The organism is Calothrix sp. NIES-2100 (assembly GCF_963875285.1).
Classification (GTDB): Bacteria; Cyanobacteriota; Cyanobacteriia; order Cyanobacteriales; family Nostocaceae; genus Aulosira.
This window is the reverse complement of the sequence record NZ_CAWNLA010000001.1, coordinates 288,358-346,028: the sequence shown is the minus strand read 5'-3', so window position 1 is coordinate 346,028 and position 57,671 is coordinate 288,358. Positions and strand designations below refer to the sequence as shown.

The window sequence follows — 57,671 nt, the reverse complement described above, 5'->3', positions numbered from 1 at the left end:
TTCTCAGGATAAATAATGATCGTGAGCTTGGCTAAAAGCAGAGACGCGAAATTTCGCGTCTCTAAAACTAATTTTGTTCAAATGGGCTATGGGTGTAACAATTTTTGGGACAAGTCCGAGCGCAAGCCTGACAACCAATACAATACTCTGGATGAATGATAGACATCACTTTACGCTCGATTTCTTCATTCTCCTCATCTTCCACAAACTCGCCATCTTCGTTCAACGCTCTTAGTATTAACACATTCCGACCACAGGCTTTAAAACATCTACCACAACCAATGCATTTGTCTTGGTTAATTTCTTGAACGAATTGGGGTGTCCAGACTTGACCCCCAAAGGTTAAACCGGTGAGTATTGCCATAGTGTAATTTTCGTGATTGTTAGGGACTAGGGGCTAGGGGCTAATATTTTTACTCAACAATTAACCGTCAACAGTCAACAGTCAACTGTCAACAGTTAACAGTCATCGCTTAAACTAAATACGGTTCCTGGTGAGTGCGAATCGTGCAGTCAGAACGGGGATAAGAAACACAAAGAACAATAAAGCCTTTAGCCATTTGGTCATCATCAAGAAATACCTGCTCAGTTTGATCTACTTGTCCTTCAACTACTCTGGCGACGCAGCTAGAGCAAGAGCCAGATTGACAGGAAAAAGGTAACTCTATATCTTGTTGTTCAGCAGCATCGAGAATTGAGGTATTTTCATCAACAGGGATGGTGATATCGAGCGATCGCTTTTTATTAATTAGTGTTACTTGATAAGTTGTCATTGTCATATCCTCCAAAATAAATAAAGGTTTCGGGTATCAGCTACAAGGTACGCCAGCAGGGCTGCAATTACCTGCTTGAAATGATTTCCCACAGCCACAGGTATCAGTAGCATTGGGATTGCTAAATTTAAATCCGCTTTCCAGCAAGCCATCGACAAAATCCACAACCACGCCTTCTAGTAACGGGGCGCTTTGTGCATCAATGTAGATGCTTAACTTTCCCTGTTGCATGACTATGTCATCTGCTTGCGGAGCGTTGATAACTTTGATGGAATATTGGTAGCCATTGCAACCACCATCTTCTACACCAACACGGATGCCACGTTGAGTAGCATTTTCATCTTTGCTAGAGGCTAAAAGGAAGGTGCGAAGCCGGAATTCCGCTGCTTCTGTTAAGGTTAAAGTCATAAAATATACTTGTTGATGGTTGACTGTTGACTGTTGACTATTGACTAGGGCACGACTCAACTGTAGAGAGGTAGGATAGTGGTGAGAATGAGTACCGCAAACTGGACAATTGCGATCGCGGTAAGAACGACGCTTGGCAAATACCATCTGGTGCAAATCCATTGTCAATAGTTGCGATAACAATGGCTGACTACATCCAGTAATTAACTTGATTGCTTCTAGCGCCGTCAAACAAGCCAAGGTTCCCGAAACCGCACCCAGCACACCAAAGCCGCGCCGATCCCATTCTGGTTTTTCAGGAAATAAGCAAGACAAGCAAGGTGTAACGCCAGGGACAATTGTAGTAAGGTAAGCTTCCATCCCATCCATCGCCGCTTCTACCATCGGCTTACGCCAACGCACACAAGCTGCATTTAATAAATCGCGTTCGGTAAAATTATGGGCACAGTCAAGCGCCACATCAGCTGATTGAACCAAAAAATCTACATTATCTGGCGTAACGTAATCAAAGATGGCTTCAACTTCCACATCTGGGTTGATATCCTCCAGCCGTTCTTTGGCTTTAAACACACGCGGCTTACCTACCCAATCGTCGCTCATGAGAATCTGGCGATTCATGTCATCTAGCCGCAACTCACCGCCTCGAACCAGAATCAGCCGCCCAACACCAGCTACCGCTAGGTAAAGCGCTGCTGTACCGCCCAATCCTCCCACACCTGTAACCAGCACCGTTGCTGACTTGAGTCGCTGCTGTGCTTCTTTGCCAAAACCAGGGAGCATGATTTGGCGGCGGTAACGTTCTAATTCAGTAGGTGAGAGATTTACCACTTTTGATTTCTCCTAGTAAAGCACAGCGTAAATAAAGCAACCTTTCAAATAATGCAAAAGCCTAAAATTTTATTTATTCTTTTGACTTTTGACTTCCGCGTAGCAGTCTAGCTGGTTGCAATTTCTGTCAGCATAACGATATTGTTTGGCTTCTGCTTAAACACCTTGAACAACTTTTGTTGTAGAGGTGTGGAACTGAGGAAAACTTCATAAGCTTGTTTAAGGGCTGTGCAGTATAAATCAAGTTTTTCGGCTTGACTAGCTGCTGAATTATTAGTATCAATCTCGCGAATGTATTGAGAAAATAGCTTCAAAATATGTAGGCGATTAACATGGACGACTTGAGGATCATAAGCAAGTTGAAAAAAGTCAAAATACTCTTCCGCATCTACAATTTGGTTAAACTTTTCAACATCCCATGTCATGATTTTTTCTCCAAACTTTTTAGCTGAGATTTCAATTCATCTAAATGACGGTAGATTTCATAAGTTTCGGCTGCTAACGCTGTCAAATTTTGGTAATCGGTTGGCAATCCTTCAGCTAAATCATGAAGATCCATCTTCATTTGACCAGCCTTACTATTCAGCCGCTTAATTTGTAGTTTTAAATCTTCAATAGCTTTTTGATTCTCACAATCTGTTTCTGCTGCTGGCACCATAATCTTCTCCGTTTATTGCCTTGATATTTCCTACAGCTTGGCAACCTCAGTATATTTCTCAGCTAATTCAATACCCTTTTGTGTTAGTTTATTGCCCTCATCTGCTAACTTTTCTAGGGAATCAAAGCCAAAACGTTGAGCATCGCGTAAGGTTCTTGTAACTAGCAATAGACGACCGGAAAAAACCAGCACCCAGCCAAAACCTTCATGACTCAAATCGATCACCACTTGAGATAATAAACCCGTTTTTTGCTCAATTTGGGCGGCGATCGCGCGATAGAATGACATAATTCTGCCTTTGGTAGCGGGTTCCACATCGCCCTCTACAGAAATTTGGCGTTTAGCTTGCTTGCTGACAATATAAGGTTTGAGAATTAATTCATCCGACCAACTTCTATAAAATCCATAGGAATCTTGGGCGCGAATTTGTCTGACTAATTCTTGGACAAAGGGAGAATTTAAAGCTTCGCTGCTAGTAGTTTGGTTGACAATTTCAGTTGAACTCATACGCCTACTTCCTCTTCTACAAAACTTGATGATTTTTGTTGTAAAGCTTTTCGCAACCAGGGGGGAGGGCTGCCTTTCAAAGTCTTGACTAACTGTTCTAGGAGATCAGTAATTTTGTCATCCTCAGACCTCGCTTTGATTGGTGTAATGCGTTTCTTGATTAACCGAGCCGCCGCACTACCACCAATTGCTGATACATAAACAATGGTGCAATCAGCCAAAGCTTCAATTTTTGGTACTAATTTATCTTCATTGCCATCTTCTTTCAGGTCGCCATCAAATCTCAAAGTATTAAGAAACTGATAACCATCTGGTGAAACTTCATAAACATCAATTTTTTTTGCCCAACCAAAATGAGCATTAATATGAATCTGGTCGCTAGTTGTAAAAGCAATTTTCATAATTCATCCTCCAAACATGAATCAACAGTTAACAGTCAACAGTCAACAGTCAACAGTCAACTAATTTTCTTCTGCCTCAATAAATAAGTTGCCAATATCAAACAAAAGTTCGATAGTTCCTCGGTAGCCGACAGTACAACGCTGTCCATTACCCAAGCGGTCAAAAACAGGGAAACCGAGACGATAGTGAGGAGTATGCAGACGGCGAGCGATCGCTTTACCATGAGAATTAGCGATCGCTAGATCCGAACCTACCGCTAATCGCTCAAAATCTTCCAAATCCCCAATAGTGACGCGTTCTACTGGCAAATTCTCTAACAGCGGCGACTTTGTAGTTGTGACTGCGGCGTGAATTTCCGCACCCATCGATTGCAAAAACCAAGCTGTTGACCACAGCAAATCAGGTTCTAGTGCTAAAGACACCCGCTTACGCCCAAAATAAAAGTGAGTATCAAGCATGGCATCTTGTAACTGGCGGCGTTGGTGACAATATTTTTCTGGGACTGCATTACCGCTAATATCTACCAGTCCTTGCAAAAAGTTATCTACTGCATCTAATCCAGTCAGTTGGGGAAACAGCTCGTAAGGTATATCAAACTGGGTTTGTAAATTTTCTGCTGCACCGCGCATACTCTCGCCTAGTGCTAGGGTAAACACGGAACTACCCATCTGTCGCAGTTCTGGCAAAGTTGTCCCACCACCTGTCACTGCACTATAAGAATCATCTAAGTGACCATCAAGGGAAACAGAAAGGTCGGGTACAACAATGGGTTTTAACCCAAACGCAGAGACAATTTCTTTAATTTCCTGTACATCCCCTGGTGTAAACGCAGAACTTACCAAAATATTGATTTGGTCTAATCTGGTTTCTCCAGGTTGGGGAATTTCCTTAACTATACTTTCAACGGCTGCGGCAAAACCATCTTGCAATGCACCTTTAAAATCAGGCGTAGAAGCAAACACAATCGGCAAATCATATAATTCTGGGTGACGTTTGCGGATATTTCTGAGGATACCTTCCATGTCATCCCCTCTAGTTTCCGTAAGTCCAGTAGTTAACAAACCGATAATTTCCGGCTTTGATTTCTCCACCAGCGTCAGGATTGCTTGCTCGATATTGTCCTCACCACCTAAGATAGTGCTAACTTCCGTCATGGCAGTGGTGGATAGGGGAATCGCTTCCCGAAAATGCCGCACTAACATAACTTTGGCGAAGGCAGTACAACCCTGAGAACCGTGAAACAAAGGCATTACGCCTTTCAATCCTAAAAATGCTAAGGCTGCACCTAAAGGTTGACTTTGCTTCAACGGATTCACCGCAACAGCCTTGGAAGAATTTTGGATTTTAGATTTTGGATTTTGGATTGAAATCGCTTCTTCTGCTTTCTGGTCACTGAGCGTTCGCGTAGCGTCTCGAAGAGAAGTCGAAGTGACCTCCCACAGTGCAGGCTGACGCACCTGCGCCCACACCGGACTATAGAGGGCTTCATCCAGTTCTCGCGCCATTTCCACCATGCCCACATATCCAGCATAGGGATGATGTCGTTCTTGATTAATATCTAAAAATGGGATACGGGCTTTCAGGGCAGTGTATTGATTGCGACCACCAGCAATCAGCATATCCGCTTTTGTCTGGGCAATCACCCGGAGTAATTCTTGGGCGTTGCCTTTTTCCATAGCAATGCCATCTTTTCCTAGTAATTCTTTGATCCTCGCTTTATCTTCTTCAGTACTTTTCTTGGTGCTAGTGGCGACAACTTCCATGCCTAAGTCCTTCGCCGCTGAGATAATAGACCAACTTTTCACACCTCCAGTATAAAGGACAACACGCTTACCTTTAAGGCGATCGCGATATGAAGCCAAAGCAATATCTAGCGCAGTAGTTTCTTCTGTAATTAATTTTTCTACTCGTTCTTGTAAACCTTGGTCGCCTATTTTGGCAGCAATATTCCGCAAACAGCGATTCATGTCATCCACGCCGTAGAAAGATTCTTCAATGTAAGGGACACCATAGCGCTCCTCCATCTTTCTCGCCACGTTGATCAAGGCTTTGGAGCAGATCATCACATTGAGTTTGGCACGGTGAGCATAACGAACTTCATTATACTTAGCATCACCCGTAATTTTAGCTAGAACTCGAATCCCTAATTTTTCAAATAAGGGCAGAACTCCCCACAATTCGCCAGCGATGTTGTATTCACCAATCAAATTGATATCGTAGGGTGTGGTATATTCTGGTTCAGCACTACCAATAACATATTCTAATAAAGCTTCCCCACCGACACGATTACCAAGGTTTTTACTGCCAATAAAGCCAGGGGAATTTACAGGGATAATGGGTATACCTGTTTTCTTGGCAGCAGTTTCACATACTGCATCCAAATCATCGCCAATCAGCGCCGTCACGCAAGTGGAGTAAACAAACACCGCCGCAGGTTGATAGCGTTGCTGTACTTCCAAAATCGCTTTGTACAGCTTCTTTTCCCCACCGAAGATGATATCATTTTCACTTAAATCAGTCGTGAAACCCATTTTGTAGAGATGGGAATCAGAGGAAAGACTACCACGACCACCCCAAGAATTACCAGCACAAGCGATCGGCCCGTGGACTAAATGAGCAGCATCGGTAATCGGGACTAGGGCGATTGATGCACCATCGAAAGCACAACCGCCTTGAGCCGCACCGGGTTGGGCTTGTTGGTGACAAGACTTGTTTTTCTTCTGCCCATGCTTGTGGTGATTGTGTTCGCATCCTGGCTCACTTAGCAGCTCGTTAATTTTGCCTTGGGTGATTTTCATGACTTGATGGGTGATTGGCAATCAAATTTCTTGTTTTTCTTTCTTTGTGTACTACCCTTCGGGAACGACTTCGTCGAACGCGTCTTCGCGGTTCGTTTTCAAGAAGATTTTTTAACGCAGAGGGACGCAAAGGTAAACGCAAAGGTACGCGGAGAATTAGCAAATATATTTCGTGATATCTTCGCCACACTCATCTGAGAGATAAGACAGACTGCGAAAGCGCAATCCGACAAATTCGTCGTAGAGTGGATTTAATTTGCAGAGTGGGGGAATGTGGAAAGTGTGTCCGAAGAGTTTAATGTTCCGTTCAAAAGGGCAACAACAGGGAATAACTTGGCAAATGAGATGGGCGATACGGCGATCGCTTATTTGAATTTGATCCACCCATCGGCGTATTGGGGAGAGAATATCGAAGCGATCGCTTTTAGCGCCCCGCAGGTGTTTGTGGTTGTGGCTGATGGTAGTCATAGTGGGCTGGTATAAGAGACAAGGGGGACAAGGGAGACAAGAAATTTTAGATTTTAGATTTGCGATTTTGGATTTCAATCTAAAATCCAAAATTGTTTCATGCCCTATGCCCATTGACTATCGAATCAAGTCGTAGGAAATATCGGTCTTGGATGGAATAATGGTGTTGCGATCCAACTCATCTAGGAGGGTGTTGACGATCCAGTTGAGGAGGTTGATTGTGCCTTGGTAGCCGTAGGTAGCGTAGCGGTGTAGGTGGTGGCGGTCAAAGATGGGGTAGCCAATCCGCACAAATGGGGTTTTGGTATCGCGCCAGAGATACTTGCCGTAAGAATTGCCGATGAGCAAATCGACAGGTTCTGTGAATAGTAAAGAACGCATATGCCAGAGGTCGCGTCCACCGTGAATTGTCGCACCTTGACCAAAGGGGCTGGAGTCTAATATTGCCCGCAATTCTGTCTCAAAATGTTCGTTGCTGTTGCTGACTAGGATGTGAACTGGTTCTGCACCGACTTCTAATAAGAATTGGGTTAAACCAATTACCAAATCAGGATCGCCATACATGGCCACCCGTTTACCATGCAACCATGCTTGAGAATCAGTCAATGCATCTACTGCCCGTCCCCGTTCATCTTCTAATTCTTGGGGAATCGGTTTGCCAGTTAACGCCGACAGTTTCATCAGGAATTCATCAGTCCCACGAATGCCGACGGGACGGTTCACGTAGGTTTTTTGATGCCATTCGTGTTCGATGTACTCGCGAGTTTTGGTGGTGGCGTATGCTTGGAGTGCGATCGTGGCTTCAGCATTGATGGAATCAGCCGCATCTTCTAGCTTGGTTCCACCTGGATACATATTATATGTACCGTTATTCGGAGAATCCAGGTATTCAGAGTTATCTGCTAATAGGGTATAGTCAATTCCCATCACATTTGCAATCCGCTTGATTTCCCGCAGGTTGCCAATGTAGGTTTCAAATCCAGGAATAAAGTTAATCTTGCCGTTGGTCGTCTCTTTTTTCTTACCTGCCGTCAAATTCGACAGAATCCCCTTCATCATGTTGTCGTAGCCTGTGATATGTGACCCAACAAAGCTAGGGGTATGGGCATAAGGCACAGGAAAGTTTTCAGGAACAGACTCTTCCTCTTTGGCGGTTTTGATAAAGGCTTGTAGGTCATCCCCAATCACCTCTGCCATGCAGGTGGTGCAGACAGCGATCATCTTGGGTTTATACAAGTTGTAGGAAACTGCCAAGCCTTCAATCAGGTTTTTCAAACCGCCGAATACGGCTGCATCTTCCGTCATCGAGGAGGATACGGCAGAAAACGGTTCTTTAAAGTGGCGGGTGAAGTGACTGCGGAAGTAAGCAACGCAACCTTGAGAACCATGCACAAAAGGTAGTGTTCCTTCAAAACCAACGGCAGCTAAAATCGCTCCTAGAGGTTGGCAAGCTTTCGCGGGGTTAACGGTTAACGCTTGACGGGCAAAGTTCTTTTCGCGGTATTCCCAGGTTTTTGTCCACTCAGCCATCTGGGAAACTTGTTCAGATTCATGCCCACATTCAAACTCTTTCTTGGCTTGAAATAGCTCTTGGTATTCCTGTTGCTGGAAGAGTTCGGCGTGATCCTTAATTTTGTTGATGTCGTTTTGTGCCATAATAGTAATTCTTCAAGCTTCTAGAGTAGTTAGTTAAAGGAAGTTTTTCGGCGTTGCTGATGGAAATATGAATTTTTCTCACGCAAAGGCGCAAAGGCGCAAAGGTACAAAGAAAAACAAGGGTTATTTTGGGGTTTCATATTTTGATTGAGCAACGGCAAGTTTTGGATGTTGATTTATGAGTTTTGAGAAGAATTGAATTCACAATTAGGCGTTACATATTTGCCGGATGAATTAATATTTTTGACCTAGGCTAAACTTAGATTCTTTGCGTCTTTGCGCCTTGGCGTGAGACAAAAATCATCCTATTAATCAACAACGCCTAAAATTCAAAACTCATAGCTTTTTCACTCACTTTTATTCCAAGGTGCGCCGATTAAGCTCCAAGTGGGGCTGTTGAGAGCGAGATCCATATCACGGGCGAAGATAGCGAATCCGTCATAGCCGTGGTACGGCCCCGAATAATCCCATGAGTGCATTTGCCGGAAGGGAAGCGCCATTTTCTGGAAGACATACTTCTCTTTAATCCCGGAAGCAATTAAATCTGGCTTGAGTGCTTTGACGAAATGCTCAAATTCATAGGCAGAAACGTCATCGTAAATTAATGTCCCGTTCTCGACATAGTGAGAAGTGCGTTTGTAGTCGTCATTGTGACCGAATTCGTAACCTGTGCCAATCAACTTCATGCCCAGGTCTTCAAAGGCTGGAACAACGTGACGAGGACGCAAACCACCAACCATGAGAGCAACTGTTTTTCCTTCTAAGCGGGAGCGATATTTGTCAAGTACAGCCTGGGTTTGGGCTTCATACTTGGCAATAACTTCTTCTGCTTTGGCTTGAATAGTCTCGTCAAACTTGGCAGCAATTTCTCGCAGGGATGCAGCAATCTTGGTGGGGCCAAAGAAGTTATATTCCAACCAGGGAATACCATAAGCTTCTTCCATGTGGCGGGAGATGTAGTTCATGGAGCGGTAGCAGTGAACTAGGTTTAGTTTCACGCTGGGGGTGAGCATCATCTCGTGTAGAGTGCCGTCTCCAGACCACTGAGCCACAACCCGCAAGCCGATTTCTTCTAACAGGATGCGGCTAGACCAAGCATCACCACCGATGTTGTAGTCACCGATAATTGCTACATCGTAGGGGCCTGGTTCAAATCCGAGGGTGCCTTCTTTCTTGGCTTTGTCAGCTTTGGGGAATACCCAATCGCGGATGGTATCGTTGGCGATGTGGTGTCCAAGGGATTGGGACACACCCCGGAAGCCTTCGCAACGTACAGGAACAACAGTTTTACCAGTTTCTTTGGATTTCTTCTTGGCAACGGCTTCGATGTCGTCACCAATTAGACCAATCGGGCATTCGGATTGTACGGAGATACCGCGATTGAGGGGGAACAGTTCTTCAATTTCATCAATCAGTTTGGCGAGTTTTTTGTCTCCACCAAAGACGATGTCCCGTTCTTGGAAGTCGGAGGTGAACTGCATCGTGCCGAAAGAATCGATACCAGTAGTACCGATGTAGTAGTTGCGGCGACCTGACCAAGAATAGTAACCGCAACCAACGGGGCCGTGACTGATGTGAACCATGTCTTTGATGGGGCCCCAAACCACACCTTTTGAACCTGCATAGGCACAACCACGGGTGGTCATTGTTCCGGGAATAGATTTGATGTTGGACTTAACGCCGCAATCAGATTTACCTTCTTCGTAAACGTTCAGGTGCTTTTCCCGCTTTTTCTTGGCTTTGTCCGGATATACCTCCAGAACTTCCTTGATCAAGGCTTTTTTGTCAATTTCTGATGTTACTGGCTCAGTAACAGTGATTTGCTCTAAAATTGCGGCTTCGGAGGGTGTCATAGTTTTTCCTCTTGACTACTTGCGATCGCAGAGTGTGCGGGGTGGGGGTGGAGGGAAGAAGGAAGCAGAGGGGGTATTTGTTCCCTGTTCCCTTCCCGAAATGACTACTTAGCGAATCAGCTTAAACAACAGCAGCAGCTTTGCCTGAGTCTTGGGCGATCGCTTTTTGGTATTCTTCTTCGCCGCCCAGGAGCCCGAATTCAACCAGCAGTTCTTCCAGTTCGTCCATTGAGATGGGGGTGGGAATGGTCAGCTTGGTGTTCTCTTTAATCTTTCTCGCCAAAATACGGTACTCCTCGGCTTGCTGACTATCAGGAGCATATTCAATTACCGTCATCCGACGCAGTTCTGCGTGTTGTACGATATTGTCACGAGGTACAAAGTGAATCATCTGAGTATTAAGTCTTGCAGCTAATGCCTCAATTAATTCAATTTCTCCATCAACATTACGGCTGTTGCAAATTAGACCACCTAAGCGCACACCACCGGAGTGAGCATACTTGAGAATACCCCGTGCAATGTTGTTGGCAGCATACATTGCCATCATTTCACCAGAGCAAACGATGTAGATTTCTTGCGCTTTGCCTTCACGAATTGGCATGGCGAAACCACCGCAAACAACGTCACCCAATACGTCGTAGGAAACAAAATCCAGGTCTTCGTAAGCGCCGTTTTCTTCCAAGAAGTTAATGGCGGTAATGATCCCACGTCCAGCACAACCAACACCAGGTTCAGGGCCACCTGACTCCACACACTTGACATCCAAGTAACCAGGTAGCAATACTTCTTCGAGTTCAATATCTTCAATTTCGCCGCGTTCAGCCGCTAGGTGCAGAATGGTGGTTTGAGCTTTACTGTGCAGCATGAGGCGGGTGGAGTCTGCTTTGGGGTCACAACCTACAATCATGATCCGTTCGCCCATTTCAGCCAGACCAGCAAGGGTATTTTGGGATGTTGTGGATTTACCAATACCGCCTTTACCGTAGAATGCAATTTGTCTAATGCTGTTGTCAGTCATGGTTGTTTCTCCTGCAATAAGTTTGGTGGTTGAGGTTTTGTGGTGGTCTGGGTTTGATAGGGCGATCGCTTATTTGCTTGGGAGCGATCGCTTCTGAGAACGTCGCTGGTGGCGATCGCTCTAACACCTTTGGTTCGGGAATAGAGATAGATTGCATATATTTGGTTAAGTGGTAATTTCTAACGACCCTTAGCAAGGCTGAATAATGGGTCAACAGCTTCTACTCGTAAGCTTGGGCTTACACGCTCTTGCAATTTAGCTTCAACGGCAACTTTCAGGGTAGCGGTACTGCTAGGACAAGAACCACAAGCACCTTGCAGCACTACCTGTACGCGATCTCCATCCACGTCGTAAAGTTCAATATCTCCGCCATCCGCAATTAGCAGTGGTCTAACTTCTTCATCCAGAACTTTTTGAATCAAGGCGATTTTTTGGACTGTTGTTAGCGGTCGTGAGGATTGTTCCTGAACAGTTGCAGTATTTGCAGTAATTTTTGCGCTTAATTTATAGCTAGTACCAACAGGTACAGCTGATTCCTTGATGACCGCAGAGATTAGGTCATCAATATTGGCTAGACAAGAACCACAACCGCCACCCGCCTTCACATAGCTTGTTACCTGTTCCGCAGTGGTGAGGTTGTTTTCCTGAATCACACGGCGAACCTTAGCTTCGCTGATCCCAAAGCAACTACAAACCAATGCTCCTTCATCATCGTCATGCACAGCTAGGGGAATACCCCGGTATTTGAAAATCGCTGCTTCTAAGGCTTCTTGTCCCATCACAGAACAATGCATCTTAGCTTCTGGTAAGCCGCCCAGGTATTCAGCAATCTCTTTATTGGTGACTTTCAGCGCTTGATCTAAAGTTAAACCCTTAATTAACTCAGTCAAAGCCGAAGAAGAAGCGATCGCACTTGTGCAGCCAAAGGTTTGAAAACGAGCATCAAGAATTTTATCGCTGTCTACTTCTACCTTGAGATGCAGTCTCAGAGCGTCTCCGCAAGCAATACTGCCCACCTCGCCAAAAACCACGGCTACACCTGATTCATTGCTATCTGCGATCGCACCTTGGTTTTTGGGGTTGTAAAAAAGTTCTAGTACTTTATCAGTATATTCCCACATGACCGATTTTAGATTTTAGATTTTAGATTTTAGATTTTGGATTGGGTATTGGGCATTGGGCATTGGGCATCGGGTATTATTCTTCTTGTCCCCCTTGTCCTCCTTGTCCCCCTTGTCCCCCTTGTCCCAATCAATGAGCCAAAGCCTCTTCCCTTCCTTGCAGCCAATCAGCTTGATCGTTGTTGAATGGAGAGATAGCGCGTAGACGCTCGACAATCGGGGGCATTACTTCTAGGACTTTATCTATCTCGGCTTCAGTGGTGTATCGTGAAAGACTGAAGCGAATCGAACCGTGCAAGGTGGTGTAGGGTAAGCCCATTGCCCGCAAAACATGGGAGGGTTCTAAGGAACCAGAAGTACAAGCGGAACCAGAAGATGCACAGATGCCGTATTGGTTGAGGGATAATAAAATCGCTTCGCCTTCGATATACTTGAAACCGATGCTGGTAGTGTTGGGCAATCTCTGCGTAATATCACTGTTAACTTCTGTATCAGAGATTGCAGTTAGTAAACCTTGTTCCAAGCGATCGCGTAATGCCTTTTCCCGTTGCACATCCTTTAAATGTACCTGTGCCAATTCCGCAGCTTTGCCTAAACCAATTATACCGGGAACATTCTCTGTACCTGCTCTGCGTCCCCGTTCCTGGTGTCCACCGATTAACAGCGGACGAAATCTGACACCTCGTCTAACATACAACGCACCCACACCTTTGGGAGCATGGAGTTTGTGACCGGAGAGGGTGAGCATATCAATGCTGCTGGTCTTGAGGTTGAGGGGAATTTTACCTACTGCCTGTACCGCATCTACATGGAAGATAGCACCGGCTTCTTTTGCCCGCAACCCAATCTGCTCAATAGGGAAAATCACGCCGGTTTCATTGTTAGCGTACATGGTGGAAACTAAAGCAGTATTGCCAGTCAGGGCGGCTTCTAGTTCCATCAAGTCAATTTGACCCTTGCGGTCTACAGATAGATAGGTGACTGTGTAACCTTGTTTTTCCAGTTGTTTGCAGACATTGAGAATGGCTGCGTGTTCTACTTGAGTGGTAATAATGTGGCGTTTTTCGGGTTGTGCTGCTAAAGCTGCCTTGATAGCTGCATTATTTCCTTCAGTACCACAACTGGTGAAGATAATTTCTGAATCCTCGGCTCCCAAAAGTGATGCAACTTGCGCCCTTGCTTCCTTAACTGCTTTCCCTACTTGTCCGCCAAAGCTGTGCATCGAAGAAGGATTACCGTAAAACTCGGTGAGATAGGGCAGCATCGCCTGTATAACTTGCTCATCTACCTTGGTTGTGGCATTGTTATCTAAATAAATTACACTCATGCTTCCAGACTCACCACATCTTGTTTACGCTGGGAAAATTGCTCGGAAAGTTTTTGAGATTCTCTATTTAAGCGGTCAACAGTCAACAGTCAACAGTTTTCTCTAACCCCTTGATATACTGGTCGTAAAATTCCAAAGCCACCTTCTCAATTACGTCGTAAGCTTCAACAGTCTGTAAACCAGCTTTTTGCAATTCTTCTTGAGGACAGTGACCAATTTTGGAAACCAGAACCGCTTTGCAATCGGAGATGGCTTGAATAATGTTGTCTAGAGTGGCTTCCTCGCCATATCCACTTTGGCAATAGTGGTCAATTTTGCGATGACCGACAAACTTAGCACTGGTACCATCCACTTCGTAAACCATAAACTCTTTAGCGTGACCGAAGTGCTGGTTAACCAAACCGCCGCCTTTGGTAGCGACTGCAACTAAGATTTTTGGTCTTTCCTGTAGGGATATTGTATGTAATGTCTCTACAGCTTTTTCTTTGACGGCTTTGATTTCTTTTTGAGACTTCTCAATCTCTGCATGGACTTCTTGGCGTTGCTCCAAATTGTATTCTGGAGCCATTTCCATAAATTTATCTTTGGTAAATTCTTGACTGCGGTCTTCGCCTAATAATCCTACCGCATCGGCGCGACATTGGCGACAATGGCGCATCATTTTCATATTACCAGAACAGTTATCTTGTACTGTTTTCAGTTCTTTAGGATTCGGGCCGCGTTGACCAGTTAAACCAAAGTGAGTACCGTGTTCTGGGGCAGAAATCAAGGGCATAATATTATGCAGGAATGCACCCTTGGAACGAATGACTTCGTTGACCTCTACCAAATGTTCATCGTTAATTCCCGGAATCATCACCGAGTTAACTTTGCACAGAATATCTGCTTCTTGGAGGGCTTGCAATCCTTCCATCTGCTTTTCGTGCAGAATGCGGACACCTTCAATACCTCTGTAGCGTTTGCGATTGTAGTGAACCCAAGGATAAATCTTCGCCCCGATTTCTGGGTCTACCATATTAATAGTTATGGTGACATGATCGATATTCAGTTGTTTAATCCGCTCAACGTAATCGGGAAGCATCAATCCGTTGGTTGACAAGCAAAGTTTAATATCTGGTGCTTTCTCGGCAATTAACTCGAAGGTACGGAAGGTTTTTTCTGGGTTCGCTAGGGGATCTCCTGGCCCTGCAATTCCCAAAACTGTCATTTGGGGAATTTTGCCAGCAATTACTAAAACTTTGTGTGCGGCTTCTTCTGGTGTGAGCAATTCGCTAACCACACCAGGACGGCTTTCATTTGCACAGTCATATTTGCGGTTGCAATAGTTGCATTGGATGTTGCAAGCTGGTGCTACTGCAACGTGCATCCTAGCGTAGTGGTGGTGTGCTTCTTCGCTATAGCAAGGATGTTTCTCAATCCGCGCTTTGATTTTTTCATCTAAACTTGTTGTGGCATCAGTTTTACTGCTGCAACCACAACTACCCGATTTGGCTTTAGTTTTGGTTTCCGTGGTTGGAGAAGTTAGAAGCCCTGTAGGTGGTGGTGTCATTGAATTTCGCTGCCTTTAGAATATGGGACTGGCATTATAGAAGATGCTTTTGCTCAATCTCAGCCAGAAATTAAAGTCGCGTTGTACTCTGAAAACCTGCCTACGTTGGTTAGATAAACCTTGACTTTCGGCTAGTTTGTCCACTTTTGGGACTTGGGTAAAATTCGGGTTTAAAGCTGCGACTTATATTCATAGAGATGATTGCTACAAACTTTGATAGTTATCACTGTTGAGTTTTTTTTTAGGACATTAAGTGTTTAGCAATACATTTCTGTTAGTGCCTTAGGTGTTGAGCGCTACATGTCTTATTTATAGCAGTCACCTGAAAGTCGGAAATTGCTGGTGTTTTTTATAATTTATTAGATTGATTAAGCTTGTACTCAAAAATTGAAAGCGATAGTTACCAAGCTTTTGGAAGCTTTGAGAAAAAGTTTTTAGGTATAGGTACTAGTATTTTTTGCCCAGGGTACGAGTATTTATGATGAAGGGGTTCAAGTATTTTTGTACTCGTCTTGAACCTAATACTAGCAATAGTTTGAGTGTAATTTGAGTTGTTTTTTGGTATTGATCAATCTGTACTCAGATCGTCTGCGATCGCTCTCCAAATTCCTATTTACTTAGGCAGTTTTGGGATAAATAGCTGGAGCAGTTAACTAAACACTACCCCAGCCGTTAAGCGAAATTCAATTCCGTATCTAAAGTAACACTTTTTCGATGGTAAAAACTAATTGTAAAATAACTTCATCTAAAATCGTGTCTACATATACAGACGGACTAACTCCCTCAAATTCAGGATACTGTTAGCAAATCATAGGTCTGATCCCTCAGCATAACGATTTTATAGGCTTTGGCAGCATCATTCTGGCTAACTAATTAGTCAGACAACTGTATTAGATAAAAGCAAAGGCTAATTTTTTCTGAAGCTTAGCAATAAAAGACTAGTACTGTAGCTGGATATACAGAAAAATTATTTTCAATAAATTTCACTTACGAGTACACATGAGTACAGATGAGTACACATTAAAATATGCAAAAATTTATGACAAGAATACCTGCAAATCCCGCTTAGTACAAAGTTTAGGCTTTGGTCAACAACTACTCAATTTCTAGCTTGATAAATACCAGTACCCCTAATCTCAAAATACTAGTACCCTAACGGGAAAAAAACTTTTTTCAGCTTGTAAATTCTGATGCAATAGGGATTAATACTAATTGAGTACAAGCTAATACATGCACTAATGTAGTTAGAGCTACCTGATATAAGTAACATAGGCATGGGGCATTGGGCATTGGGCATTGGGCATTAGTAATTTGTCCTCCTCATCTCCCATATGCGCACTGGCTTTATAAACCCTCGATAAACTCCAATTACTATAGGACTTATACCAATTCTTTATGAAGCTGCATAGAATTCGATCCCCCCTAGCCCCCCTTAAAAAAGGGGGGGAAAGAATTAAAGTCCCCCTTAAAAAGGGGGATTTAGGGGGATCATGATATGTGCAACTTCACATTAAATTGGTATTACGCAAAAAACCTCTCAAACTCGTATTTCTCTGTGTCCTCTGCGTCCTGGAGCGGTTACTTTTTCCGTCACCCATCCGTAAGTCCTGTACTATTGCAACTTTGCAATGGTAATTAATAATTGCTCAATCAGCATTTGTTGGAGCAAATAATAATTAAAAATTAATTAAAATATTCCCAAAGGTTGTTTTGCTCATGTTCCTTAACAGTTTTGATTTTCCATCTCAAATACTTTTTGATTACCCATCTACACTGGAGGAGACCGCCATGCTATCAATATTAATTGCGGGTATCACTTTGATAGTTATTCCCGCAGTTGTCAATACCTATTTTGGCTATTTATTGCTACGAGCGAAAAAATAAATTGCAATTAATTTAGAATACCAATTTTCAAAAGCACACCCCGCAGTTCTCACAAGCAGTAGGGGCGGGTTAAGCGAAATAGTTGTGAATGATTGAATAATATCTGTGAACCCGCCCCTACGAACTCTGGACACAGAGAAAGCTTAATTTTAAAAAAATTGGTGAGAAATTCAGCACACCTGTTATTGCACTCAGGAACTCAAAAGCGAAAATTCAAACTGCTATAAGAGGCGTTTTTTATATGAATGCGATCGCTATTAACGACACTACACTAAGGGATGGAGAACAAGCGGCGGGTGTTGCCTTTAATATTGAGGAGAAAGTAGCGATCGCAAAATTATTGGACGCTATTGGTGTAAGTGAATTAGAAGTTGGTATCCCAGCAATGGGTGAAGTGGAAACACAAGCGATCGCTGCAATTTCTAACTTAGGTTTAAAGGCGCAACTTTTAGGCTGGAATCGGGCTAACATCTCAGATATTCAGGCTTCTATCAACTGTGGTTTGCAGCGCGTACATATATCTGTTCCCGTTTCGGAAATTCAAATTGCGGCCAAGTTTCACGGACAATGGCGCTTGATGTTGCAAAAACTCAAAGATGCAATTAGCTTTGCACGCGATCGCGGTCTTTGGGTAGCAGTAGGCGGCGAAGATTCCTCTAGAGCCAATGAAAGTTTCCTCTTAGATGTCGCCATTTATGCCCAAGAGTGGGGCGCGTCTAGATTTCGCTTTTGCGATACCGTGGGAATTCTCGACCCCTTTACTACATACACCAAAGTCAAGCAATTGGTAATGTATTTATCCATTCCCCTAGAAATGCACACCCATAATGACTTTGGATTAGCAACAGCCAACGCCTTAGCTGGGCTGAAAGCTGGAGCCTTATCGGTGAATACAACCGTTAACGGCTTGGGAGAAAGGGCTGGTAATGCGGCTTTAGAAGAAGTTGTGATGGCACTCAAACGCATCCAAGGGATCGATTTAGGAATTGATACAACTCGGTTGTTAGAACTGTCTCGAATGGTAGCAACTGCATCAGGTTGTCAAGTACCCCCTTGGAAAGCGATCGTTGGGGAAAATACCTTTGCCCATGAATCTGGTATACACGCTCATGGTGTGTTGCAAAACCCCGTCACTTACGAACCATTTGCACCGGAAGAAGTAGGCTGGGAAAGGCGTTTGGTTGTCGGTAAACATTCAGGGCGGCACTTGGTAGCTAAATTGTTACAACAACAGGGTATCAATTTAAACCCCGATGAAACCCAATCCATTTTAGACGCAGTACGACAACAGTCAGTAGAAAACAAACGCAGCCTCGATATACAAGAACTATTGAGTTTAGTCTCGTCCCAGAGGTAATTTTATGCAATTAGATGAATTAGAACTCGACTTACCACCAGCCTTTGAAATCGGTTCAAAAGTCAGAACTCGCAAGTTGATCCGCAACGATGGCACATACCCCGGTCAAGAAATTGGTGCAACACTAGCAAAAAAGGGAGACATCGGCTACATCATCAGTATTGGCACGTTTTTGCAAAATTCCTATATTTATGCTGTGCATTTTATCGAAAAAGGCTTGATCGTCGGTTGTCGCAAAAAAGAATTAGAAGCTGTTGAGGAAATCAAATGAAAGTTATGCTGCGTCAAAATGCTGCTGGACAGTTAGTAGTTTATGTTGCCAAAAAAGACCTGGAAGAAGAAGTGGTAAGTCAAACAGTGGTATCTGAGGGAAAGATTTTTACCTTAGCAAATGGTTGGGAATTAGCAATTCCAAATTTACCAGAACCCTTACGATTACCGCAGACTATAGAAGCTAAAAGGCTGTCTTAAAGGAGAAATTTATTTACAGCAGTTTTCACGTATTTGAACCACACTTTCAGGGCACAGCAGTGCTCATACGTGTCAACTTAAGCTACAAATAGCTTTACTCTAAGCTTCCTCGCCCGCCTGAGAATGAATTCTCAGGCTAATAGCCCAAGTAGGGGCGGGTTAAGTGAGATAGTCGTGAATTATTGGAGCATATCTGTGAACCCGCCCCTACTGAAGTAGACTCAAAATTTCGCGGGTATTTAGTCATCTTCAGATGACTTTCGCTATTAGCAAGGAACTTCAGTTCCTTGCGGTAAGGCGATTTCGCGTTAAGTTGACACCACTGAGCAGTGCGGTGCCCCTACTTAATCAAAATCTTCAACGATTTGGATATACATGGCGCATTTCAAAACGACACTGTTCCCAAAGGGGTAACAATGCTTGCTTGGCGGCGTTCATCTGCTGTTGTGAGCAGTTAATTTTGCCGTTTTCGATCATCCAGATAAATATCCGAGTTATTAAATCGGCATTTAAACTGGTTTCGTATTCATGATTATTTATCCTTGTCACTTGTTCATCTAAGCAAATTATCGCATTTTTCAATGTCCAGTTTTTCTCAGATATTGATTTGCCGTTATCACTTTTATCTTGTCCATTCTGCCAATCTATTCTCTGCAAATTTCCCATAATATAATCCATTCCACTTATGCCAGAGTCAGTATTACGCACTAAATCTGTAAATGTTTTATAATATGAGCGTAATTGGAAAGTAGCAATATTTGGTCTATATAATAAATTGAGCCAAGATTGGATATCACACAGATAGGGTAATAAATCTTTGATATCATCAATTTCTGCAAGGGATGGATGCTGCGGTTGTTCAGTTTTTATGGCTGCGAGGATTTCGCCTCCAGAGAATTGAGTCTGCTGTGAGTAATAATTAATCACTTGCGGAATGTATTTCTCTAATAACCATTTTTTAGTATATTTAGCTGTCCAAGTTCCCCGTGAACCTATATCTTGTTGCCAAGTAGTTAGTTGTTTTCTCTCCAGAGATTGTAAATGTATTGCTTTTATTTCATAGATAATGCTAATTTTACTATGGGGCAATACAGAGGCATGACCGCTAGCTTTGGCAGCAATAAATGCATGATCGCGAATGCCTCTGCTAAGGCGAATTGAGAAATTTTCTTGATGAAATAAGTGCCATGCTGATTTTCCTTTGCTATAGTCGAATTCCTGGGCAAATTTATACATTAGCTCCCAGATTTTTGGCTTGACAGCACAAATTTCAAAACCCCGAATACCGTCAAATTCGACAAATGCAAATTCCCAAGTTTCTAAGGTATTTTCAAAATTTATAATTGCCTTCTTGTATTGCTGGCAAATTTCATCAATACATAAACATAAGTCTATTGTTTCCACTTCTGATAAAATTAATGTAGTTTGCCCTAAAGTTACTTCAAAGGCATTTTTATCTAACTGTCTGAGAAAAGGACGACATTGCCAATGGGGCTGAGTTTTCAGTCCAATCATCAGGCTACCTAAAATATGTTGATGATTGAGGCTAATTTTGATGCCTCGAAAAATGATGTTACTAAATTCTATTTCACAATCACCTTGACTAAATGCTTGGGGTAGGTGACATTTGATTGCTACTTTCTGCTTAACTACAATCAAGAGGTTGTCTTCTTTTGTAATTTCTGGCTGAAAATCACATTTTGTGAATAAATCTTGCAAGTAGGTATAATGTCTGAGATGTTTCTCTAACAAATTATGATGTTTAAATGCAAATAAGTTATCTGTATGCTTATTGATAGAATTTAAATGGTAAAAATTTAGGTTTTGATAAAAATTAACTGCTAATTCTTGGTTCCTTAAGGCATCGACTGTGAGATCAAACAAACAATATTCTCGGCGGTAGCGCCAGTATTGGAAAACTTTAATTTGATAGCCGTTGGTGACGATAAAAAATAGTGGTTTTAAAGTAATATTGGCTAGTCGAGATTGCACAAAGCTGGGAGACAAGTTAGTTTCAAGAGGGTTTTGCAGGGCAATAATTACCAGTGAGGGTTCTGCATGGTGTTGGGCAAAATTATCTGTTGTAAAATGAACTTGGTCAATTTCTAATTCACTGTTACCCTTCGCTGCTTGATATCCATTACCAGTAAATTTACTTTGACAACATCTTTCTGGATATCCGAGATATTGAAACAGCGGTAAAATAAATTTAGTTTCTACGTCATCTACATTTTGTAAAATGTGATAGTCAAAACCTTGTATCCATTTGATAAATTGTTGAATCGGTTCGGAAATTGACATTTGCTAATCTATAAATTTGCAGAGATATTGTTGTCTAATTAGCAATTTATCAAGTCAGTTTGGCTGGTGTAGTGATGGCGAATACTTTAGAGATTGACAATTAAAAAACATCCCGATCATAAATTTGTTTATCCTAGCACTCGTCAGTCTGGGGAGACCCCGCCCCTAGGATTTGGGTTTGGTATAAGCTGTAACTTCAAAAAAGCGGTTGAACCGAATCAATAGCTGTTCGCCAACGCCTAGTCCTCAAGAGACGTAATACTACTACTTAAAAAAGCCGTGAAGACCGATCCAGCTATTTGTCACCATCTTCTTACAATGATTTTATAAGAACTAATTTGATTCTCTTGGCCATGTACACTTTCCTAGGGCGGATCAACCGTCTGGCGAGTGTGAGTTATCCTTATCCTCTCTGTGTCTTTTGTGGTGTCTCCACAAGCCTATGCAACCTACTAATCCCAACCAATTTACAGAAAAAGCCTGGGAAGCGATCGCCCATACCCCGGATATTGTCAAACAATATCAGCAACAACAGATTGAAAGCGAACACCTGATGAAGGCGCTGCTGGAACAGGAAGGTCTGGCTAGTGCTGTATTGACAAAAGCGGGTGTTAATCTCCAAAAAGTCCGCGATCGCGCCGAACAATTTATTCAACGTCAGCCCAAGGTATCCGGTAGCAGCACTTCTGTCTACTTGGGGCGCAGCTTGGATACTCTTTTAGACCGGGCGGAAGGTTATCGCAAGGAATTTAAGGACGAATATATTTCTATTGAGCATTTATTGCTGGCTTATGCCAAAGATGACCGCTTTGGTAAAGGTCTATTCCAAGAATTTGGTTTAGACGAAAGCAAGCTGAAAAATATTATTAAACAAATTCGGGGGAGCCAGACAGTGACCGACCAAAATCCAGAAGGTAAATACCAATCCCTGGAAAAATATGGGCGTGACCTGACGGAAGCAGCGCGTAAAGGTCAACTCGATCCGGTGATTGGGCGGGATGATGAAATTCGCCGCACTATCCAAATCCTCTCCCGTCGTACCAAGAATAACCCCGTACTAATTGGTGAACCGGGTGTGGGTAAAACTGCGATCGCCGAAGGACTCGCACAACGGATTCTCGCTGGTGATGTCCCCCAATCCCTCAAAGACCGCAAGCTGATAGCCTTAGATATGGGTGCTTTGATTGCTGGGGCGAAATTCCGGGGTGAATTTGAAGAACGTCTCAAAGCAGTATTAAAAGAAGTTACTGAATCCGGCGGCAATATTGTTTTATTTATTGATGAAATTCATACTGTTGTTGGCGCTGGTGCAACTCAAGGCGCAATGGATGCGGGGAATTTGCTCAAACCCATGTTAGCCAGAGGTGAGTTGCGCTGTATTGGGGCGACGACTTTGGATGAATATCGTAAATATATCGAGAAAGATGCGGCTTTAGAAAGACGCTTCCAGCAAGTTTATGTGGATCAGCCCAGCGTGGAAGATACAATCTCTATCTTACGGGGGTTGAAAGAACGGTATGAAGTCCATCATGGGGTAAAAATTTCCGATAGTTCCTTAGTGGCTGCGGCGACATTATCTAGTCGTTATATTAGCGATCGCTTCCTCCCAGATAAAGCCATCGACTTAGTAGACGAAGCCGCTGCTAGGTTGAAAATGGAAATTACCTCTAAACCAGAAGAACTGGACGAAATCGATCGCAAGATTCTGCAACTGGAAATGGAGAAGCTATCTTTGCAAAAAGAAAGCGATATTGCTTCCCGTGAACGTCTGGAGAGATTAGAGAAAGAACTTGCAGATCTCAAAGAACAACAAAGAACTCTGAACGCGCAATGGCAATCGGAAAAAGATATCATCAATAAAATTCAGGCTGTCAAGGAAGAAATTGACCGCGTGAATCTGGAAATTCAGCAAGCAGAAAGAAATTACGACCTCAACCGGGCGGCGGAATTAAAATATGGCAAGTTAACCGATTTACATCGCAGGTTGGAAGCGGCGGAAACTGAACTGACACAAGCCCAAGGTACAGGAAAATCACTGCTGCGGGAAGAAGTCACCGAAGCCGATATTGCGGAAATTATTTCTAAGTGGACAGGAATTCCCATCAGTAAATTGGTGGAATCAGAAAAAGAAAAACTGCTGCAATTAGAAGATGAACTCCACCACCGGGTAATTGGACAAGATGAAGCAGTTACCGCCGTCGCCGATGCAATTCAGCGATCGCGCGCTGGTTTAGCAGATCCTAACCGTCCAATTGCTAGCTTTATTTTCCTCGGTCCCACAGGGGTGGGTAAAACCGAGTTAGCCAAAACCCTAGCCGCATATATGTTCGACACTGAAGAAGCTTTGGTGCGCATTGATATGTCGGAGTACATGGAGAAACACGCAGTTTCCCGATTAATTGGTGCGCCTCCGGGATATGTTGGTTACGAAGAAGGCGGACAACTCACAGAAGCAATTCGCCGTCGTCCTTATGCAGTAATTCTCTTTGACGAAATTGAGAAAGCACATCCCGATGTGTTTAATGTCTTGCTGCAAATTCTCGATGATGGTCGCGTCACCGATGCCCAAGGGCATACGGTAGACTTCAAGAATGCGATTATTATCATGACCAGTAATATTGGTTCCCAGTACATTCTTGATGTTGCTGGGGATGATAGCCGCTACGACGAAATGCGCCATCGCGTCATGGAAGCCATGCGCAATAACTTCCGTCCCGAGTTCCTCAACCGCATTGACGAATTTATTATCTTCCACAGCTTGCAGAAGCGGGAATTGCGGCAGATTGTACTGTTACAAGCAGATAGATTGCGTCAAAGATTGAGCGATCGCAAGATGTCTCTGCGACTCTCGGATGCTGCTCTTGACTTTTTAGCCGAAGTGGGATACGATCCTGTGTTTGGAGCGCGTCCACTGAAACGAGCAATTCAACGAGAACTAGAAACTCAAATTGCCAAAGCTATCTTGCGCGGTGAATTTCACGATGGCGACTCAATTTTTGTCGATGTGCAAAATGAACGCCTATCTTTCAGCCGTTTGCCGGTTGAGGTGTTTAGTAGTTAATTTGGTTAGTCTCACGCAAAGACGCAAAGTAAAGAGCGTCTTTGCGTTTTGGCGCGCAAATGTGGTGGAAAGTGGGATCTAATGGTTAGTACTAGGTGGTGCTAACACAGTATTTAGCTGTGCGGGTGGGTCATTTAACGAGAGAGTTAATTGAGGTGTGGGAATATGATGGTCACTGCGGGTAGGTGTAACTGCTGTACCGACAGCAAAAAACTCAATGACATGGGAACTCCAAGAATATTGATGCTCATGAATATTCGCACCGATAATACCTTGGGCTTGTAGTTGAGATGCTTCAACTTGCATTCTCTCCATCGCTAATTCTCGTGCATCATATAATGCTTGGGTAAAATTGGTCATCTCTACATTTTTGCCAATATTTCTAAACCATTGTCCCAAGCCTTGAAAAGCAACATGATAGACGCAGTTACCCATGACTAAGCCCAGAGGACGATAGCCAGCTTTCAGAAGTGTCCAAAAATCTTGACCGGATAGGTCGCTGGTAAAAGGTTTGTTGGCAAAGGTACGATAAGACATTGAGGTATTAGTTGCTTTGACTGCTGTACCAATCGCCACAAACTCCGCCATATTCGGTTCCCAAGTCATGTGTTTAGCACTCAGACGCACCCCAATAATACCATCTGCGTCTAAGGCTTCGGCTTCTTCTTGCATCCGACTCATTGCTAATTCCCGAGCATGATACATCGCTTGGGAAAGAACAGTCATTTCCATATTCTGGTTAATGTTAGCCCATTGAAAGCCAATGTGATACATCGAACAGCCAACTACTAACCCCAACGGTTCAAAACCAGCTTCTTTCACCAACAGAAACTCATTTACTGAGAGGTCACTGGTAAACAAATTACTTTGCTTACCGCCCTTTTGCATCATTTTTAACCGTTCACGGGCGTGTTCTGGTAGATCAGCGGCGATCGCTGGATTATGATGGGGTTGAGGAACTTGGTTTGTCATAATTAAATTTATCGTTGAGAAAGTGGGTAGAAAATTAGAGTTTTACTAACTGGGTTTTCTGGTGGCAATTCATCTTCAACAATGGCAGTCCCAATGGCAACAAAATTAGTGAGGATGTCACGGAAGGGGCCGTTATTGGCGAAAATGTTGTTGAACACCGAGACAATAATATTGATAGCGAAGCTAAGGAATAACAACACAAAACACAAAGCCGCCGCAGTCCCATGACCGGCAATCATTGCGCCAAAACAAGCAATAAACAGTCCGAGAGTAAAAAAACCTAAAAAACAGCCCAAAGGTGACTGAGGCTGATAGGTAATAATTTCTTCACTCTTTTCAATATGCATTCCGACTGCACCCTGAGCCGACAATTGACTGATTTCTGCGGAAAGTCGCATCAGGGCTAATTCCCGTGCATCTTGAAAGCCTTGAGTAAACTGGGTTAATTCTTGGTTACGCCTGCCTTGACCAAATAAACGATTCCAGGCAGAGTTATTCATTAAGGCGCGGGTAGTGCGATCGCTATGCACATAATAAGAACAAGCACCAAATACTAAACCCTTTGGCCAATAACCAGCTTGACGCAGTTGCCAAAATTCCTGTCCACTCAAATCACTGGTAAATGGTTTATTTGTTGGTGGACGGTTAGGTATGCGAATTGCTGTCCCAATAGCCGTAAATTCCACCATCCCTATACCCCATACTTGACGACGCTGATGGAGACGTACTCCAATAATGCCATGTGCGCCTAACATTGCTGCTTCTGCTTGCATCCGACTCACAGCCAGTTCTCGTACAGCTATCTGGGCTTGAGTTAAAGCTTCTACCTCTCCTGTTCGGTTACGATAGCCCCAGAAATAACCATAAAATCCGACTTTATAAAAGCTAGTTCCCATCACTAACCCGATAGGTTCACAACCAGCCTCGCGGGTAAGTAAATATTCGTTGGTACTTAAATCGCTGGTGAAGAAAGATTTGCCAGATTTTTGATGAATATTTTTGTGTTGCTTGAGCCGATGACTAGGAATCGTAAACGCAGTTGTGGTAACGTGAGAACTCTGTCGAGAGATAAAACCTACTCCCGACTTAGTAGCAGTCCCCATTTTTTTAGCGAGTTTTGCGAATAATCCCATACATAGCAGTCCGATTTAATTAGGTAGAGCTTTTAGCCCAAAATAAACTTACTCAAAGCGGCGCGCATCTCAGTATTGCGAGATGATACTTGAACTAATGCGGCCGCTACTGCTTGACTCCATTCTGTAACTGATACTTCAGTAGTTTTAATTTTGACACCGCCTACTAATTTCATAACTTTAGCTGTTATACTTCCATAGCGATCGCGGTTGATTTGGTAGTGATAATCATCAAAGCAGAGGGTAACTGTTGTCACCGCACCGAAACCAAACCATTGACGTTGTACTTGTGTATTTTGAGGCAAAGCGCGTTGTAACTTGAAAGCTAGTAATTTTAAGATATCTCCTGTTTCCTGGCGTTCAATTGTCAGCGCAGCACAAAGAATCTCTACTTCTAGCTCTTGGTCGAAATTATCTGTCATTGAGCAAGTGTTTTTTACTAACTGCAATGCAACCAATTTAACTCTCACACAGTTAAATTGGGGTAATCTAACCTGAGTTTCGGATCAACTCAAACCCTGATTCTCTGGTAGTCTGTCAATTTTGTTTTGAGGAATTTTTGGTAGTGTGTTCGCGTAGCGTGTCCGTTGGCACAGCCTCCCGCAGGGAAGGACAAACGTCTCGCTCACGCGGGCTTTCCGTCCCGCACTACTAGTCACGGCAGAATTAGAAATTGTTGTGAGAATTTTGCTGGCTGCACTGTTTACTACCCGACATTCATCTGCGTCCGTAGAAGGTTAAAATACAGAAATTATTCGGCGTGGGCGTTTATGCTGGGTCAGTTACTTGACGGACGTTACAGAATTATCCAGGAATTAGGGGCTGGTGGCTTCGGTCAAACCTTCATCGCCGAAGATATCAAACTGTACAATAATCAGTGCGTCGTCAAACTACTCAAGCCACTAGCAACTGATCCCATGACTTTGCAGGTAGCCAGACGCTTATTCGACTCAGAAGCGCAACTGTTGCACAAGTTAGGTACTCACGACCAAATACCCCAATTACTGGCGCATTTTGAAGAAAATAACGAATTTTATCTAGTTCAGCAGTTTATTGCGGGACATCCTTTAAGTGATGAACTCACACCGGGAAAGCAGTTAAGTGAAGCGTATGCGATCGCTCTTTTACAAAATATCCTCCAACCTTTATCCTTTGTCCATCAAAATAACGTCATCCACCGGGATATCAAACCGCCTAACTTAATTCGTCGCCAAGGTGACGGTAAAATTGTCCTGATTGACTTTGGGGCGGTGAAACAAATCGGCACTCAGGTAGTCAATGCTCAAGGACAAACTCGAATGACTGTGAGTATTGGCACTCCTGGCTATATGCCCAGCGAACAGGGTCGGGGTAGCCCCAGATTCAGCAGTGATATTTATGCTGTGGGGATGATTGGCATTCAAGCTTTGACAGGATTAATGCCCCACCAATTACAAGAAGATGGGGAGACAGCAGAAATTCTTTGGCGTCACCTAGTAGCAGTCAGTCCACAGTTAGCAGATGTCTTAGATCGGATGATTCGCTATGACTTTCGTCAGCGATATCAGTCAGCAGCAGAGGTTTTAGCTGCGGTGCAACAGTTGGCGAATCCTTACATTGCACCAACCCAGCAGGTAACTACTCCATCTTACAGTCCCACACCACAGCCCACCAATCCCCAACCACCGCTATACTCCCCACCACCCCCAGTTCCCCCCCAATATCGTCAAGAAATTCCCGCACCAGTGCCACCTGCAACCCCCGCAACAGCACCAACCCAACTCAAGCAAGTGGGATGGCGCTTTTATTTCCTGTGGGTGTTAGCGAATATTGGGGGCTATGTTGGCGGATTTGTCCTAGCGCTAGGTGTCTACTCTATTGTGGGATACTTACTAGCTTTTAGCTTTTGGGCATTGCTAGTGGGTATTTTGCAATGGTTGGTGCTGCGGCGACAAATTTCTCTATCTTTCTGGTGGGTGATGGTGACTACCCTAGCATTTCCCTTGACTTACCTATTCACTGGGGCAAATTCATTTGCAGCGTTTGTTAATTTACATGGATTGGTAGTTGGCATCGGGCAATGGTTCTTGCTGCGACGGCTAGTGAACAAAGCTGGTTGGTGGGTGGTGGTAAATGCTCTCTTTGCTGGGTTGGGCGGTATTACTTCCGGGGCAGTATTAGTTTGGTTACTACGCCAGCCCAAAAGTCAAAGTAACGGCTAAATTTTTGCTTCCTCTACCCCACACAGTCTGGCGATGCATTTCTAAAAAAGGTCAGAACGCGCCCGTTAATATATAGTGTAATACGAATAGATTCCATGTAACTGGAGTTTAGACTAAGCTATGCAAAACGACCCAGCAGGGCTGAGTTAATCACAGACTTAGCGAAATTATGAATAATCTTTAGTATTAAACCGCAACTGATGGCTCTTTACGTGGTCGTGTTACGGTTTTTTTAACAATCGGGCATCGGTTTTTACGGTGACGCTTTTTTCCGGGTTCCCAACCAGGGGACTTTCCGCGAGGTTTGGGTGGAAGGGCTGGAGTACCAATGGTGGCGAAAACTCCACCCATAGCTTGAGCAACTCTTCCAGGGGTCAAATTCCCCTGAGACTTCTGCCAAGGTAGAGGATTGTCAGTCACGATATCACGGGCTAACCACAATTCCCAAGTCATCACAGGCATGAGGTCACTCCATCTTTCACTTTGCTTGGGAGTGCTCAACTGTGGCACTGTCCAATGTAGACGTTGCTTTAAAAAGCGATACCAATGGTCAATGGTAAAGCGACGCAAGTAAAGACACCAAACTTCCTCTAGTGGTGGCATTTCTTCTCCAACCCAAGCTAACCACAAAGGTTTGGACACTCGTTCATTGCCTTGTGTGTCGAGACGTTCAACCCTGATGAGTAACATCGGACGCGCCGCCGCCTTACGGAAATGTAAATTCTTCCAAAGGCTAATCCTTACCCGTTGTAGTTTCGGATCATCCAATTCTAAAACAGATTCTGCATCACTCCATGTTGTGGGTTCATTAAGTTTGAATTTAGACCCGTGTTTCTTGGGACGTCCCTTACCCGAATAAGCTTCAGGCTGACCCCATAAACAAAGATTTGAGCGCAATCGTACCAAAATATCTGCGGGAATACTGGCAGTTTTTAAGACAAAAGGCGCACACCCATATTCACTATCCCAAACTGAAATCGGTCTAACAGGTAAATATTTACACACCTGTTTTAGTTGCCAAATCGCTTTTGAGATTGGACTTTCCCCACTTGTGATCCGTTCATGTCTCAAAGGTAGTGCCCAACTACCTGATTTTTCAGGTATCCAGGCAATTGTGCTATATCCTTGACCAATGGTAATCGGTTTATTTCCTGCTATGGATGCGCCACTATGCTCATAAGTCCTCTCTTGTAACGTTACTGCATCTGGGCGTGACCAGTTTGTATGATCTCCTGCTAACAATGGTCGTTCCTCTGCTGGGATATGTTTGATATATAGCTGCATCAATTTCTGTCTCTGTGGTCTGCTATCTTGTAAGGCTTCATAGATGCTTGGCCACTTGCGTCTAAATACTGGTGATAAGGATAAATCTGCTAAGGAATAAACATTGCGGGTTAGCAATATCGCATCTGTTAATTCAAAGGTCGCATCTTTGGCTCTACCTAAATATTTGTAAGCTACTTGACGAAACTCTTCAAGTCTGGCATTTTTCATGTTGGCAGGTGAGTAATGGTAGTTCTTTTCTCACCTTCTACCAAAAGGGGGACTGTATTCAATCAGACACCCCTTTTTGTTGCTCATTATCTGATAATGATAATCGAATAAGGGGGGTGGGAGAGAAACGAGCGACGCTCGTTTCTCTCCCACCATTTTCATGATTATCATTATTGTATTATTTTCTCGGCAAGCATACTACACAAAAATTGTTCAAGGTCGCCGATGCTTTGAGACTGACAAGATAATATTTTTAACCTCTAATTCCATTTGGTTTGCGTTCTCTCATATCGCTTTTAGTCTAAACTCCAGCATGTAACAAATTTCTTGATTCCGCAAACAACGCTAAATCATGGGCTAATTGCGAATTATTTTTAATAATTTCGAGTTTTGTAACTCAACTTTACATACTCTAGCAAAATTATAAATATTTATTACACAAACCAGTAGCTAAAAGATTCATTAATCACAATTAAATAGCAAATATACTCAGGCATAGAAGCATCTAACATCAAATTAAGGTGCTTGATATTGAGGGGTTAGTAACATCCAACCCTCTGTAATCTTCCACTTACAAGAGGTAAAATCAGCCGACATCTTCACAGAAACTACTGAAAATTCTCGAATGCTTGTTTATACCAACCGGAATTAACTTGTGTGCCAATGTATGTTTTAGTATATGTAAAAATCACAACCAGAGGAGCTATAGCTTTATGTCACTACAACAGGTGAATGCTTTTTATGACTTGCTGGTATCAGAACCAGCAATTTATGACCAATATCAAAATAAATGCTGTAATCGAGGATTTTTCGGAACTTACCACTGGGATAAAGGAAAGATTGTCAGATTTGCTGCTACTCATGGCTATAATTTCGATGAAAGTGACCTAGACCAAGTTTGGTTTCAAGACGAGTCAAATGTTAGCCAAAATAGCTTTAACGTAGCAAAATCTGGCAATTTATCTTAAAAAAAACGCTTTCATACAGTTTATTTTATATTTTTATCATCTAGTTGAATCAAGCCCGCACAGGCGGGCTTGTTTTGTTTACTGCAAGATTTAAAATGACGAACCGGGCTGCTTTAAGAACTCTATTTCTTCGGGAGTTGAAGGGCGTCCTAAAATGCTATTGCGATGGGGAAACCGCCCAAAACGCTCAATTATTTCCATATGTTTAAAAGCAGACTTAATGGCGATCGCACTTTCACGATCGTGACTGATTTGCTGAAATAGCTTCACACATCGCCGCTGATCCTCCAGGTTTTCGCTATGTTCAAACGGTAAGTAAATAAACCAGCGTTGTACAGGCAAAAATTCCCGGTCATAACCTTTAGCTACAGCTTGCTGCGCTGCTGAAAGTGCTTCCCAGTCAGTCGCAAAAGCTTGGGGAGTACCGCGAAACATATTACGGGGAAATTGATCTAGCAGCAGAATCAATGCTAGACAGCTTTCTGGAGAATCCACCCAATCATCTAATAATCCCCCGGCGGCCTTGTGGTAATCTTCCAGAAACCGATTTGTCAATTCCCGATCGCCATCCGGTGTTTTTTTAAACCAAAAATCCCTAGGTTTCCCGTAACTTGGTTCGTCGGTATGACCAAACCAGAATTCTAAAATCGCTTTTGCCTGTGACATTGCCGTTATTGACCCTTACAAAGCACTTGTCGCATTTTACGCATATTCGCTGGCAACTCAAAGTTCATTGCTTGTTGAATAATAATCGAGGGGATCAGCAGATTTGGGGTAGCCCGGACATTATAAGCCAGTATTGTGCCATTAGCGCAATCTTGCAGTTCTAAATTAGCTTTAAAATCCTCAAAAGTCCCTTTTTCCATGCGAAATTGAATTTGTTGTCCCAGCACTTCCACAACATTCAAGTAAATTTCTACCTGGGCTGTGAAAAAGAAAAAAGCTTTTTGTGCTGCTTGATACAGACGTTTAGCTTCTCCTTTTGACAACACCTCACTGCGAGTAATGTCAGGAAAATATTGTACCCAACGGGGATAGTCAGTCAATTGCTGCCATACTTGCGATCGCACTAGTGGCACATACATCCAAGCGGTGACAGCACCACCCCAAGCTGTGTGCGATTCTGTCTTTACCAAAATTTCCCCTTCCATGAGCAATTTTTGCTCGTTTTGACTCCAAGGCATATCCGAACCTTTAATAAGTGAGTCTGAGATATGAGACGCAGACATATTGATTTTTGTTACTCCTCAAATCATCCACCTAAGATGGTTTAAACTGCCAACCATTTCACCCCTTCGGCTTGGTGCAGTCGCTCATAGAGAGCCACCGCCTCAATGGCTTGAGTCTAACCCATTAAATTCTAGTTCCACTTCTCCAGATAAAATTTCCGGAAATAGTGATTTTCGGTAAATATTTGATGAATATACGGAAAAATATCTGCTTATTATGAAAGAAATTTAAAGAAAAAATTAGGCTACGTTTTCAGTAGTCAGAAATTCAGCTAAAAAACTGAATTTCTACAAGATAGAATGGCACAAACATTATCAAATATGCAAGTTAGATTAGTAAATTATTGAGGTCAGAGGCAAAATAAGTGAGTCAGTCTTCTTTAAATCGTAGATTAACCCAACTTTTCGGTATCCTACTTGGCATAGGTATAGCCGTATTGTTACTGAGAGGTTTTGGTATTCTCACTTTTCTTCCTGGTGGCATTATTTTGCTACCCTTACTCGCAGCGATCGCCGTTGCCATTCTCAGTTACGTGCAGAAGACCTGGTGGCGTTTTTAAGAGGGGAGAGGGGGTAGGGGAGTAGGGGGGACAAGGGGGACAAGGAGGACAAGGGAGATTAATAAGAAATGCCCAATGCCCGATGCCCAATGCCCAATGCCCAATGACAATTAAAAATATTGTCGAGCTGATGGCACAGTGTGGGCAGGGGTATATATTATAGTGAAGCAAAATCAGTAATTTTCTGGAGGAAAAGAAAATGCAAAAATATGTATGTACTGTGTGTAACCATGAATACGATCCAGAAGAAGGAGATCCAGAAGGTGGGATAGCACCAGGAACAGCTTTTGAAGATATCCCAGACGATTGGGTATGTCCGGTTTGTGGGGCGGGAAAAGATCAGTTTGAACCCGTAGATTAAAGTTAACAGCTAACCTATCAAGGTATAAGTCTACCACATTAATGATGATAGATACTGAGTGGTTCATCGTCTAAGTGATGAAGATTTGCTTTGGGTTAGATCCCCGATTTCTGAAAGCAGTCGGGGATCTTGCCGCCCATTATCATTAATGTGGCAGAGTAGTAGATGCTATTGAGATATTTTTAAACTTGTTGCCATTGAAAATTGTTGTTATTGGGGGTGGGGCTGCGGGATTTTTTGGTGCGATCGCAACTGCCCAAGTTAATCCTGATGCCCAAGTTACTTTAGTTGAAGCTAGTCGTCAACCACTGGCGAAGGTGCGGATTTCTGGCGGGGGACGCTGTAATGTGACTCATGCTTGTTTTGAGGCTCAAAGGTTAGTGCAAAATTACCCCAGAGGTGGAAAAGCGCTGCTGGGTGCTTTTACTCGCTTTCAAGCTCAAGATACCATAGCTTGGTTTGCTACTCAGGGAGTCAAACTCAAAACTGAAGCTGATGGGCGGATGTTTCCCATCACTGATAATTCGGAAACAATTGTTGAGTGTCTGATGAATGAGGCGCACGCAGCTGGGGTAGAATTGATCATTGGCACACCTGTGGTAGCAGTCAAACGAAACACCCAGACAGCAGGATTTGAGATAGTTCTGAAGTCGAAAGAGATTTTACAGTGCGATCGTCTTTTGCTGGCTACAGGTAGCAGCATAGCAGGTTATAAAATTGCTCAGGATTTAGGACATCACATCGAACCGCCTGTACCTTCTTTATTTACCTTCAACATTGCCGATCCCAAATTACGCGCCTTAGCTGGAATTAGTGTCAACCCGGTAAAATTGCGCTTGTCGATCAATAGCAAACCGCAACTCGAACAAACAGGCGCATTATTAATCACCCATTGGGGTTTAAGTGGCCCATCTGTGCTGAAACTTTCGGCTTGGGGTGCGAGAGTTTTACATGACAGCCGCTATCAGGCGAAATTATTGATTAATTGGCTACCCGACTTCCAGCTAGAACAAGTGCGGCAAAATATCTTAGCTGTCAAGGCTGAATGGGGAAGACGACCGATCGCACTCCATCGCGGTGTAGACTTACCCCATCGTCTCTGGCAATACATTCTCACCCGTGTTGGCATCACCACAGAAGACCGCTGGGCAGAATTACCTAACAAAATGCTGAATAAATTGCTAGCCGAATTGACTCAGGGAGAATACTCAATTAGTGGGAAAGGCGCTTTTAAAGAAGAATTTGTTACCTGTGGCGGGGTGAATCTCAAAGAAGTCAATTTTAAAACAATGGAAAGTAAATTGGTTCCTGGTTTATATTTTGCCGGCGAAATCTTAGATATTGATGGCGTGACTGGCGGGTTTAACTTCCAAAGTGCTTGGACTACTGCTTATTTAGCTGGTAGTGCGATGGGAACTTCTTCTGTAGGCGCCAGTAGTGTGACAAACTAACTTTGAGCGGTGAAGGGGGAAGGGGGAAAGGGGAAGGGGAAATAAAAAAACCTTTTACCCTTACCCTTTAACCTTTTCCCCAAATCAAGTTTTACCTTTCCCCTTTCCAGAATCGCCTTTTTCTTTCTTCTCCTGCAAACTGCCAACTTTAATCAACACAGAGATATACTGTTGTGTCATCCAAATTAAAGCTTCTAAGCTAGAGTTACCTTGGTCAATGCGGACTTTAGCTTGTAAACCAATTAAGAAGATTTGCATTGTCAGCAACAAAGCAATAATTTTGTTGATAATATTTTGACCCTTACCTTTCATTGGTTTTTCCCCAAAGATTTGATAGCTACAGCTTCTCTTTGGGGTTGCATCCACAAGCAAATACCCCAATCTCGGTGAAAATACCTTAGAATCTGGATTTAATAGCTTTGGGGTGGTAGTCCTAAATTGGGGTAGCCCTAAACTTCTTGTTAATTTTTTGGATGCAATGCCGCGAATTACTTACGGTGCTGAACCTAAAAAGCGAGTCAAGCGTCTGTTAGAGGCGTTGCTTTGTTTCGCGACTGGAGAATTTGCGGAAGGTAAATTTAAGATTGAGCATGACTGGAAAGAAGAAGACAGTGCTAATCCTAAGCTGACTATTAAGACAACGCTGGTAGGTTTGGAGGCGTTGACTTGTGCAGTCCGGAACCCCACCCCTAACCCCTCCCCGCAAGCGAGGAGGGGGAAAAGAGAAGTAGAAAAAGCTAAACGGGAAATTCGAGAAGCGCTGAATTTGCTGAAGAATTTTGTGAAAATTCTGGAAGATAACCGGATTCAAACCCAAGGTTCTGATGATTGGCATTTTACTTTAAAGCTATGGTCAAGAGATAAAGAAAAAAACCTGAAACAATTTGATGAGGTATGGGAAAGCAATAAACCAAATAAATCTAAAGAACTAGAAGCGAATTTCACTGAAGATGAGGGTATTGCTGTTGTACCCCAAACTAAACTGACGATATTTCAAGCGCCACCTTTACCTACACACTTTGTTGAACGCCCAGAATACAGCGATGATTTAAAGACTCGCCTCCTCACAGAAGATAATCGCACTTTGGTAATTACGGCGATTCACGGCTTGGGTTCTGTGGGTAAATCGACCTTAGCCGCAGCTTTAGCAGTAGATGCAGAAATCCAAACTCGGTTTTGTGATGGTATTTTGTGGGCTACATTAGGTCAACAGCCTGATGTGCTGTCTTTAATTAGTGGCTGGGTGCAAGCGTTAGGAGACTATAGCTTTAAACCTACCAGTATAGAAGCTACTTCTACTCATTTACGGACGCTGCTTTATGACAAAGCCGTGTTGCTAGTGGTGGATGATGCTTGGAATACGCAAGATGCACAAGCGTTTAATGTGGGTGGGGTGCGGTGTCAGGTTGTAGTAACAACTCGTGAAGCAGCAATTGCTGATGCCTTGGCAGCTAGTACCTACAGCCTGGATATCATGACACCAACTCAGGCGATGGCATTGCTGACGAAGAAATTAAGACGCGAAATTACAGGTGCAGAAAGTAAGTCAGCAAAAAATTTAGCTAAAGGCGTTGGTTATCTCCCCCTAGCGTTGGAACTTGCCGCAGCCCAAGTTGCAGATGGTACAGCTTGGAAAGTTCTGTTACAAGATATTCAACGAGAAATTGCTAGGTTAAAAACATTTGACAGACCAGGTGCTAGGGACACTACTGATGAAGCTAGTTTAAAACGCCTCAGCTTAACGGCATCCTTGAATTTGAGTATTAAGCGACTACCAGAAGAGGAAAGAGAATATTTTACTTGGCTTGGAGTGTTACCAGAAGATGTAACTATTACTCCTAAAATGACGGCGACGCTTTGGGATCTGGCAGATGATCGCGATGCATCAGAAGCATTGGAATATTTACGCAGTAAAGCGTTACTATTACTTGGTGTAAAGCTAGCTGATGGAACGCTGACCTATCGTTTGCATGATTTATTCCACGATTTAGCACGTAATTTGTTAACTGCGCCAGCAACACCAAAGCGTCGCGGTGATTTACCAGGATTAGGTATTTCCCTTGTCAATGCTCACGCCGCTTTGTTGGAGAAATATCGGCAGAAAACCCAAAATAATTTATGGCATACCTTGCCCAATGATGATTACATTTATCAGCATTTAGTTTGGCATTTGGAAAAGGCTGAACAGATAGAACAGATTCACTCCTTATTGCGGGAAGAGTCTGCAACTGGAAACAATGGTTGGTATGAAGTACGAGAACAATTGGCACAAACTGGCGGTTACATCACAGATATTTCTCGTGCCTGGGAACTAGCACAAGCAAATTCGACTGAATCAACACTAGGCTTGCAGTATCGTTATGTTTTGATTACTGCATCCCTGAATAGTTTGGCAGCTAATTTACCAATAAATCTGTTGATGGCGTTGGTCAAAAAAAAGAAGTGGACTCCTGAACAAGGACTGGCTTATGCCCTGCAAAAACCAGAACCACAGGAAAAAGTCAAATCGTTGACAGTACTAGTCAATTATTTGCCACCAAATCTTCAAGAATTAGCGCTGCAAAAAGCCCTTGCTGCTGCCAGGACGATTCAGTCTGAAAAATATCACGCCGATGCCTTAAGCGCATTAGCTGACAAACTACCATTAGATCTGTTGCCACAAGCACTTGCCGCAGCAAAGGCGATTCAGTCTGAAAAATATCGCGCCGAAGTCTTGTTTGGATTAGCGAACAAACTACCATCAGATTTGTTGCCACAAGTCCTAGAGGCAGCTAGCGTGATTGAGGATGAAGAGTATCGCACGCTTACCCTGTTTGGATTAGCAGACAAACTACCACCAGAGTTTTTGCCACAAGCCTTAGAGGTAGCTAGGAGGATTGAGGATCAGAGGTATTACGCCCTTGCCTTAAGTACATTAACTGACAAACTGCCCTCAGTTTTACCACAAGCTCTAAAGGCAGTAAGGGCTATTTGGTATGAGGAGTATCGCGCTGAAATCCTGGGGATATTAGCTAATAAACTGCCACCAGAGTTTTTGCCACAAGTCCTAGATGCGGCGAGGGCTATTCAGGATGAATTTTATCGCGTCAAAGTCCTGAGCGTATTGGTAGAGAAAATGCCAGAATTGTTGCCAGAAAAACTCACTGCTGCCAGAGCAATTAAAGATGAGTATGATCGCGCCGAAGTTCTGTCTACATTAAGCGATGAACTATTACCGGAATTTCTGCCACAAGTTCTAGAGGAGGCAACAGCAATTGATGATGAGTTTTATCGCGCTAAAGTCCTGATAGCATTAGCCGACAAACTACCACTAGAGTTGTTGTCACAATTACTAGAGGCGGCAAAGGCGATTCAAGATGAGTTTTATTGTGCTTATGCTGTAAGTGGATTAGCCGCCAAACTGCCACCAGAGTTGTTGCCACAATTACTAGAAGCGGTAAGGAAAATTCAGGATGAGTATTATCGTGCCTGTGCCCTAAGAGCATTAAGCGATCAACTACCATCAGAGTTTTTGTCACAAGTACTAGAAGCGGCAAAGTCGATTGAGTCTAAGAGCAATCACGCTAATTTACTGATATCATTAGCCGACAAACTACCACCAGAGTTGTTGTCACAAGTAGTAGAACTAGCAACGACAATTCAGGATGAGTTTTATCGTACCAAAGTCCTGATTGCATTAAGCGATCAACTACCACTAGAGTTGTTGCTAAAACTCTTAGAGGCTGCAAGGTTGATTCAGGATAAGAGCGATCAAGCCGAAGCCCTGATTGCATTAGCTGACAAACTGCCAGCAGATTTGTTGGCAGAAGCACTCGCCGCCGCTAGGGCAATTCAGTCTGAGTGGGATCACGCCAATTTCGTGATAGCATTAGCCGACAAAGTGCCACCAGAGTTATTGCCAGAAGTCCTTGCTGCTGCCAGGGCGATTCAGGATGAGTATTCTCGTGTCTATGCCTTGAGTGCCTTAGCAGAGAAACTGCCACCAGAGTTATCGCCAGAAGCCTTTGCTGCTGCCAGGGCGATTCAGTCTAAGTCTCCTCGTGTCTATACCTTGAGTGACTTAGCTGGCAAACTGCCACCCGAGTTATTGCCAGAAATCCTTGCTGCTGCCAGGGTGATTCCGCAAGAGGATTTCCTTGCCGATGCCTTAAGTGCCTTAGCTGATAAACTGCCACCCGAGTTATTGCCAGAAGCCCTTGCTGCTGCCAGGGCGATTAAGTCTGAGGATTCTCGTGCCAAAGCCTTGAGTGCCTTAGCTGACAAACTGCCAGATATCTTGCCAGAAGCCTTTGCTGCTGCCAGGGCGATTAAGTCTGAGGATTCTCGTGCCAAAGCCTTGAGTGCCTTAGCTGACAAACAACTGCCACCCGAGTTATTGCCAGAAGCCCTTGCTGCTGCCAGGGCGCTTCAGGATGAGTCTGCACATGCCGATGCCTTGAGAGCCTTAGCTGACAAACTGCCAGATATCTTGCCAGAAGCCCTTGCTGCTGCCAAGGCGATTCAGGATGAGTCTGCACATGCCGATGCCTTGAGAGCCTTAGCTGACAAACTGCCAGATATCTTGCCAGAAGCTCTTGCTGCTGCTAGGGCAATTCAGGATGAGGATTCTCGTGCCAAAGCCTTGAGAGCCTTAGCTGACAAACTGCCAGATATCTTGCCAGAAGCTCTTGCTGCTGCTAGGGCAATTCAGGATGAGGATTCTCGTGCCAAAGCCTTGAGTGCTTTAGCTGACAGTTTGTCACAAATGCCATCTACCAAACTTTTACCCCTTTGGCAAAATACACTTTATGAGCTATCGCTTCGTACTCGCCCTGTTGTGCTGCAAGATATTAAGGCATTGTTTCCAGTTATCTTTGCATTAGGTGGTGAAGTTGCAACGGCAGAAGTTGCCCGTGCGATCGCAGATGTAGCGCGATGGTGGAAATAATTTGTAATTCATAATACCCTGCGACAAGGCTTGTAAACAAAGCGATCGCTCCCCGTCTTCTGAAAAACCAATTGGCAAGCGAAGATATATTTTTAGTCTAACAAACTGAGGGAGGCGATCGCTTCTTACTCAGACGCGATCGCTTATCACTTAGAGGCGATCGCTTCTTACTCACAGGCGATCGCTTTTTACTCAGACGCGATCGCTGATCACTCACAGGCGATCGCTTATCACTCAGACGCGATCGCTTATCACTCACAGGCGATCGCTTATCACTCACAGGCGATCGCTTCTTACTTAGACGCGATCGCTTATCACTCACAGGCGATCACTTATGACTCAAATGCGATCGCTTGTTAGGGAACTCCAAAAAATCAATTATCCGACTTGTAGGGAACACCTACAAACTTTCGGTATACCGATATTTTATCGGAGCCGTGCCCCTACCCCCGTGGGTATTTTTCTAATTGGAAGTCCCAGACTCAGATGCGATCGCCTCTTAAACTGCGTCTACAAAACTCTAGTTTTTTCTTGAGAGGGTTTTTGCTCCCAATTTTATCTCTTCTCCGTTTTTTATTCCCCGTGTAAATTATCTAATTTAGCATTAGTGATTTAATTCGGCAAAATTACTTAAATTTACCAAAAATATTCTCATAAATCATCTAATTATTTAGGAATTTTACCGATACAAAATCTAAGTTAACTGAGGCAAGCTAGCATTATAAGTATTTTACAAAAGTACAGATATGACTCGTCAAAAACGCACATCCCGTATTTTAGAAAAAGCTAAATTCAGAGTAGCTAGCTTCCAAGCCATTGATCCAAACCTGAAGTTTGATGAGCAATACAATTTGCAAAACCTGACTCAAACAATTGAAGAGTTTAGCAATGTGCTTGATGCTTATAATGCTGCTTTAGCTTTGGTAGACTCTTCTAAAACTAAAGTTGATACAATGGAAAAAACCTTGCGCCGTCTTTCAGACAAAATGCTCAAAGGAGTTGGTTTCAAATACGGCACAGATAGCAATGAATATGAGCTAGCGGGTGGTGTTACTGAGAGTGAACGTACCCGCAAAGGCCGGATAACTCGCTTGAAAAATCAGGCAGAGTCAGCAGCTAACAGCAATTCTCAAACAGAATAGGGCATTGGGCATTGGGCATTGGGCATTGGGCATTGGTAATTTCTTCCCCATGCTTCATGCCCCAATTCCTCTATTTTCAAGCTAGACGGTCATGTGATTTTTCACACAACGAGGGCATGAAAATATCAGTCTCCGCGTCCCCGCGTCTCCCCATCTCCGCGTCTATTTTCAAGACAGGGTGGGCAATGCCCTACTTAATCTTCACCGTTGACTTGTTGGATAAAGCAACTAGTTGATAGAGCTTTTCTTCAAACTTCTCCTGACAAGCAGACCAATCAAATTCTAAGATCGAAGGTCGAGCGTTCTGGGTCATTTCTGCTTTGAGTTCGGGATTTTCCAAAATAGCAATGACTTTTTGCGCCAAATCTTCCGGGTTGTTGGGTTCAGAAACAAAGCCGTTGATTCCAGAGAAAACTTGTTCTGGATTTCCCCCAGCGTTGGCTGCGACAACAGGGGTTCCAGATGCTAAAGCTTCCATATTAGTAGTACAGAAGTTTTCGGTTACAGAAGGATTCACAAAAATGTCTGCTCTGGCAAACCAACCCAAAAGTTCTGTTCCGTGAGACTCACCCCACACAGTAATACCAGATTTAAACTTTTGCGCACCACGACGAATTTCCTGATCCAAAGGACCGCTACCGACAATCACTAAATGCACATCCGGAATTTTAGCCGCAATTAAGGGGAATGCATCTATCAATTGGGTGACGTTCTTTTCGGCAGTGATGCGTCCGACAAACAGCAGGGTTGGTCTGTGGTCATTGGGTATGGGGTCGTAAGAAATATTACGGGGATGAAATCTTTCGCAATCGATACCTTGATAAGGGACGTATTCACTACGTTGGCATTTGAGGCTATCATATTTCCTCAACAGTTCCCGAGATGGAAATAAATTGAAATTATAAGCATCACTGACTTGCTTAACTATCAAGGGAAGAATTGGACGCAGTAAACTAAAGAGGAAATTTCCTAAGTAATATTTGATATAGGCGATGATATCTGTATGGAATACTGAGATAATGGGAGTACCAGTTTGCTTGGCATATTTAACTCCCACAGCGCGACCGTAACCTTGCAAGAAAGCTGAGTAAGCTCCTCTCATTTGGGCTGATTCTTCCACAACAATGATATCAGGTTGGAAGTTGAGGAGTAATTTAGTATCGCTCCAATGTCTGTAACTTAAAGGCTGGGGTAAAGATTTGTAGAAAATCAGGGGTTGGGTGGGGAATGCGTAGGCAGAAAAGTTAGGATAAGTTTGTAACTCTTCTAATCCCGCCATAGGACGATTGCCTACTTGTTTGGGGTATTGATCGTTAATTTCCGGATGAATCAGAAAGACTTCATGTCCTTGTTGTAATAACCACCGCACGCGCTGGTGTACTGCAACTGAAACTCCTGTAAGAAACGGAGCATATAATCCGGTGAATAAAGCGACCCGCAGAGGTTGTTTTTTCATGTTGAAAGAAAAGATTTCATGAAAGGGCTGGTTTAGGATTTACGCAGCTGAGATTTCATGAATGTTGACAGTTGACAGTTGACTGTTGACTGTTGACTGTTGACTGTTGACTACTTAAAGAGAAAGTTTGCGATCGCTTGGTTGATCTAAAATTTGGTAGGGGCGGTAGTCTTGGAGTTGCAGATTCCAGGGGCCTTTGATTTCATAGGTAATTCCCCGCCATTTGACTGTTGGCATCCACAGGGATGATAGCATTGCTAAACCATAAACCCATTGGGTGAAGGGAAGGGCAAAAAAGATTTTCCCGATGGCGGTAGTTGAGAGTTTGGTTAGCGGTTCACCATGACGGCGAATTACTTGCTGTATTTCTGTTTCTAGCACAAGTATCAGCAAGAGTAATGCCAGCATATAGCCGCCATAGCAACTCAGGCAGAAAATAGCAGTATGCCATTGTTGGCTGAATAAAGCCGCTAAAAATAAGAGAGCGATCGCACTGGGAAGGAGTATAGTTAAAATCGTGTCACCAACTACAGCCAACCACCAAGGATGATACAAGCGAGATGCGAGTAATTGCCGTTGCAGCCAGTATCGTAAGCTTGGTAAATCAGACTCTTCTCGATTGAGCATCAATAAAGAAGGTACAAATTTTACCTGAAACTTATTTTTACCCAAGACGCTACGCATCATGGTATCTTCGCCAAAAGCTTTACTCCATTTATCTACGAGTCCGGTTTGGTGCAGCACTGAGGTTTTGACAGCCAGAGTTCCACCCCAAGGAATCCCATAAAGATACATCTGCACAACTGCCGATACATTCCAAATGTACCGCACTAAAGACCCCCAATATTTACCTGTAGGTAAGTACCAACGGTTACCTGTTGTCGCTCCAATTTGCGGATTAGCTAAGGGACTAACTAATTCCCGCAGCCAATGAGGATGAACAACAGTATCAGCATCTACTAAGGCAATAACTTGATAAGACTCGTCTAACTCTGACACTGCCTGCACCAGAGAACTGCATTTTAGGCTACAATTTTTGCGGATAAATCGCAAAGGGCTAATTTGAACATTAGTTGCACCTAGCTCTTGGATCGTCTCAGTAGCAACTTTCCAAGCCGGATCTTCTTGGCGATCGACAATTAGCTTTAAATCATACTGGGGATAGTTCTGATTTAATAAAGCACGCAAACAGTTAGGCAGAAAAGGATCTGCACCCCTCAAGCAAAGAACAATCGCAGTTTTTGGTAACTTCTCATCTGGTAATAATCTGCCCTGGTGAAAACGCAGATTCCATAAGAAAATCAGAATTAACAAAACTTGAATGGCCAGCCAGCCCAGTAACACCTGAGAAAGCAACACCGCCCAATCGTTCATGCTGTATCACCTATTAAATTCCATGAAAGTGCTGGTTTTAGGATTTACGCAGCAGATTTCATGGGCATGGGGCATGGGGCATTGGGCATTGGGCATGGGGCATTTATCTTCCTTGTCCCCCTTCTCCCCCTTGTCCCCCTTGTCCTCCTTGTCCCCCTGTCCCCTGCTCCCCTGCTCCCCTGCCCCCCATCCCCCCTGCCCTTCTAAATGGCTTATACTCCTCTAGCCGCACATTCCAAGGGCCCTGAATGCGATAACTGACACCACGCCATTTAACAGTAGACATCCCCAAAGTAGACAATAGCCCTAACCCATATATCCATTGAGTTAGGGGGATACCAATTAGCAGTTTGAGGATTGTGGAAAATGAAATCCGTGCGATTGGTTGCAGGCGATCGCGCGTTATTTGTTGTACGCCTTGCTCTAAAATTAACATCAGCCAGAGTAATCCTACTGTATAGCTGATGTAACATCCCGACAACAGGGCAAAATTTTCCCAATGGGAAGTGAACAACTCCCAGAGCAAACACATCAACACCAAAGTAGGTATTAAAATGCTGGAAATGGTATCGCCAATAATCGCTGATGGTTGGGGATGATAAAGTCGAGAAGATATGAGTTGACGCTGAATTTGGTCTTTTAAACTCGGTAAATCGCTCTCTTCCCGATTTACCATGAATAAGGAAGGTACAAACTTAACCTTGAACTTATGTTTGCGTAAGACGCTACCAATCAAAATGTCTTCGCAAAGCGCTACACTCCACTTATTTAACAGTCCTGTTTGGTGAATTACTTCTGTTTTGATTGCCAAACTTCCACCCCAAGGCATTCTAAACAGATACTTCTGTATAACTAAGGATACATTAGCTATGTAAGGTATTAAAGACCACCATTTTTTACCTCTAGGTAAGTACCAACAGCTACCAGTGGTCGCGCCTACTTTAGGATCAGCTAAAGGATGGACTAATTCCCGCAGCCAATTGGGATGGACTACAGTATGGCTATCTGCCAAAGCAACGACTTTGTAGGAATCATCCAATTCTGAGACAGCTTGTACCAGGGAACTGCACTTGAGACTACAATTATTGCGTACATTTCGCAAAGGGCTAATTTCAACGTTAGTTACTCCTAGCCCTTGGACTGTATCAATCGCAATATTCCAAGATGGATCATCCTGATGATCGACTACAATCTTCAGTTCATATTCGGGATAATTTTGTCGTGACAGCGCCCGTAAGCATTGTCTCAGATAAGGATCAGCTCCACGCAGACAGAGAATCACCGCAGTTTTGGGTAACTGGTCATCTGGTAACAAGTTTTTCTGATTTGAATACAGAGACAGTAGAAATACTAGGGTTAAAACTACTTGAATAGCTAGCCAACCCAGCAACGAGTTACACAGAAACTTCTCTACATCTGACATGAATTTTAGAGCCTCCCTCCCAGCCTTGACGACAATTTATCCGGCGCTGTTTTATGGATCAAGGGAATACTTCACAGTAATATTGATGGTAGTATTTTTATTCAGTGCAAAACTAGCGTCACGAAATTTAGGTGTACCAGTTTGCACAGATACAGTAGGGTTTCGAGAAATACCAAAACCTTCTGTAGGAATACCGAAAAAGTCACGATTGAGTTTGCGATCGCCATTTTGATCGTCAACAATAGCCACAGCATAATTTCCAGGTTTCAAGCCCACAAACTGGTGTTTTAAACTGCCACCTGTAATTTTCTGGCAAGCACTTTTTAACACATCACTAGTACTTAAAGGAAATCCCTTGGCTTTGTCTTGAGAGTAAACACCTATGCAAACTTCACCCTTTTGGCTGCGGATACCATTGACGACAACAGTTAGCGTTTCCGCCGGTGCAGCATTCACAACTTGCATCGAGCTGATGCTAGCGAAAGTCGCAATAATTAAAGCCGAAATTTTCGATAACTTCAACATCCTATTCTCCTACAAATACTAAATTTATGGGGCATTGGGCATCCCTTCTCTGCGAGACGCTTCGCGAACGGCTTCGCTCAGGGCAAGTGGGCATTGAGAATTTGTCCCCCTCATCCCCTTTCATGCATGATGATGAAAACTTTTTCCTTCCTTCTGCCTTCTGCCCCTTGCCTTCTGCCTTATTTGCCAATTTACCCAGTAAGTTCGAGCTACTAACAGTAAATCTTTGAGCAACAAATATTCAGTCCCATACAAACGTTTGGGTACACTGAATAAGCAAGATAACTTTACTTGCCAATTTAAATTAGCCTGCCAAATTGACAGCAAAATCTCTCCTAAGATTCGCCAATGTGGTAACAAAATCTTACTTTGATTAGACGAATCAAACCACACAGCATAACCATAGAAATCAGGCAAATTCCTTAATGACTTTTGATGATTATTGTGAGTAGTCAACAAATAATTTGGCAAGAACATACTCAATGATTGTTGAGGATGAGTTCTCGGAAAAAACAGATATTCGGGAATTTCATAAAATCGACCAAGTAAACTCAGTCTCAGCAAGAAAATTGCATCAGCCGCAGCACAGCCACTGAGAGGCGGTGTTTTTCTAATAGCGTCAGCGCGAATTACCCCATAGATTTGATAGCAATAATGCTTAGTCAGTAGTTCTTGAAAACGCTCTTGTGGTTTTGGTGAATCAGTTTTAAACTTGATATCGTAGTTTTGCAGAAATTTTCCCTGTTCATCAATGTGATATACATGGGAATGACACAAAACTACACTAGAGTCTTGAACGAGTATTTCTATGCATTTTTCCAGAAAATCTGGAGCGTGTAAATCGTCATAGGCTATCCATTTAAAATATTCGCCTGTAGACAATTGAAAAACCCGATTAAAATTCCGAGCGCAACCGATATTATTTTCATTGCGGTAATAACGAATGCGTTCGTCTTTAGCCGCATAGGCTCGACAGATTTCTTCAGTTTTATCTGTAGATGCATTATCGCAAATAATTAACTCAAAATCTGTAAATGTCTGAGCCAAAATTGAATCTATAGATTCACGGATAAATTTTTCCCCATTATATACAGGGAGTCCAACACTTAACCGCCGCAGATGATTCCTCATAAACAAACAACTCTTTTAGTAGTTATGAGTGCTGAATCTTGAAAAATATTGAGAGGTTGTTTTAAAAGTCATGATTGATGTATCAAATATTTTTACCCCACCCTAACCCTCCCCGATGTATTGGGGAGGGAACTGGATTTTTCTTGTTTCCCCCCTTTATAAGGGGGGATTAAGGGGGGTAATAATGTGATGAAGATACAGCAAACCACTTTTAAAACATCTTCTTAGGCTAGAGAATGTACAGATATAGTCATAGTAAAACTTTCCCTCTTCTTTTCTCTGTGTTCTCTGCGCCTCTGCGGTTAAAAATTCATTTTTATAACCACAAAGATGCAGATGTCACAGAAATAAGAAATTAGATAAGCTATTAGGCTTTTAAATTGCACAGTCCCTCATGAAGTTCGTTAACAGTCAACAATCAACCGTCAACCGTCAACCGTCAACCGTCAACCGTCAACCGTCAACCGTCAACCGTCAAAACCGCTATTTTTCACAACTGAAATAGGATTGCTCTACTTCATCAAGATTTGAATGTCCGTTTTTTCCAGCCATTCTTTTGTAATTTGCAATCCTTCTTCTAGCCCAACTTTTGGGGTATAATTTAATAAACTTTCGGCTTTAGCAATCGAACAAGCATAGGGACGAGTCATAAAATCTATCGACTCTGGCAGAATATCAGCTTTTTTGCGAAACAGCTTTTGTCCTTGGACACGCAGTTTAAGAAATAGTTTGATTTCATCTTTTCCTAAAGACATAGGCGCAGGTGAATCAGATATTTCTGCTAAACGAGTAAAATACTCTTTCCAAGAAGTGTTTCCTCCATCTGTAATATTAAATATTTCTCCGTAGGTTTCTTTTTCGCTAGCCAGGAAGATAGCATCAATCAAATTATCGACATAGACATGGTTCATAACCCCATGTTCATCACTAGCATAAGCAAACAATTTTTGGCGCATAAAATGAACCGGACGGATTACCCAAGGGATACATCCAGGCCCATAAACATCACCAGCGCGAATCACAATAACGCCAAAATCTGCGGGATTATTTAGTAGTAGTACTGCCAGTTCTGCGGCAATTTTAGTTTTACAGTAGGGGTTACTTTCATCAGCTAGCGGCTCAGATTCAGTCACGCGATCGCTATAATTAAACCCATAAACCAATATACTAGAAAGATGCACAAAAGTTTTCACACCAGCACTTTTAGCTGCTTTCGCCATAGTGATGGTTCCGTCAACATTCACCTGTTGAAAATCTTTGAGTGCGCCAGCTTCTTGAGCAAGTTGAGCTGTATGTAAAACGATGTCTACTCCCTCACAAGCTTTTTGGGCAATCTTAGCATCGTTAATATTACCAACAATCACCTCAACGCCCAGGTTTTGCGCTTTTTTATCCTGAACAGCAGAACTTTGCAGCCCTTTAACTTTCATTCCCTTAGCAATAGCTAATTCAGCCGCACGCCAGCCGATAAATTCGTCAATTCCAGTAATCAGAAGAGTTTTGTTTTCGAGGTTCATAAAGCAGAGATGATTGATGTATTTGAAGCGGTGATCATCCGCACACTGAGCGTTCGCGTAGCGTCTCGCAGAGAAGTCGAAGTGTGCGGATTAACCTTGATTTAGAAAATATCAGCCGGGTCTGCGGAACGCAGTTTATTAATAGCTAGCGACCCTGAAGTCATACACATTAAAATTGCCGAAATTAAGACCAGTAATACATTATTAAGATTCATCATAATCGGCAACTTTGTGGCTTTCATGGCAAAATCATAGAGAAGCACGGATAAGAAAAATCCGGGAATAAAACTGACAATTGCCAATATTAAAGCTTGTTGAAAGACCACATTTAATAAATAATTATTGGCATAACCCATAGCTTTTAATGTCGCATAAGCCACGAATTGAGTTGCAATGTTGCTGTAAAGAATTTGATAAACAATTACTACACCGACAACCGAAGCCATTGTTAGCATCAAGTTAAGAATAAACCCAATTGGTGTTCTGACAGCCCAATATTGTTTTTCAAAATCAATAAACCCCTGATATGTAAAAATTTGGACATCATTAGGTAAGGAAGCTTCTAAACTTTTCAAAACCTTCTCCGGATCTGTACCCGGTTTTAAAGTAATGACACCCATGTCGATCATTTCTGCGGGGCGGGTATTAGGATTGATGCGCAGAAAAGTTGAGTCGCTGACAATTAAATTACCATCTACACCAAAAGAAGGCCCCAAACTGAATAAGCCCGCAACTCTAACGCGATAACCAATTAATGAATTAAAGGGAAATATTTCAACTGTCTGTTCAGTTTCACCCTGATTGAATCTTTCTGCAATCGGCCCAAATTCTGAACGTGAATCTCTATCGAAAAGCATCATATCCGGAATTTTGAGTTTATCTAAATTTTGTTCAACTTCCGGAATATTTAAAACTGATCTGCCAGGATCGAAACCAATAACATAGATGGAATATTTTTCACTAGTTACAGGGTTCTTTAATTTAGCAAACTGCACATAGATAGGGCTAACCGACTCGACACCATCAAACCCCAAGGCTTGATATAAACGAGTCCGAGAAAAGCTTTGATTTGAAGTCAAAGATTTGTATTGAGAACTAACTACAAACAAATCTCCACGCAGACTTTGATGTACTGCGGTAGCACTAGAATAAAGTGCGTCTTGAAAGCCTAGCTGAATAAACATCAGCAGTACAATAAAAGCAATCCCCGCTACAGCTACCAGAAAACGAACTTTTTGCTGGACTAGCTGTAGCCATGCTAAAGGAATTTTAAAATTCATTTGTTAGTTGTTAGTTGTTAGTTGTTAGTTGTCAGTTGTCAGTTGTCAGTTGTCATTCGTCATTTGTCCAACAACTAATGACAATTGACCATTGACTAATGACTAATGACCATTGACTAAATATGAATTGCCACATCCACTTGTAAGTTAGTCAGGCGTGAGACGCGGGCGCTATCTGCGGGATTGTCAATGCAGATTTTTACTTCTATAATTTTACGATCGGTGTCTGCTCCAGGGTTGAGGCTGAAGATGCTTTGCTTGTCAACTTGCCAACCAACTTCTTCTACGGTTCCTTGCAATTTGCCGACAAGCGCTGGGCTAGTAATGGTCACTTTTTGACCTTTACGCACTTTTTGAATATCGGTTTGGTATACTTCTGCAACCACATACATTTGCGAGATGTTACCTATCTCAGCAAAGCCGGAAGTAGCAATTACTTCGCCGGTTCTGGCGTGAATTTTTAAAATTGTGCCGTCAATGGGAGATTTGATGTAGGTTAAATCTAAGTCGGCTTTTGCTTGTTTAACAGCCGTTGTAGCACTTCTGACTTGGGTTTGTGCTACTTCCACATCTACAGGACGTACTTCTTTCACACTACTGAGTTGTGATTGTGCTTGTTTAATTTGGCTTTGCAGTGTGTCTTGAGTACGCTTTTTGGTGGCTTCGGCTTCTAGTAGCTGCTGTTGTGCGGTTTTGAGTTGTAGCGCCTTGGTATCTCCTACGGAAGCCGCGATCGCACCTTGTTTATATAATTGCTGATAGCGATCGTTTTCAGTTTTAGCATTTTCTACCTGAGCCTGGAGACGGGCAATTGTTGCTTCTTGGGTGGCAACATCTCCTTTTAATTGGGATTCTAAACTCGCGATTGTCGCTGTTTGAGCGTCAATATCTCCAGTTTTCGCACCAGATTTTACTTGAGCTAATTGGGCTTTGGCAACTTGCAGTTTGTCTAAAGCTTGTTGCAAAGCAGCTGTAGCCCGATTGTAGTCTTCCAGGTAAGCCAATATTTGTCCAGCCTGTACCTTGTCTCCTTCCTTAACTAACAGTTTTTCAACTCGAACACCGTTAATGGAATTGGGTGCAGACAAATAAGTAATTTCGCCTTGAGGTTGTAAACGTCCTAAAGCAGTGATTGCAACTTTCGCAGGCGCAACCTTTGGGGGAGTTGTTGGGCGAGTGTAATAATTAGAGCGATAGAACAATCTTGATAAACCGAAAAAAGATGCTAGCCCAGTAGCGAAGATGACAGAAACTCCTAAAACTATTTGCCACTTTTGTACGGACTTTTTGAATAATGGGCTTTCTTTGTTGACTGCCATATTTTCATTCCAATTGTGCTATACCAGCGGATAATTTAACCGGATATTTCAGTTGATTACAGTAGGCTTATCCCAACTTTTTTGACTTGCAGAAATGGGATAATTATGATTACTTGTATGTGATTTTTTACACTTTTTTAGCTAGATTAGATTACTTGTTGTCAGCCTAAATTGTTGATGCAGAGGCATTGGAAATTAACTGCCAAGTGCGCCAAGTGCGCCAAGCAGGAGATAGGTGTTCATCAAAGCGAAAAGTTCGGGAGCATCCCAATTTCGGAAAAAAGACAGTAGTGGGAGCATCTTGCTCCCTACTTTATTGTCCCAGCGGGCAAGATGCCCGCACTACAAAATCAAATAAATTTACACATTTGGGATGCTCTCAAAAGTTCTAGATAACTGGTATTTGTACTACTACTAAGCATCCTTAGTTTTATCTTCTACAGTCATTGAATTAGGGATTCTAAGAATTAATTAGCGCTAGCAATACAACGAAGTCTCCAAAATAATGTAGCGCGGATCTAGATGATTTGAAAAAACTAGGATAAAGCTTTGTTAAAGTATTGCAAAAAGCTTTTAGCTTGTCAACCAGTTTTTGCTGTTTCAGTTTTTAGGGAATCACCATAATATCTCTCATAAAATGGTGAGGAAATGTTTAATATAAACTAAGTAATTTTCCTCATTTGATTCTCAAATATTATGGTTCATCAACTGATTTTACTATTATCAACGCATTATGTTGATCTCAGTTGTGTACCATAAGACATTCTCAGGAAGTTGGGGAAGGGGGAAGGGGGAAGGAGGACAAGGGGAAATGACAACTGACTGTTGACTGTTGACTGTTGACTGTTGACTGTTGACCGTTGACTGTTGACTGTTGATATCTTAATGCTATGGTTAGTGTTTTAACTGGCTGCACTGAAATACAGTAATTATGCCTATTGTGCCCATAAATCAAATTCTCGTTGGTCGTAACCGCCGTCCAATTAAGGGTGAGAAGGTTGATGAATTGAAGGAATCAATTAAGGCTAATGGTCTTTTGAACCCGATTACGGTGGATCAAAAGCTGAATTTGATTGCGGGATTGCATCGGTTGACGGCTTGTAAGCTGTTGGGGCTGGATGCGATTGAGTGTAATATTGTTACCTACCAATATGCTGAACAAGCGCGGTTGGCTGAGATTGATGAGAATTTGATCCGCAATGAGCTAGAACCCTTAGAGCGCTCGGAGTTGTGGTTGGAGCGCGATCGCATTTTGTCACGCATGGGACTGCGGGCGAAGGTGGGAGATAATCAACATACTGTTAAAGGTGGTGAAATGATTTCACTACCTCTAAAAAGAACTTGGGAGTTAGCGAAAGAAGCTGGCTATTCTGAGCGGACTTTTCAGCATGGAAAGCAGATTGCTAAAGGAATTCACCCTGATGTTAAACAAATGATTCAGGGAACTGCGATCGCCCAAAGTCCCACAGCCTTATTAAAAATAGCTAGAGCTGGTAGTCAAGAACTCGCTGTAGCCGAAGCAGCACAACAGGCTCTAGAATTAGCCCAGGCGCAAGGAGATATCAGGGAAGTTGAACGCCAAGCCAAACTATTGGCACAGACGAAGAATCAGCAAAAGGAATTGCAAATTATAGCATATAACAGTGCTTTGGCAGAAAAAGAAGCAAAGTTATTGCACAAGAAAAGCCAGCGTCAGCCAGAGGCGACAGGGGAAAAATTACCATTTGCACCAGCGACAAAGGTCACAGTGGGCGAGGAATGGATTCTGGGGCGGCATTTGGTGTATTGTGGTGATACGGCGCAGCAAGAGTTCATGAACCTGCTACCCTCAGATGCAACAGTGGCGATCGCCACTGTTTCCTCAATTTGGAATCATAATTATTTGGTTGGGGAGGCGCGGGTTGTCGCGGTATTGCGATCGCAAGGGCAAATTTACGAATTCTACAGGCACAATCAAATGCCTTTTCAATACGAATTAGTCCTAGGTAACATCTATGTAGGGATTTTTTCTCATCATTCTTTATCCCAGCCACAGACAGCAATTAATGTTGAAGGTATAGAGGGAATTGTCAATTACTTACTTAATTTATATACCAGTCCCAATAATTTTGTAATTGCGCCGTTTATGGGAAATGGTGAAGTTTTGATTGCTTGTGAACGCATGGGGCGAATTTGTTTTATTGGCGACGAGCAGCCGGAGTTAGTCAGCCGGGGAATTGGGCGATGGGAGAAATGGACAGGAAAGCAATGTCAAAAAATGCGGTAATCAAAGACGCGGTATGTCGCTTCGCTCCAATTCGTAATTGATAAGTAGGTCAACCAAAAAAAACGTAAGATGTCATTGCGAGGAACGAAGCAATCCCAGTCTTTGCGATTGCTTCGTTCCTCTCTACGAGACGCTACGCGCTAAGCGAAGCTATGCCGAAGGCTTTACGCAATGACACAACATATTATATTTATTTAGGTTGAGCTACTTAATTCGTAATTCGTAATTGTTACCCCACGATTAAAATCGGGGGCTTGAATAATGATGCTACACATTTTCATATTTTCCATAACTGTAGTTAGGGGCTTGTTACTCGAATTACGAATTACGAATTACGAATTACGAATTACGAATTACGAATTACGAATTACGAATTACGAATTACGAATTACGAATTACGAATTACGAATTACGAATTATTTGTTCAAGAACTTTTACTATTATTATCTGATGCTTGTTGTGCAACATTTTTCATGCGGCTCGACCTCATTTTGCGGACGCGATCGCTATCTCGAACACCACCTGCTGTTTCATATTGAGGGCTATCTTTGCCATACTTAATAGCAATTAACATTAGCATCTTTTGAGAAAGTTTAGCCAAATTTTTCTCCATCTCTTCAACTTCAGTTAAAGAAGAATCAACTAAAGACAGAGCATTATTATGAACCTCAAGTTTATTACGTAACTGCTCCATTGACTCTAGCAGTTTTTCCAGACTATAATCATCATCCAGTTTCAGAGTTGGATCGACCAATTTCATCCCGGCCGCTCTTGACTCAACTTTTTCTAAAACGCTGGATTTACGTTTTTTGCGACTCATGCAATTTGCCCTTTTAAAATAATTCTAAACATAGCTTGCCTTAATTAAATCGAAATCTGGTTCAGCATAAATAGCAATTTTTGAACGTACAATTTTTCAGCTAATATCAGTAATATTTCGGTATCTAATTACTCATCTTAAGAAGGCAAGAGGCAAAAACAAGAGGTAGGAAACATTAGAGGGTGTTTGAAAAGTTGTTAGCTGTGATTTTAATCACGTTATTACCCCCCTTAATCCCCCCTTGTAAAGGGCTACGGTGTATACACAAGTCTTAAAATTCCCCCTAGTACTTGGTTTCGTCATCTAGCTTTAGGTTGTGCGATCGCTCTGGAAGCCTGTCATTGCGAGGAGGAACGACGAAGCAATCGCAAAAACCACGGGATTATGTGATTACTTCGCTCCGCTATCGCTGCGCTCGTAATGACATTTTAAGGGGTCTATAACTCCTGAAACTATTGCAGATAGTACTTGTGTGTACACCGTAGCTTGTAAAGGGGGGAAACAAGAAAAATCCAGTTCCCTCCCCTTTACAAGGGGAGGGTTAGGGTGGGGTAAAAAATATTTGATACATCAATCATGACTTTTCAAACATCCTCTGAGGAAAGCCACTATTGAGTTGAGGAAAGCCGCTGTTGAGTTGAGGAAAGCCACTGTTGAGTTGAGGATAGCCACTACTGAGTTGAGCAAAGCCGCTACTGAGTTGAGAATAGCCGCTATTGAGTTGAGAATAGCCGCTACTGAGTTGAGGAAAGCCGCTATTGAGTTGAGGAAAGCCACTACTGAGTTGAGGAAAGCCACTATTGAGTTGAGAATAGCCGCTACTGAGTTGAGAATAGCCGCTACTGAGTTGAGAATAGCCGCTACTGAGTTGAGAATAGCCACTATTGACTTAACGATAGTGGCTTCTGTTGTTGGTTGGCGAGTTTGCGATGCCTACGGCGGGCTTCGCCTACGCAAATAAATAGTTACACAAAATTAATTACACAACGTCAGACAGATTGTAGGGGCATGGCACTGCCATGCCCTCTAGAATATAAGGAAACGCGATCGCCTAGCATTTTTACGGAATTTAGGCTAAAAAGTTTGTATTCTCTCAAATAACCTTCCACGCCCACACAGCCGACTATGGAATTAAATCTCCGCTTCCCAGAGAATAATCAAGTCATTGTAACATTTGATGGGCAAGACACTGAGAGGCTGGATTTTGCCTCACCGTTGAGTGCAGCAGACAGAGAAGAGATTCGCTGGTATTTAGAAACTTATGCAGCACGTTACACCACGGATGTAGACGATAAACGGGCGGAAGGGATAGCAAAAAAATTCCGGCAATGGGGCGAAGATTTATTTAATGCGGTTTTTCAAAATCGGGCTGCTCAACGGCTGTTTAATTATTTTCAAGATGAAAATCAACCAGGACGCTTATTAACAATCAGCGCTAGTCATCCAGCAATTTTATCGCTGCCTTGGGAATTGTTATGCGACCCACAAGGTACTTATTTGTTTCACGAAAATCCCCGCATTTCTATTCGTCGCCGCTTGGCTGGTGCAGGGGGTGGACGCAGGCCGTTTAGAGTGCAAGTCAAAGACCGATTGCGGTTATTGTTTGTCGTCAGTCGTCCCAGTGATGCGGGATTTATTGACCCCCGTGGTGAAGCAATGGCAGTGTTGAACGCCATTCAACAAGCAGCAGCCGGAAGAGTTGAGGTAGAGTTTTTGCGTCCAGCCACCTTAGATAATTTAGTAGCGCGGCTAGAAGACTCCCGCCAACCCCCTGTTGATATTGTGCATTTTGACGGTCATGGAGTATTTGATTTAGATGGGCGTTTCCAAGAACAGGCTAAACATAGCGACCCGGTGGGACTAACTAAAGGCGGGAACGAGAACGGCGCTAATATAGGTTATTTGTTATTTGAGGATAAAGAAGGGAAAAAAGCCCTGATTACTGCCGAAACCTTGGGTGATATGCTGAATCGGCAAAAAGTGGGGTTAATTGTTTTGTCTGCCTGTCAGTCGGCGGCGATGGGTGGGGAAGATGGAGAGGATGCAATGGGTAGTGTAGCCGCTAGGTTAACCCACGCAGGTATTCCCACAGTCTTGGCAATGACTTATTCGGTATTAGTGACAACTACCCAACAACTGTTTGCTAAATTTTATCAGGGTTTAGTATCTGGTGCAGGTACGGGTGAAGCATTAGATAATGCGCGGCGAGACTTGTATCTCAACCAACAACGGGGAGAACGGCAACGGGGCGAGGAAAGAGTACAGTTAAAATTGCAAGATTGGTTTTTACCTGCGTTGTATCAAGCGGCTGGGGATACCCCATTATTGCAGCCAGACTTGAACAACCAAGAAAGCGGCGAGACACCAAAATGGGGAAACTTGCCAGATTTACAAGAAGCAGGATTCTTTGGTCGTAGCCGGGAATTATGGCAGATAGAACGGTGCTTTGTGCAGGGAACGCGCCGCCTCACAGTATCGGGTTTCGGTGGACAGGGAAAAACCTATCTTGTCCAGGAAGCAGGACGCTGGTTACACCGCACGGGGATGTTTGAGAAAGTTTGTTTTGTTGATTATGCTGCCTTTGGTGGTGTGGATGCTGTAGGCTGGGCAGTTAGCACCCTGGCGACAGTGTTAGAGCAGAGTTTAATTGATGGGGCGGCGGCAACTCAGGCGTTGCGTAAGCAAGCCACATTGCTGATTTTAGATAACTTAGAAACCTTGCCAGCAGAAACTCTCCGGGAACTGTTAACCGTGGCAAAACAGTGGTCTGAAGTTGGGGAATGTCGGGTATTACTCACCACTCGCACACCAGATTTTCACCATCCTGATTATCCCACACAAGGCAGTCGCAAACATATCTCCTTATCTTTGCGAGGTTTGGGGCAAGAAGATGCCCTAGCGTATTTCCAGAGTTTGATTAAACTGACGCTAGCACCCAAATTTGAGCCACCTAAACGGGGCGTATTATTGGAATTATTTAAACTGGTGGATTTTCATCCCCTGTCGATTGGTTTGTTAGCAAAACAGTTGGAAAGTCGCCGTCCGGCAGAGTTGGGACAACGCTTAGAAACCTTGATTGCCCAAACACCAGATAATCCCCTATTGGCATCGTTAAATTTATCTTTGGAACGCTTGGATGCTGAAGCAATGCAGTTGTTGCCTCGCTTAGGCGTGTTTCAGGGCGGGGCGTTTGAATTTAATTTGCTGGATATTACAGAAATTTCTGAGTCACAGTGGCAAACTTTGCGCCCAGCATTAGAAGCCACTGGTTTAATTCAGCCCGAATATCTGCCTGGTGTTGGTCGGCCTTTTCTCAAATTTCACCCCACCTTAGCCCCTGCCTTGTGGCCGCGCTTATCCCCAGAAGCACAGACAGAACTGCTTGCCCGTTATCAAGAGTGGTATTATCAACTTTCTGACGATTTGTATTTTGAAGATAGGAAAAACCCTCATTTTGCCCGTGCCATTACCCAACGGGAATTGCCGAATTTACTTTATGCAGTTAATGGCGCGTTGAATGCAGGTGCAGAATGGGCAGTAGAGTTTGTTGAGCAGGTAAACTGGTTTCTCGTTTACTTTGGACTTAACCGCGATCGCACTAGACTAAATCAACGGATTGCTGAGTTAACTGGAGAAGTAGGTTCCGATACATGGTTTCTCAGCCGTACAAGTTCAGGTAGGC

48 protein-coding genes and 2 pseudogenes (2 of these 50 only partly in view) are annotated in these 57,671 nt (G+C 43.1%); 14 read left to right on the top strand and 36 right to left on the bottom strand.

What is annotated here, in order from left to right:
- On the top strand, window positions 1-16 hold the final stretch of the coding sequence (locus tag AACU32_RS01430) for a hypothetical protein (protein ID WP_096597154.1). The gene continues 578 nt to the left of window position 1, outside the view; 16 of the gene's 594 nt are visible here — the last part of the coding sequence; its start codon lies beyond the left edge, outside the window; it ends in the stop codon at window positions 14-16.
- 51 nt (window positions 17-67) lie between these two features.
- Here the strand turns inward: AACU32_RS01430 and fdxB are convergent, their stop codons facing one another.
- The 17 genes and pseudogenes from fdxB to nifB form a co-directional block, all read right to left on the bottom strand.
- Window positions 68-364, bottom strand: coding sequence for a ferredoxin III, nif-specific (gene fdxB / locus AACU32_RS01425; RefSeq protein WP_096597152.1), 297 nt, complete (start codon window positions 362-364; stop codon window positions 68-70).
- A gap of 109 nt (window positions 365-473) precedes the next feature.
- Window positions 474-773, bottom strand: a complete 300-nt coding sequence (locus AACU32_RS01420; RefSeq protein ID WP_096597150.1) for a 2Fe-2S iron-sulfur cluster-binding protein — start codon at window positions 771-773, stop codon at window positions 474-476.
- A 36-nt stretch (window positions 774-809) separates the two neighbouring features.
- Window positions 810-1,181 carry an iron-sulfur cluster assembly accessory protein gene (locus AACU32_RS01415; RefSeq protein ID WP_339378666.1) on the bottom strand — a complete coding sequence of 124 codons (372 nt, stop codon included), beginning with the start codon at window positions 1,179-1,181 and terminating at the stop codon, window positions 810-812.
- A 93-nt stretch (window positions 1,182-1,274) separates the two neighbouring features.
- Window positions 1,275-2,009, bottom strand: a pseudogene (locus tag AACU32_RS01410) (HesA/MoeB/ThiF family protein); the annotation flags it as partial.
- Window positions 2,010-2,116: 107 nt separating this feature from the next.
- Entirely contained in the window at window positions 2,117-2,434 is a 318-nt protein-coding gene (nifW, locus tag AACU32_RS01405; RefSeq protein ID WP_096597148.1) for a nitrogenase-stabilizing/protective protein NifW, read from the bottom strand.
- Window positions 2,431-2,667, bottom strand: a complete 237-nt coding sequence (locus AACU32_RS01400) for a CCE_0567 family metalloprotein (RefSeq protein WP_096597146.1) — start codon at window positions 2,665-2,667, stop codon at window positions 2,431-2,433. Before AACU32_RS01400 ends, nifW begins: the two co-directional genes overlap by 4 nt.
- A 30-nt stretch (window positions 2,668-2,697) precedes the next feature.
- Window positions 2,698-3,174: a NifX-associated nitrogen fixation protein gene (locus tag AACU32_RS01395; RefSeq protein WP_096597144.1), complete on the bottom strand. Its 477-nt coding sequence runs from the start codon at window positions 3,172-3,174 to the stop codon at window positions 2,698-2,700.
- Entirely contained in the window at window positions 3,171-3,575 is a 405-nt protein-coding gene (nifX, locus tag AACU32_RS01390) for a nitrogen fixation protein NifX (RefSeq protein WP_096597142.1), read from the bottom strand. The genes AACU32_RS01395 and nifX overlap by 4 nt, the downstream gene beginning before the upstream one ends.
- A 60-nt stretch (window positions 3,576-3,635) precedes the next feature.
- Window positions 3,636-6,374, bottom strand: coding sequence for a bifunctional nitrogenase iron-molybdenum cofactor biosynthesis protein NifEN (locus AACU32_RS01385; protein WP_096597140.1), 2,739 nt, complete (start codon window positions 6,372-6,374; stop codon window positions 3,636-3,638).
- Window positions 6,375-6,530: 156 nt separating this feature from the next.
- Window positions 6,531-6,842 (bottom strand): Mo-dependent nitrogenase C-terminal domain-containing protein, encoded by a 312-nt coding sequence (locus AACU32_RS01380; protein WP_096607813.1) that lies wholly within the window; start codon window positions 6,840-6,842, stop codon window positions 6,531-6,533.
- A gap of 117 nt (window positions 6,843-6,959) precedes the next feature.
- Complete coding sequence (gene nifK / locus AACU32_RS01375; RefSeq protein ID WP_096597138.1) at window positions 6,960-8,498, bottom strand: nitrogenase molybdenum-iron protein subunit beta; 1,539 nt, start codon at window positions 8,496-8,498, stop codon at window positions 6,960-6,962.
- A 347-nt stretch (window positions 8,499-8,845) separates the two neighbouring features.
- Window positions 8,846-10,351: a nitrogenase molybdenum-iron protein alpha chain gene (gene nifD / locus AACU32_RS01370; RefSeq protein ID WP_339377401.1), complete on the bottom strand. Its 1,506-nt coding sequence runs from the start codon at window positions 10,349-10,351 to the stop codon at window positions 8,846-8,848.
- 121 nt (window positions 10,352-10,472) lie between these two features.
- The gene (nifH, locus tag AACU32_RS01365; RefSeq protein ID WP_096597136.1) at window positions 10,473-11,369 is read right to left on the bottom strand and encodes a nitrogenase iron protein; all 897 of its coding nucleotides are present in this window, start codon (window positions 11,367-11,369) and stop codon (window positions 10,473-10,475) included.
- Window positions 11,362-11,526 (bottom strand): hypothetical protein, encoded by a 165-nt coding sequence (locus tag AACU32_RS01360; protein ID WP_339377400.1) that lies wholly within the window; start codon window positions 11,524-11,526, stop codon window positions 11,362-11,364. Before AACU32_RS01360 ends, nifH begins: the two co-directional genes overlap by 8 nt.
- 22 nt (window positions 11,527-11,548) lie before the next feature.
- A complete protein-coding gene (nifU, locus tag AACU32_RS01355) occupies window positions 11,549-12,490 on the bottom strand; it encodes a Fe-S cluster assembly protein NifU (RefSeq protein WP_096597134.1) in 942 nt (313 codons plus the stop codon).
- 130 nt (window positions 12,491-12,620) lie between these two features.
- Window positions 12,621-13,817: a cysteine desulfurase NifS gene (nifS, locus tag AACU32_RS01350; protein WP_096597132.1), complete on the bottom strand. Its 1,197-nt coding sequence runs from the start codon at window positions 13,815-13,817 to the stop codon at window positions 12,621-12,623.
- A gap of 82 nt (window positions 13,818-13,899) precedes the next feature.
- Window positions 13,900-15,366 carry a nitrogenase cofactor biosynthesis protein NifB gene (gene nifB, locus AACU32_RS01345; protein WP_096597130.1) on the bottom strand — a complete coding sequence of 489 codons (1,467 nt, stop codon included), beginning with the start codon at window positions 15,364-15,366 and terminating at the stop codon, window positions 13,900-13,902.
- Window positions 15,367-17,491: 2,125 nt separating this feature from the next.
- Here nifB and nifV point away from each other — a divergent pair.
- The 3 genes from nifV to nifT are packed head-to-tail and all read left to right on the top strand — an operon-like array spanning window position 17,492 to window position 19,078.
- Window positions 17,492-18,607: a homocitrate synthase gene (gene nifV, locus AACU32_RS01340; protein ID WP_096597128.1), complete on the top strand. Its 1,116-nt coding sequence runs from the start codon at window positions 17,492-17,494 to the stop codon at window positions 18,605-18,607.
- A gap of 4 nt (window positions 18,608-18,611) precedes the next feature.
- Complete coding sequence (locus tag AACU32_RS01335; protein WP_096597126.1) at window positions 18,612-18,878, top strand: nitrogen fixation protein NifZ; 267 nt, start codon at window positions 18,612-18,614, stop codon at window positions 18,876-18,878.
- A complete protein-coding gene (gene nifT / locus AACU32_RS01330; protein ID WP_096597124.1) occupies window positions 18,875-19,078 on the top strand; it encodes a putative nitrogen fixation protein NifT in 204 nt (67 codons plus the stop codon). The genes AACU32_RS01335 and nifT overlap by 4 nt, the downstream gene beginning before the upstream one ends.
- 357 nt (window positions 19,079-19,435) lie before the next feature.
- Here nifT and AACU32_RS01325 read toward each other — a convergent pair whose 3' ends face one another.
- Entirely contained in the window at window positions 19,436-21,379 is a 1,944-nt protein-coding gene (locus AACU32_RS01325) for a hypothetical protein (protein ID WP_096597122.1), read from the bottom strand.
- Between the two features lie 442 nt (window positions 21,380-21,821).
- On the opposite strand from AACU32_RS01325, the gene clpB reads away from it, so the two are divergent.
- Window positions 21,822-24,440, top strand: coding sequence for an ATP-dependent chaperone ClpB (gene clpB / locus AACU32_RS01320; RefSeq protein WP_096597120.1), 2,619 nt, complete (start codon window positions 21,822-21,824; stop codon window positions 24,438-24,440).
- Between the two features lie 78 nt (window positions 24,441-24,518).
- Here clpB and AACU32_RS01315 read toward each other — a convergent pair whose 3' ends face one another.
- Genes AACU32_RS01315 through AACU32_RS01305 form a run of 3 tightly spaced genes read right to left on the bottom strand, consistent with a single transcriptional unit; the run spans window position 24,519 to window position 26,967 of the window.
- Complete coding sequence (locus tag AACU32_RS01315; RefSeq protein WP_339377398.1) at window positions 24,519-25,412, bottom strand: heavy metal-binding domain-containing protein; 894 nt, start codon at window positions 25,410-25,412, stop codon at window positions 24,519-24,521.
- Between the two features lie 8 nt (window positions 25,413-25,420).
- On the bottom strand, window positions 25,421-26,545 hold the full coding sequence (locus AACU32_RS01310; RefSeq protein WP_096597118.1) for a heavy metal-binding domain-containing protein: 1,125 nt from the start codon (window positions 26,543-26,545) through the stop codon (window positions 25,421-25,423).
- Between the two features lie 32 nt (window positions 26,546-26,577).
- The gene (locus AACU32_RS01305) at window positions 26,578-26,967 is read right to left on the bottom strand and encodes a hypothetical protein (protein ID WP_096597116.1); all 390 of its coding nucleotides are present in this window, start codon (window positions 26,965-26,967) and stop codon (window positions 26,578-26,580) included.
- A gap of 348 nt (window positions 26,968-27,315) precedes the next feature.
- On the opposite strand from AACU32_RS01305, the gene AACU32_RS01300 reads away from it, so the two are divergent.
- Window positions 27,316-28,746: a serine/threonine-protein kinase gene (locus AACU32_RS01300; protein WP_096597114.1), complete on the top strand. Its 1,431-nt coding sequence runs from the start codon at window positions 27,316-27,318 to the stop codon at window positions 28,744-28,746.
- 186 nt (window positions 28,747-28,932) lie between these two features.
- Here the strand turns inward: AACU32_RS01300 and AACU32_RS01295 are convergent, their stop codons facing one another.
- Window positions 28,933-30,240: an NF041680 family putative transposase gene (locus AACU32_RS01295; protein WP_096597113.1), complete on the bottom strand. Its 1,308-nt coding sequence runs from the start codon at window positions 30,238-30,240 to the stop codon at window positions 28,933-28,935.
- Between the two features lie 713 nt (window positions 30,241-30,953).
- Between AACU32_RS01295 and AACU32_RS01290 the strand changes: the two genes are divergently transcribed.
- Window positions 30,954-31,208, top strand: a complete 255-nt coding sequence (locus AACU32_RS01290; protein WP_096597110.1) for a Nif11-like leader peptide family natural product precursor — start codon at window positions 30,954-30,956, stop codon at window positions 31,206-31,208.
- 90 nt (window positions 31,209-31,298) lie between these two features.
- On the opposite strand, the gene AACU32_RS01285 is transcribed toward AACU32_RS01290, so the two are convergent.
- On the bottom strand, window positions 31,299-31,874 hold the full coding sequence (locus tag AACU32_RS01285) for a DUF924 family protein (protein WP_096597108.1): 576 nt from the start codon (window positions 31,872-31,874) through the stop codon (window positions 31,299-31,301).
- 5 nt (window positions 31,875-31,879) lie between these two features.
- The gene (locus AACU32_RS01280; protein ID WP_096597106.1) at window positions 31,880-32,437 is read right to left on the bottom strand and encodes an SRPBCC family protein; all 558 of its coding nucleotides are present in this window, start codon (window positions 32,435-32,437) and stop codon (window positions 31,880-31,882) included.
- Between the two features lie 365 nt (window positions 32,438-32,802).
- On the opposite strand from AACU32_RS01280, the gene AACU32_RS01275 reads away from it, so the two are divergent.
- From AACU32_RS01275 to AACU32_RS01265, 3 genes are all read left to right on the top strand, one after another.
- Window positions 32,803-32,997 carry a hypothetical protein gene (locus AACU32_RS01275; RefSeq protein WP_096597104.1) on the top strand — a complete coding sequence of 65 codons (195 nt, stop codon included), beginning with the start codon at window positions 32,803-32,805 and terminating at the stop codon, window positions 32,995-32,997.
- Between the two features lie 199 nt (window positions 32,998-33,196).
- Complete coding sequence (gene rd, locus AACU32_RS01270) at window positions 33,197-33,358, top strand: rubredoxin (protein WP_096597102.1); 162 nt, start codon at window positions 33,197-33,199, stop codon at window positions 33,356-33,358.
- A 188-nt stretch (window positions 33,359-33,546) separates the two neighbouring features.
- Window positions 33,547-34,809 (top strand): NAD(P)/FAD-dependent oxidoreductase, encoded by a 1,263-nt coding sequence (locus AACU32_RS01265; RefSeq protein ID WP_096597100.1) that lies wholly within the window; start codon window positions 33,547-33,549, stop codon window positions 34,807-34,809.
- A gap of 84 nt (window positions 34,810-34,893) precedes the next feature.
- On the opposite strand, the gene AACU32_RS01260 is transcribed toward AACU32_RS01265, so the two are convergent.
- Window positions 34,894-35,121, bottom strand: coding sequence for a hypothetical protein (locus tag AACU32_RS01260; protein WP_096597098.1), 228 nt, complete (start codon window positions 35,119-35,121; stop codon window positions 34,894-34,896).
- Window positions 35,122-35,287: 166 nt separating this feature from the next.
- On the opposite strand from AACU32_RS01260, the gene AACU32_RS01255 reads away from it, so the two are divergent.
- Window positions 35,288-39,736, top strand: coding sequence for an NB-ARC domain-containing protein (locus AACU32_RS01255; RefSeq protein WP_096607810.1), 4,449 nt, complete (start codon window positions 35,288-35,290; stop codon window positions 39,734-39,736).
- Window positions 39,737-39,833: 97 nt separating this feature from the next.
- Here the strand turns inward: AACU32_RS01255 and AACU32_RS01250 are convergent, their stop codons facing one another.
- Window positions 39,834-40,058 (bottom strand): hypothetical protein, encoded by a 225-nt coding sequence (locus AACU32_RS01250; protein WP_339377397.1) that lies wholly within the window; start codon window positions 40,056-40,058, stop codon window positions 39,834-39,836.
- A gap of 424 nt (window positions 40,059-40,482) precedes the next feature.
- Here AACU32_RS01250 and AACU32_RS01245 point away from each other — a divergent pair, with 424 nt between their 5' ends.
- Entirely contained in the window at window positions 40,483-40,878 is a 396-nt protein-coding gene (locus tag AACU32_RS01245) for a hypothetical protein (protein ID WP_096597096.1), read from the top strand.
- Between the two features lie 190 nt (window positions 40,879-41,068).
- Here the strand turns inward: AACU32_RS01245 and AACU32_RS01240 are convergent, their stop codons facing one another.
- From AACU32_RS01240 to AACU32_RS01205, 8 genes are all read right to left on the bottom strand, one after another.
- Window positions 41,069-42,334, bottom strand: coding sequence for a glycosyltransferase (locus AACU32_RS01240; RefSeq protein ID WP_096597094.1), 1,266 nt, complete (start codon window positions 42,332-42,334; stop codon window positions 41,069-41,071).
- 114 nt (window positions 42,335-42,448) lie between these two features.
- Complete coding sequence (locus AACU32_RS01235; RefSeq protein ID WP_096597092.1) at window positions 42,449-43,708, bottom strand: glycosyltransferase; 1,260 nt, start codon at window positions 43,706-43,708, stop codon at window positions 42,449-42,451.
- A 103-nt stretch (window positions 43,709-43,811) separates the two neighbouring features.
- Entirely contained in the window at window positions 43,812-45,131 is a 1,320-nt protein-coding gene (locus AACU32_RS01230; RefSeq protein WP_096597088.1) for a glycosyltransferase, read from the bottom strand.
- A gap of 51 nt (window positions 45,132-45,182) precedes the next feature.
- Window positions 45,183-45,656: a DUF2141 domain-containing protein gene (locus AACU32_RS01225; protein WP_096597086.1), complete on the bottom strand. Its 474-nt coding sequence runs from the start codon at window positions 45,654-45,656 to the stop codon at window positions 45,183-45,185.
- A 120-nt stretch (window positions 45,657-45,776) separates the two neighbouring features.
- Window positions 45,777-46,787, bottom strand: a complete 1,011-nt coding sequence (locus tag AACU32_RS01220; protein WP_096597084.1) for a glycosyltransferase family 2 protein — start codon at window positions 46,785-46,787, stop codon at window positions 45,777-45,779.
- Between the two features lie 512 nt (window positions 46,788-47,299).
- On the bottom strand, window positions 47,300-48,304 hold the full coding sequence (locus tag AACU32_RS01215; RefSeq protein ID WP_096597082.1) for an NAD-dependent epimerase/dehydratase family protein: 1,005 nt from the start codon (window positions 48,302-48,304) through the stop codon (window positions 47,300-47,302).
- A gap of 101 nt (window positions 48,305-48,405) precedes the next feature.
- A complete protein-coding gene (gene devC, locus AACU32_RS01210; protein ID WP_096597080.1) occupies window positions 48,406-49,584 on the bottom strand; it encodes an ABC transporter permease DevC in 1,179 nt (392 codons plus the stop codon).
- A 116-nt stretch (window positions 49,585-49,700) separates the two neighbouring features.
- Window positions 49,701-50,903 carry an ABC exporter membrane fusion protein gene (locus AACU32_RS01205; protein WP_096597078.1) on the bottom strand — a complete coding sequence of 401 codons (1,203 nt, stop codon included), beginning with the start codon at window positions 50,901-50,903 and terminating at the stop codon, window positions 49,701-49,703.
- A gap of 931 nt (window positions 50,904-51,834) precedes the next feature.
- Here AACU32_RS01205 and AACU32_RS01200 point away from each other — a divergent pair.
- Window positions 51,835-53,169: a ParB/RepB/Spo0J family partition protein gene (locus tag AACU32_RS01200; protein ID WP_096597076.1), complete on the top strand. Its 1,335-nt coding sequence runs from the start codon at window positions 51,835-51,837 to the stop codon at window positions 53,167-53,169.
- Window positions 53,170-53,593: 424 nt separating this feature from the next.
- Here the strand turns inward: AACU32_RS01200 and AACU32_RS01195 are convergent, their stop codons facing one another.
- The gene (locus AACU32_RS01195; RefSeq protein WP_096597074.1) at window positions 53,594-53,989 is read right to left on the bottom strand and encodes a hypothetical protein; all 396 of its coding nucleotides are present in this window, start codon (window positions 53,987-53,989) and stop codon (window positions 53,594-53,596) included.
- Window positions 53,990-54,563: 574 nt separating this feature from the next.
- A pseudogene (locus tag AACU32_RS01190) lies at window positions 54,564-54,794 on the bottom strand (hypothetical protein); the annotation flags it as partial.
- Between the two features lie 320 nt (window positions 54,795-55,114).
- On the opposite strand from AACU32_RS01190, the gene AACU32_RS01185 reads away from it, so the two are divergent.
- Window positions 55,115-57,671, top strand: partial view of a CHAT domain-containing protein gene (locus AACU32_RS01185; RefSeq protein ID WP_096597072.1) — the 5' portion only. 1,208 nt of this gene lie beyond the right edge of the window; only the first 2,557 of its 3,765 coding nucleotides appear in the window; it begins with the start codon at window positions 55,115-55,117; its stop codon lies beyond the right edge, outside the window.

Bases quoted from the DNA above. Each gene is read 5' to 3' on its own strand.
- AACU32_RS01205 (WP_096597078.1), bottom strand. From the start codon at position 50,903: ATGGCAGTCAACAAAGAAAGCCCATTATTCAAAAAGTCCGTACAAAAG.
- fdxB (WP_096597152.1), bottom strand. From the start codon at position 364: ATGGCAATACTCACCGGTTTAACCTTTGGGGGTCAAGTCTGGACACCC.
- AACU32_RS01310 (WP_096597118.1), bottom strand. From the start codon at position 26,545: ATGGGATTATTCGCAAAACTCGCTAAAAAAATGGGGACTGCTACTAAG.
- AACU32_RS01420 (WP_096597150.1), bottom strand. From the start codon at position 773: ATGACAACTTATCAAGTAACACTAATTAATAAAAAGCGATCGCTCGAT.
- AACU32_RS01385 (WP_096597140.1), bottom strand. From the start codon at position 6,374: ATGAAAATCACCCAAGGCAAAATTAACGAGCTGCTAAGTGAGCCAGGA.
- AACU32_RS01360 (WP_339377400.1), bottom strand. From the start codon at position 11,526: ATGCAATCTATCTCTATTCCCGAACCAAAGGTGTTAGAGCGATCGCCA.
- AACU32_RS01220 (WP_096597084.1), bottom strand. From the start codon at position 46,787: ATGAGGAATCATCTGCGGCGGTTAAGTGTTGGACTCCCTGTATATAAT.
- AACU32_RS01395 (WP_096597144.1), bottom strand. From the start codon at position 3,174: ATGAGTTCAACTGAAATTGTCAACCAAACTACTAGCAGCGAAGCTTTA.
- AACU32_RS01245 (WP_096597096.1), top strand. From the start codon at position 40,483: ATGACTCGTCAAAAACGCACATCCCGTATTTTAGAAAAAGCTAAATTC.
- nifV (WP_096597128.1), top strand. From the start codon at position 17,492: ATGAATGCGATCGCTATTAACGACACTACACTAAGGGATGGAGAACAA.
- nifX (WP_096597142.1), bottom strand. From the start codon at position 3,575: ATGAAAATTGCTTTTACAACTAGCGACCAGATTCATATTAATGCTCAT.
- AACU32_RS01285 (WP_096597108.1), bottom strand. From the start codon at position 31,874: ATGTCACAGGCAAAAGCGATTTTAGAATTCTGGTTTGGTCATACCGAC.
- AACU32_RS01295 (WP_096597113.1), bottom strand. From the start codon at position 30,240: ATGAAAAATGCCAGACTTGAAGAGTTTCGTCAAGTAGCTTACAAATAT.
- AACU32_RS01195 (WP_096597074.1), bottom strand. From the start codon at position 53,989: ATGAGTCGCAAAAAACGTAAATCCAGCGTTTTAGAAAAAGTTGAGTCA.
- devC (WP_096597080.1), bottom strand. From the start codon at position 49,584: ATGAATTTTAAAATTCCTTTAGCATGGCTACAGCTAGTCCAGCAAAAA.
- AACU32_RS01225 (WP_096597086.1), bottom strand. From the start codon at position 45,656: ATGTTGAAGTTATCGAAAATTTCGGCTTTAATTATTGCGACTTTCGCT.
- nifK (WP_096597138.1), bottom strand. From the start codon at position 8,498: ATGGCACAAAACGACATCAACAAAATTAAGGATCACGCCGAACTCTTC.
- AACU32_RS01230 (WP_096597088.1), bottom strand. From the start codon at position 45,131: ATGTCAGATGTAGAGAAGTTTCTGTGTAACTCGTTGCTGGGTTGGCTA.
- rd (WP_096597102.1), top strand. From the start codon at position 33,197: ATGCAAAAATATGTATGTACTGTGTGTAACCATGAATACGATCCAGAA.
- nifB (WP_096597130.1), bottom strand. From the start codon at position 15,366: ATGACACCACCACCTACAGGGCTTCTAACTTCTCCAACCACGGAAACC.
- AACU32_RS01260 (WP_096597098.1), bottom strand. From the start codon at position 35,121: ATGAAAGGTAAGGGTCAAAATATTATCAACAAAATTATTGCTTTGTTG.
- AACU32_RS01380 (WP_096607813.1), bottom strand. From the start codon at position 6,842: ATGACTACCATCAGCCACAACCACAAACACCTGCGGGGCGCTAAAAGC.
- AACU32_RS01415 (WP_339378666.1), bottom strand. From the start codon at position 1,181: ATGACTTTAACCTTAACAGAAGCAGCGGAATTCCGGCTTCGCACCTTC.
- AACU32_RS01255 (WP_096607810.1), top strand. From the start codon at position 35,288: ATGCCGCGAATTACTTACGGTGCTGAACCTAAAAAGCGAGTCAAGCGT.
- AACU32_RS01315 (WP_339377398.1), bottom strand. From the start codon at position 25,412: ATGACAAACCAAGTTCCTCAACCCCATCATAATCCAGCGATCGCCGCT.
- AACU32_RS01335 (WP_096597126.1), top strand. From the start codon at position 18,612: ATGCAATTAGATGAATTAGAACTCGACTTACCACCAGCCTTTGAAATC.
- AACU32_RS01235 (WP_096597092.1), bottom strand. From the start codon at position 43,708: ATGAACGATTGGGCGGTGTTGCTTTCTCAGGTGTTACTGGGCTGGCTG.
- nifU (WP_096597134.1), bottom strand. From the start codon at position 12,490: ATGTGGGAATATACTGATAAAGTACTAGAACTTTTTTACAACCCCAAA.
- AACU32_RS01280 (WP_096597106.1), bottom strand. From the start codon at position 32,437: ATGTCTGCGTCTCATATCTCAGACTCACTTATTAAAGGTTCGGATATG.
- nifW (WP_096597148.1), bottom strand. From the start codon at position 2,434: ATGACATGGGATGTTGAAAAGTTTAACCAAATTGTAGATGCGGAAGAG.
- AACU32_RS01305 (WP_096597116.1), bottom strand. From the start codon at position 26,967: ATGACAGATAATTTCGACCAAGAGCTAGAAGTAGAGATTCTTTGTGCT.
- nifD (WP_339377401.1), bottom strand. From the start codon at position 10,351: ATGACACCCTCCGAAGCCGCAATTTTAGAGCAAATCACTGTTACTGAG.
- AACU32_RS01300 (WP_096597114.1), top strand. From the start codon at position 27,316: ATGCTGGGTCAGTTACTTGACGGACGTTACAGAATTATCCAGGAATTA.
- clpB (WP_096597120.1), top strand. From the start codon at position 21,822: ATGCAACCTACTAATCCCAACCAATTTACAGAAAAAGCCTGGGAAGCG.
- AACU32_RS01290 (WP_096597110.1), top strand. From the start codon at position 30,954: ATGTCACTACAACAGGTGAATGCTTTTTATGACTTGCTGGTATCAGAA.
- nifS (WP_096597132.1), bottom strand. From the start codon at position 13,817: ATGAGTGTAATTTATTTAGATAACAATGCCACAACCAAGGTAGATGAG.
- AACU32_RS01200 (WP_096597076.1), top strand. From the start codon at position 51,835: ATGCCTATTGTGCCCATAAATCAAATTCTCGTTGGTCGTAACCGCCGT.
- AACU32_RS01215 (WP_096597082.1), bottom strand. From the start codon at position 48,304: ATGAACCTCGAAAACAAAACTCTTCTGATTACTGGAATTGACGAATTT.
- AACU32_RS01400 (WP_096597146.1), bottom strand. From the start codon at position 2,667: ATGGTGCCAGCAGCAGAAACAGATTGTGAGAATCAAAAAGCTATTGAA.
- AACU32_RS01325 (WP_096597122.1), bottom strand. From the start codon at position 21,379: ATGTCAATTTCCGAACCGATTCAACAATTTATCAAATGGATACAAGGT.
- AACU32_RS01240 (WP_096597094.1), bottom strand. From the start codon at position 42,334: ATGAAAAAACAACCTCTGCGGGTCGCTTTATTCACCGGATTATATGCT.
- nifH (WP_096597136.1), bottom strand. From the start codon at position 11,369: ATGACTGACAACAGCATTAGACAAATTGCATTCTACGGTAAAGGCGGT.
- nifT (WP_096597124.1), top strand. From the start codon at position 18,875: ATGAAAGTTATGCTGCGTCAAAATGCTGCTGGACAGTTAGTAGTTTAT.